Origin of the sequence: Lysinibacillus sp. FJAT-14222, from assembly GCF_001278875.1 — a bacterium.
GTDB lineage: Bacteria > Bacillota > Bacilli > Bacillales_A > Planococcaceae > Lysinibacillus > Lysinibacillus agricola.
Genome location: NZ_LIYL01000005.1, coordinates 57,672 through 111,652, shown reverse-complemented (window position 1 = coordinate 111,652; position 53,981 = coordinate 57,672). Strand labels below are relative to the sequence as shown.

At 35.2% G+C, this 53,981-nt stretch carries 60 protein-coding genes, 2 pseudogenes and 1 riboswitch (1 of these 63 only partly in view); of the genes and pseudogenes, 52 read left to right on the top strand and 10 right to left on the bottom strand.

What is annotated here, in order from left to right; translation table 11 throughout:
* Positions 1-350 precede the first annotated feature (350 nt).
* From AN161_RS02610 to AN161_RS29365, 12 genes are all read left to right on the top strand, one after another.
* Entirely contained in the window at positions 351-782 is a 432-nt protein-coding gene (locus tag AN161_RS02610) for a BrxA/BrxB family bacilliredoxin (protein ID WP_053592823.1), read from the top strand.
* Positions 770-1,561, top strand: a complete 792-nt coding sequence (locus tag AN161_RS02605; protein ID WP_053592822.1) for a class I SAM-dependent methyltransferase — start codon at positions 770-772, stop codon at positions 1,559-1,561. Before AN161_RS02610 ends, AN161_RS02605 begins: the two co-directional genes overlap by 13 nt.
* 170 nt (positions 1,562-1,731) lie before the next feature.
* Positions 1,732-2,556: a TIGR02452 family protein gene (locus AN161_RS02600; protein ID WP_053592821.1), complete on the top strand. Its 825-nt coding sequence runs from the start codon at positions 1,732-1,734 to the stop codon at positions 2,554-2,556.
* 31 nt (positions 2,557-2,587) lie between these two features.
* On the top strand, positions 2,588-3,154 hold the full coding sequence (locus AN161_RS02595) for a hypothetical protein (RefSeq protein ID WP_053592820.1): 567 nt from the start codon (positions 2,588-2,590) through the stop codon (positions 3,152-3,154).
* Between the two features lie 384 nt (positions 3,155-3,538).
* Entirely contained in the window at positions 3,539-3,784 is a 246-nt protein-coding gene (locus tag AN161_RS02590) for a hypothetical protein (protein WP_053592819.1), read from the top strand.
* Positions 3,785-4,042: 258 nt separating this feature from the next.
* Complete coding sequence (locus AN161_RS02585; RefSeq protein WP_053592818.1) at positions 4,043-4,318, top strand: hypothetical protein; 276 nt, start codon at positions 4,043-4,045, stop codon at positions 4,316-4,318.
* A 152-nt stretch (positions 4,319-4,470) separates the two neighbouring features.
* Positions 4,471-4,683, top strand: a complete 213-nt coding sequence (locus AN161_RS02580; RefSeq protein ID WP_053592817.1) for an antitoxin VbhA family protein — start codon at positions 4,471-4,473, stop codon at positions 4,681-4,683.
* Positions 4,684-4,751: 68 nt separating this feature from the next.
* The gene (locus AN161_RS02575) at positions 4,752-5,051 is read left to right on the top strand and encodes a kanamycin nucleotidyltransferase C-terminal domain-containing protein (protein ID WP_053592816.1); all 300 of its coding nucleotides are present in this window, start codon (positions 4,752-4,754) and stop codon (positions 5,049-5,051) included.
* Positions 5,052-5,855: 804 nt separating this feature from the next.
* Positions 5,856-7,493 carry a PucR family transcriptional regulator gene (locus tag AN161_RS02570; RefSeq protein ID WP_053592815.1) on the top strand — a complete coding sequence of 546 codons (1,638 nt, stop codon included), beginning with the start codon at positions 5,856-5,858 and terminating at the stop codon, positions 7,491-7,493.
* 153 nt (positions 7,494-7,646) lie between these two features.
* Positions 7,647-8,591, top strand: a complete 945-nt coding sequence (locus tag AN161_RS02565; RefSeq protein WP_053592814.1) for a DUF1177 domain-containing protein — start codon at positions 7,647-7,649, stop codon at positions 8,589-8,591.
* Positions 8,584-9,243, top strand: a complete 660-nt coding sequence (locus tag AN161_RS02560) for an AroM family protein (RefSeq protein ID WP_053592813.1) — start codon at positions 8,584-8,586, stop codon at positions 9,241-9,243. The genes AN161_RS02565 and AN161_RS02560 overlap by 8 nt, the downstream gene beginning before the upstream one ends.
* 545 nt (positions 9,244-9,788) lie before the next feature.
* Positions 9,789-9,956 carry a hypothetical protein gene (locus AN161_RS29365; RefSeq protein ID WP_158002955.1) on the top strand — a complete coding sequence of 56 codons (168 nt, stop codon included), beginning with the start codon at positions 9,789-9,791 and terminating at the stop codon, positions 9,954-9,956.
* A gap of 212 nt (positions 9,957-10,168) precedes the next feature.
* Here AN161_RS29365 and AN161_RS27275 read toward each other — a convergent pair.
* Positions 10,169-10,372, bottom strand: a pseudogene (locus AN161_RS27275) (transposase); the annotation flags it as partial.
* Here AN161_RS27275 and AN161_RS02555 point away from each other — a divergent pair.
* The 10 genes from AN161_RS02555 (at position 10,309) to AN161_RS02510 (ending at position 23,899) form a co-directional block, all read left to right on the top strand.
* Complete coding sequence (locus AN161_RS02555; RefSeq protein ID WP_143114576.1) at positions 10,309-10,620, top strand: glycosyltransferase family 4 protein; 312 nt, start codon at positions 10,309-10,311, stop codon at positions 10,618-10,620. The pseudogene AN161_RS27275 and the gene AN161_RS02555 overlap by 64 nt on opposite strands.
* A gap of 163 nt (positions 10,621-10,783) precedes the next feature.
* Positions 10,784-10,990, top strand: a complete 207-nt coding sequence (locus tag AN161_RS02550; protein ID WP_053592811.1) for a hypothetical protein — start codon at positions 10,784-10,786, stop codon at positions 10,988-10,990.
* 522 nt (positions 10,991-11,512) lie between these two features.
* Positions 11,513-12,430: a hypothetical protein gene (locus AN161_RS02545; protein ID WP_241774475.1), complete on the top strand. Its 918-nt coding sequence runs from the start codon at positions 11,513-11,515 to the stop codon at positions 12,428-12,430.
* Positions 12,405-13,268 (top strand): diguanylate cyclase, encoded by an 864-nt coding sequence (locus AN161_RS02540; RefSeq protein ID WP_053592809.1) that lies wholly within the window; start codon positions 12,405-12,407, stop codon positions 13,266-13,268. The genes AN161_RS02545 and AN161_RS02540 overlap by 26 nt, the downstream gene beginning before the upstream one ends.
* Complete coding sequence (locus AN161_RS02535) at positions 13,252-14,697, top strand: hypothetical protein (protein WP_053592808.1); 1,446 nt, start codon at positions 13,252-13,254, stop codon at positions 14,695-14,697. Before AN161_RS02540 ends, AN161_RS02535 begins: the two co-directional genes overlap by 17 nt.
* Positions 14,690-15,961 (top strand): glycosyltransferase, encoded by a 1,272-nt coding sequence (locus AN161_RS02530; RefSeq protein WP_053592807.1) that lies wholly within the window; start codon positions 14,690-14,692, stop codon positions 15,959-15,961. Before AN161_RS02535 ends, AN161_RS02530 begins: the two co-directional genes overlap by 8 nt.
* Positions 15,961-18,000, top strand: coding sequence for a cellulose biosynthesis cyclic di-GMP-binding regulatory protein BcsB (locus tag AN161_RS02525; protein ID WP_053592806.1), 2,040 nt, complete (start codon positions 15,961-15,963; stop codon positions 17,998-18,000). Before AN161_RS02530 ends, AN161_RS02525 begins: the two co-directional genes overlap by 1 nt.
* Before the next feature lie 237 nt (positions 18,001-18,237).
* Entirely contained in the window at positions 18,238-18,900 is a 663-nt protein-coding gene (locus tag AN161_RS02520) for a hypothetical protein (RefSeq protein ID WP_143114574.1), read from the top strand.
* 504 nt (positions 18,901-19,404) lie between these two features.
* A complete protein-coding gene (locus AN161_RS02515) occupies positions 19,405-22,446 on the top strand; it encodes an AAA domain-containing protein (protein ID WP_241774477.1) in 3,042 nt (1,013 codons plus the stop codon).
* 853 nt (positions 22,447-23,299) lie between these two features.
* Positions 23,300-23,899, top strand: a complete 600-nt coding sequence (locus AN161_RS02510; protein ID WP_053592803.1) for a YpjP family protein — start codon at positions 23,300-23,302, stop codon at positions 23,897-23,899.
* Between the two features lie 316 nt (positions 23,900-24,215).
* On the opposite strand, the gene AN161_RS02505 is transcribed toward AN161_RS02510, so the two are convergent.
* Entirely contained in the window at positions 24,216-24,866 is a 651-nt protein-coding gene (locus AN161_RS02505; protein ID WP_053592802.1) for an elongation factor G-binding protein, read from the bottom strand.
* Positions 24,867-25,324: 458 nt separating this feature from the next.
* On the opposite strand from AN161_RS02505, the gene AN161_RS02500 reads away from it, so the two are divergent.
* The 10 genes from AN161_RS02500 (at position 25,325) to AN161_RS02455 (ending at position 32,205) form a co-directional block, all read left to right on the top strand.
* Positions 25,325-25,960: a class I SAM-dependent methyltransferase gene (locus AN161_RS02500; protein WP_053592801.1), complete on the top strand. Its 636-nt coding sequence runs from the start codon at positions 25,325-25,327 to the stop codon at positions 25,958-25,960.
* A gap of 12 nt (positions 25,961-25,972) precedes the next feature.
* On the top strand, positions 25,973-26,944 hold the full coding sequence (locus AN161_RS02495) for an HD domain-containing protein (protein ID WP_053592800.1): 972 nt from the start codon (positions 25,973-25,975) through the stop codon (positions 26,942-26,944).
* Positions 26,945-27,190: 246 nt separating this feature from the next.
* Positions 27,191-27,589: a MarR family transcriptional regulator gene (locus AN161_RS02490; RefSeq protein WP_053592799.1), complete on the top strand. Its 399-nt coding sequence runs from the start codon at positions 27,191-27,193 to the stop codon at positions 27,587-27,589.
* The gene (locus AN161_RS02485) at positions 27,589-27,936 is read left to right on the top strand and encodes a DUF3147 family protein (RefSeq protein ID WP_053592798.1); all 348 of its coding nucleotides are present in this window, start codon (positions 27,589-27,591) and stop codon (positions 27,934-27,936) included. Before AN161_RS02490 ends, AN161_RS02485 begins: the two co-directional genes overlap by 1 nt.
* Positions 27,937-27,947: 11 nt before the next feature.
* Positions 27,948-28,430: a GNAT family N-acetyltransferase gene (locus tag AN161_RS02480; RefSeq protein ID WP_053592797.1), complete on the top strand. Its 483-nt coding sequence runs from the start codon at positions 27,948-27,950 to the stop codon at positions 28,428-28,430.
* 139 nt (positions 28,431-28,569) lie between these two features.
* On the top strand, positions 28,570-29,034 hold the full coding sequence (locus AN161_RS02475) for a hypothetical protein (protein ID WP_053592829.1): 465 nt from the start codon (positions 28,570-28,572) through the stop codon (positions 29,032-29,034).
* 198 nt (positions 29,035-29,232) lie between these two features.
* Positions 29,233-29,742, top strand: a complete 510-nt coding sequence (locus tag AN161_RS02470) for a hypothetical protein (RefSeq protein ID WP_053592796.1) — start codon at positions 29,233-29,235, stop codon at positions 29,740-29,742.
* Between the two features lie 541 nt (positions 29,743-30,283).
* The gene (locus AN161_RS02465) at positions 30,284-31,072 is read left to right on the top strand and encodes a lipid II flippase Amj family protein (protein ID WP_053592828.1); all 789 of its coding nucleotides are present in this window, start codon (positions 30,284-30,286) and stop codon (positions 31,070-31,072) included.
* 10 nt (positions 31,073-31,082) lie between these two features.
* Complete coding sequence (locus tag AN161_RS02460) at positions 31,083-31,679, top strand: hypothetical protein (RefSeq protein ID WP_053592795.1); 597 nt, start codon at positions 31,083-31,085, stop codon at positions 31,677-31,679.
* A gap of 166 nt (positions 31,680-31,845) precedes the next feature.
* Positions 31,846-32,205, top strand: coding sequence for a hypothetical protein (locus tag AN161_RS02455; protein WP_053592794.1), 360 nt, complete (start codon positions 31,846-31,848; stop codon positions 32,203-32,205).
* Between the two features lie 299 nt (positions 32,206-32,504).
* On the opposite strand, the gene AN161_RS02450 is transcribed toward AN161_RS02455, so the two are convergent.
* Both AN161_RS02450 and AN161_RS02445 read right to left on the bottom strand, forming a co-directional pair.
* Positions 32,505-32,972, bottom strand: a complete 468-nt coding sequence (locus tag AN161_RS02450; protein WP_053592793.1) for a hypothetical protein — start codon at positions 32,970-32,972, stop codon at positions 32,505-32,507.
* A gap of 192 nt (positions 32,973-33,164) precedes the next feature.
* Positions 33,165-33,326 carry an aspartyl-phosphate phosphatase Spo0E family protein gene (locus AN161_RS02445; RefSeq protein ID WP_053592792.1) on the bottom strand — a complete coding sequence of 54 codons (162 nt, stop codon included), beginning with the start codon at positions 33,324-33,326 and terminating at the stop codon, positions 33,165-33,167.
* A 614-nt stretch (positions 33,327-33,940) separates the two neighbouring features.
* Between AN161_RS02445 and AN161_RS02440 the strand changes: the two genes are divergently transcribed.
* Together AN161_RS02440 and AN161_RS02435 are read left to right on the top strand one after the other, a co-directional pair.
* Positions 33,941-34,492, top strand: coding sequence for a hypothetical protein (locus AN161_RS02440; RefSeq protein WP_143114572.1), 552 nt, complete (start codon positions 33,941-33,943; stop codon positions 34,490-34,492).
* A gap of 11 nt (positions 34,493-34,503) precedes the next feature.
* Positions 34,504-34,812, top strand: a complete 309-nt coding sequence (locus tag AN161_RS02435; RefSeq protein WP_053592790.1) for a histidine phosphatase family protein — start codon at positions 34,504-34,506, stop codon at positions 34,810-34,812.
* A 52-nt stretch (positions 34,813-34,864) separates the two neighbouring features.
* Here AN161_RS02435 and AN161_RS02430 read toward each other — a convergent pair whose 3' ends face one another.
* Both AN161_RS02430 and AN161_RS02425 read right to left on the bottom strand, forming a co-directional pair.
* Positions 34,865-35,389, bottom strand: a complete 525-nt coding sequence (locus tag AN161_RS02430; RefSeq protein ID WP_053592789.1) for a GNAT family protein — start codon at positions 35,387-35,389, stop codon at positions 34,865-34,867.
* Positions 35,390-35,555: 166 nt separating this feature from the next.
* Entirely contained in the window at positions 35,556-36,077 is a 522-nt protein-coding gene (locus AN161_RS02425) for a hypothetical protein (RefSeq protein WP_053592788.1), read from the bottom strand.
* Positions 36,078-36,249: 172 nt separating this feature from the next.
* On the opposite strand from AN161_RS02425, the gene AN161_RS02420 reads away from it, so the two are divergent.
* The 6 genes from AN161_RS02420 to AN161_RS02400 all read left to right on the top strand — a co-directional run bounded on the left by AN161_RS02420 (position 36,250) and on the right by AN161_RS02400 (position 39,897).
* Positions 36,250-36,846: an SMI1/KNR4 family protein gene (locus AN161_RS02420; RefSeq protein WP_053592787.1), complete on the top strand. Its 597-nt coding sequence runs from the start codon at positions 36,250-36,252 to the stop codon at positions 36,844-36,846.
* A 20-nt stretch (positions 36,847-36,866) separates the two neighbouring features.
* Complete coding sequence (locus AN161_RS02415) at positions 36,867-37,349, top strand: GNAT family protein (protein ID WP_053592827.1); 483 nt, start codon at positions 36,867-36,869, stop codon at positions 37,347-37,349.
* Positions 37,346-37,522, top strand: coding sequence for a hypothetical protein (locus AN161_RS29360; protein WP_158002953.1), 177 nt, complete (start codon positions 37,346-37,348; stop codon positions 37,520-37,522). Before AN161_RS02415 ends, AN161_RS29360 begins: the two co-directional genes overlap by 4 nt.
* Positions 37,523-37,535: 13 nt before the next feature.
* Positions 37,536-37,955, top strand: coding sequence for a GNAT family N-acetyltransferase (locus AN161_RS02410; RefSeq protein ID WP_053592786.1), 420 nt, complete (start codon positions 37,536-37,538; stop codon positions 37,953-37,955).
* 293 nt (positions 37,956-38,248) lie between these two features.
* Positions 38,249-39,454: a c-type cytochrome biogenesis protein CcsB gene (gene ccsB, locus AN161_RS02405; protein WP_053592826.1), complete on the top strand. Its 1,206-nt coding sequence runs from the start codon at positions 38,249-38,251 to the stop codon at positions 39,452-39,454.
* Positions 39,455-39,465: 11 nt separating this feature from the next.
* A complete protein-coding gene (locus tag AN161_RS02400; protein WP_075807155.1) occupies positions 39,466-39,897 on the top strand; it encodes a hypothetical protein in 432 nt (143 codons plus the stop codon).
* Positions 39,898-39,964: 67 nt separating this feature from the next.
* Here AN161_RS02400 and AN161_RS02395 read toward each other — a convergent pair whose 3' ends face one another.
* The 3 genes from AN161_RS02395 to AN161_RS02385 all read right to left on the bottom strand — a co-directional run bounded on the left by AN161_RS02395 (position 39,965) and on the right by AN161_RS02385 (position 43,230).
* The gene (locus AN161_RS02395) at positions 39,965-40,165 is read right to left on the bottom strand and encodes a cold-shock protein (protein ID WP_053592785.1); all 201 of its coding nucleotides are present in this window, start codon (positions 40,163-40,165) and stop codon (positions 39,965-39,967) included.
* Positions 40,166-40,418: 253 nt separating this feature from the next.
* Positions 40,419-41,045, bottom strand: coding sequence for a response regulator transcription factor (locus AN161_RS02390; protein WP_053592784.1), 627 nt, complete (start codon positions 41,043-41,045; stop codon positions 40,419-40,421).
* Entirely contained in the window at positions 41,038-43,230 is a 2,193-nt protein-coding gene (locus AN161_RS02385; RefSeq protein WP_053592783.1) for an ATP-binding protein, read from the bottom strand. Before AN161_RS02385 ends, AN161_RS02390 begins: the two co-directional genes overlap by 8 nt.
* A gap of 210 nt (positions 43,231-43,440) precedes the next feature.
* Here AN161_RS02385 and AN161_RS02380 point away from each other — a divergent pair, with 210 nt between their 5' ends.
* The 12 genes and pseudogenes from AN161_RS02380 (at position 43,441) to AN161_RS02325 (ending at position 53,466) form a co-directional block, all read left to right on the top strand.
* Complete coding sequence (locus AN161_RS02380) at positions 43,441-44,361, top strand: hypothetical protein (RefSeq protein ID WP_053592782.1); 921 nt, start codon at positions 43,441-43,443, stop codon at positions 44,359-44,361.
* Positions 44,362-44,454: 93 nt separating this feature from the next.
* Positions 44,455-45,432 carry a thymidylate synthase gene (locus AN161_RS02375; RefSeq protein ID WP_053592781.1) on the top strand — a complete coding sequence of 326 codons (978 nt, stop codon included), beginning with the start codon at positions 44,455-44,457 and terminating at the stop codon, positions 45,430-45,432.
* A 53-nt stretch (positions 45,433-45,485) separates the two neighbouring features.
* On the top strand, positions 45,486-45,779 hold the full coding sequence (locus AN161_RS28470; protein WP_143114570.1) for a hypothetical protein: 294 nt from the start codon (positions 45,486-45,488) through the stop codon (positions 45,777-45,779).
* 45 nt (positions 45,780-45,824) lie between these two features.
* Complete coding sequence (locus tag AN161_RS29355) at positions 45,825-46,157, top strand: hypothetical protein (protein WP_158002952.1); 333 nt, start codon at positions 45,825-45,827, stop codon at positions 46,155-46,157.
* 259 nt (positions 46,158-46,416) lie between these two features.
* The gene (locus AN161_RS02360; protein WP_143114568.1) at positions 46,417-46,614 is read left to right on the top strand and encodes a hypothetical protein; all 198 of its coding nucleotides are present in this window, start codon (positions 46,417-46,419) and stop codon (positions 46,612-46,614) included.
* A gap of 42 nt (positions 46,615-46,656) precedes the next feature.
* Positions 46,657-46,866 carry a thymidylate synthase gene (locus tag AN161_RS02355; protein WP_241774474.1) on the top strand — a complete coding sequence of 70 codons (210 nt, stop codon included), beginning with the start codon at positions 46,657-46,659 and terminating at the stop codon, positions 46,864-46,866.
* A 113-nt stretch (positions 46,867-46,979) separates the two neighbouring features.
* Positions 46,980-47,390 (top strand): Rrf2 family transcriptional regulator, encoded by a 411-nt coding sequence (locus AN161_RS02350; protein ID WP_053592777.1) that lies wholly within the window; start codon positions 46,980-46,982, stop codon positions 47,388-47,390.
* Positions 47,391-47,465: 75 nt separating this feature from the next.
* Positions 47,466-48,095 (top strand): NAD(P)-dependent oxidoreductase, encoded by a 630-nt coding sequence (locus AN161_RS02345; protein WP_053592776.1) that lies wholly within the window; start codon positions 47,466-47,468, stop codon positions 48,093-48,095.
* Between the two features lie 130 nt (positions 48,096-48,225).
* Complete coding sequence (gene aspA / locus AN161_RS02340) at positions 48,226-49,644, top strand: aspartate ammonia-lyase (RefSeq protein ID WP_053592775.1); 1,419 nt, start codon at positions 48,226-48,228, stop codon at positions 49,642-49,644.
* Positions 49,645-49,786: 142 nt separating this feature from the next.
* Positions 49,787-51,037, top strand: coding sequence for a HAMP domain-containing methyl-accepting chemotaxis protein (locus AN161_RS02335; protein WP_053592774.1), 1,251 nt, complete (start codon positions 49,787-49,789; stop codon positions 51,035-51,037).
* 652 nt (positions 51,038-51,689) lie between these two features.
* Positions 51,690-51,836 (top strand): annotated as a pseudogene (locus AN161_RS30440) (amidase); the annotation flags it as partial.
* Positions 51,837-52,257: 421 nt separating this feature from the next.
* A riboswitch (cobalamin riboswitch) is annotated at positions 52,258-52,442 on the top strand.
* 250 nt (positions 52,443-52,692) lie between these two features.
* Positions 52,693-53,466, top strand: a complete 774-nt coding sequence (locus tag AN161_RS02325) for a hypothetical protein (RefSeq protein WP_053592772.1) — start codon at positions 52,693-52,695, stop codon at positions 53,464-53,466.
* Positions 53,467-53,722: 256 nt separating this feature from the next.
* Here the strand turns inward: AN161_RS02325 and AN161_RS02320 are convergent, their stop codons facing one another.
* On the bottom strand, positions 53,723-53,981 hold the 3' end of the coding sequence (locus tag AN161_RS02320) for a TetM/TetW/TetO/TetS family tetracycline resistance ribosomal protection protein (protein ID WP_053592771.1). The gene runs 1,682 nt beyond the window's last position; the window shows 259 of its 1,941 coding nt (coding positions 1,683-1,941); the start codon falls outside the window, past its right edge; the stop codon is at positions 53,723-53,725.

Below are 53,981 nucleotides of genomic sequence, written 5' to 3'. Positions count from 1 at the left end.
CATATCGATCGACCTCCGTGTTATTTACTTAACTATAACACTAAAGCATCCTACGACATCTATCCTAACAGAGGGGGGGAATAAAAGTACATATAAAAAACAGACAACTGTAATTAATACCTATTAAATTAGTACCTGCTAAATTGTTAGTACAGATTAAAATCCATTTTTTAGGTGTGTAACGAGCATCGATGAAACGAACCTCGATACACAAAAAAGTCACCAAAATCACAAAAAAGTCACATTCCCCCCGAAAACGCATGAAATCGGGCAAAAGGCAAGTCTTTGTACATTCATGAAAAACCTTGCTATAATAAGCTTTGCGAATACATATGAAAGAGGGTAAAAGCATGAACGCTTACGATGAATATATGAAGCAGGTAGTGAAGCCGATGCGTGAGGAGTTAGTGGAGGCTGGATTTACGGAGCTTACGACGGCTGATGCGGTGAATGAATTTATGGCAGAGACGAAGGGGACTTCGTTGGTGGTGATTAACTCGGTTTGTGGTTGTGCGGCTGGGTTGGCGCGTCCGGCTGCTCGTGAGGCAGTGGAGGCGGTTAAGCCTGATCATCTTGTGACTGTTTTTGCGGGGCAGGATCCTGAAGCGACTGCTGCGATGCGTGGCTTTTTTGAGGATGTGCCACCAAGTTCACCGTCGATGGCGATTTTAAAGGATGGGGAATTGGCATACTTTATTCCACGTGAACAGATTGAAGGGTTCCCTGTGGAGCAAATTGTTACACATTTAACAGGTGTTTTAGAGCAAACATGCGAGAAATAAAAACTATTGTTACGACAGCGGGCAGACCAGACGATTTATCGTTGGCGCTCGCTGCTTTTGCGTGTGAACAATTAGGTGCTTCGTTTGAGCCAAGAAAAAAGCGTTCTGTTCGGAAGATTTCACAGGAATTGCATGCACATGTGATCGTTGCTGGGAAAAATCGCTTTGAGTATTATGCTTTTGGTGCAAATGAGCCGTTTTTCTTTCATCCGAATTCAGCGGCGTTTCGCTTAAAGCGTATAGCTCGTGGGGAAGCGGAGCCGTTTTTAGAAGCGGCACAGCTTGTAACAGGGGATTCGGTGCTTGATTGTACGTTGGGACTTGCTGCGGATGCTATGTTGGCGGCTTATACAGTTGGCGAAGCAGGCCGAGTTGTTGGGCTGGAAGCGAATCCGAATGTGGCATTTATTGTTGAGCAGGGTATGAAATCCTACGATACGACAGAGCTACCGTTAACTGCATGTATGCGCCATATTGAAGTGGTGCAGGCTGAAGCAATTAGCTATTTAAAGGCTTTACCGGACAATTCGTTTGATGTCGTGTATATGGATCCGATGTTTGAAGAGGTTATTGAAGAAGCCAATAATTTTGAGGCATTACGCTTAGCTGGGGAGCATGTGACATTAACAGATGAATGGGTAAGTGAGGCGAAACGAGTGGCGAGAAAGCGTGTCGTGTTAAAGGCTCATTTCCGCTCAGAATGGTTTGCCAAATATCAATTTCGGCAATATACAAGAACGACTGCGAAGTTTCATTATGGTGTTCTGAACGTTGACTGAAGTAAATATTGAAGAGGCTGGTTCATTGGACTGGTCTCTATTTTTTTATCTGAAATTCAAAATATGGTAATATGAAGCAGTATTAGATTGTTAATTAATTGGAATGTTTTCTAGGAAGAAAAGAATTGATTTAATACAAATAAAAAATTTCTATAAAAAGGAGAACTACAATGAATCGAAAAGAAATAGCTCAGGAGACGTTGCGAATTCAAGAGCAAGGTTATTATGAATATCGTGGCGAGCGAATTGATTTTGCGGATGCACAGAAATTTTCAGAGGAAAATAGTGAGTTGATTGACCCGAAGCAGGGGGAAAATATCGTTCAGGAATGTCTTAAGCTTCCAAAAATGCAACAACCGCCTTTATCTTCTATAGGTAATGAGGCAACGGTGAAAGCAATAATTGACTTTGCTGAAGCAGGAAAAGAGAAAATTGGAGTGTTAAACTTTGCGAGTGCAAAAAATCCTGGTGGTGGATTTTTAAAAGGTGCTATGGCTCAGGAGGAAAGTTTGGCAGCTTCCAGCGGGTTATATAAAACGCAGCTTTGTAATGAGGGCTATTATAAGGCAAATCGTGCGAATCGATCGATGATGTATACGAATTATGCAATTTATTCTCCAGATGTAGTCTTTTTCCGAGATGAGCGCTTTGCTCTGATGAAACAGCCAGTGACAGCCTCGGTGCTAACGTTACCTGCTGTGAACTACGGACAGGTTGTGGCGAAGGGAGAAAATAGTCAGGAAGCAGAACGTGTAATGAAGGATCGAATGCGATTAGCATTAGCGATCTTCGCACATAAAGGAGACAAGCATATAATTTTAGGAGCATATGGCTGTGGTGTCTTTCGAAATGAACCACAAAAAATTGCTACATGGTGGCGTGAGCTATTAGAGGATGAAGGCTATGGACAATTGTTTACAGAGGTTAGATTCGCCGTATTAGATACTTCTAAAAATCACAGTTGCATTAGTGCTTTTACTAATATAATAGATTAATTAAATTAGCAAAAGAAGGATGCGGCTAGATATGTCATTATCGAAAAAAGAAATTAGAACATCATTTGAACTTGATTTACTAAATAAGGCACAGTCAATGGAACTTACGAAACCTCCTGGTCCATGGGAACACGAAACAATTATCCCTGCATCCGGCGTATTTGCGTGTGGATGGGATCAAGATGAAAAAGTTGTTCTGATTAGCGGCTCAGGTTACAGCATTACAGAGCCAATTACAGGTACTCGAATACATAGAGATGATGATGTTAATACGACCTATGACAGTATAAGTGAAGATAATTTATTTTTCACTATACCTTTTACTAAGGAAAAAATAATGATATTTGGCTTTGAAGCTGGCGACGGTATTCATGGAACAAATGATGGATGGCATGTTGAAGTCATTTATCCTTGGTGGCCACGAGCAACTGTCGTAATCGATAATGTTTTTAAAGCAAATCACCAATATTTAAAAGATGCAACTGCAATTGACTTAGATCGTTTAGATGGCTCGATCAAATGTGGATTTTCTCCACCAGGTAATCATTTAATGATTATGGGTTCAGGAGGAGCTTTAATCTGTTCTAGAACTGTCTGATGGATCTCTAATAAACAGTATGACATAGTGAATTTTCGAACTACTACTAAGAAAATAGCGGATATATAATAATGAACGCTTGATAGTTATTTTGCAACGGTATATCAGCGTGAGGATGAGACCAATGAAGAATTCTCAAAAAAGCTAGAGCGGCTTTTCCTGTCTGAAAATCAAAACTGTGCGTGTGAAGTTGAATTTAAAGAGCTTTACAATCAATGTGTATATGATTTTGGGTTCACCTTGGATGAGGATTTTTATGAGTCAGTTTTTTTATGAGTCACCTTTAACTAAACTTAATTTATTACTACATGACGATTTCTCTGGGAATCACAATTCTAATCCACACTGCAAGATATATGTTTATAATTAAGGCGAGGTGAAATTATGGAATATAAATTTGCATCAACTGAAGAACTTCTTGGATTTTTGAATGAAGAATTATTGTCTGGAGCTGAAGCAGCATCGATATTAGAAATATCAACGGCCCGACTAGGACAATTAGTGAAAGATGGAAAATTAAAAGTTGCTAAAGAGCAACCTAAAATGTTCTTAAAAAGCATGTTACTTGAGAAAAAAGATGAACTCGAATTACTTCGGAAGAAATATAGACCATATGAGGATTTGAAGTAGGAAATTACGAACAAAATTCTTATAAATATAGAGGAAGTGGGTTGAAATAAGAAAAAAACTCATGAGGAAAACCTGGAGGAAGTAAAGGCTGTCCTGGCATTTGAAGGCTTAGCGCTGTTACCAGAATTGGAGGAGCTCATATTGAAAGAAGCCAAAGAGGAGATTACAGCTTTCCAAAGTGAAGAAATGGCAATGGAAATATTGGGTTATAGGAATAGTTGAGTACTTGGTGGTTTCATTTAAAAAGGGGTGTTGAATATGGAAAAACCTTTAAATTATGAACAAGCTTTCAAAATTGAAATATTAAATGAATTCGCTAATGGTGTCTATAATCGTTTGTTAAACTTTGTTTTGAATAATGGTATGGATCGACAAGATAAAAATAAGTTTTATAATGTTTTATTAGACCAGTTTGTTGAAATGCTCGATCTCGATCTTTTTGAAATGTCGTTTGAAGAATTAGAAGTATTAGATGGCTATTGGACCAATATGAATAGCTATATTAAAGAAATAACAAAGAAAAAATTAGCTTGAAAAAATTAGACTTAGCTTATTTTTCTGAAGATCCGTTTCAAGTGCGTTTACAACAACATATACAACGATTAAGCAGAAATAAAACGGTACAAAAAAATCCCGTTGTTTATAGATGAATTTCAAAAAACATAATAAAAGTGAAGTGGATGAATATGAGTAAATACAGCATTGCTAATACAACCAGAGAAGAAAGAGCAGAAAGATTAGCGCAAGCGGAAGCAATTAACAGCTTAGGAGCTAAACCAGTAGCGCCTGAAGATCAGGAATTATTTCAGAGACATATTGACGGTGAATTGGAAATTGAGGAAGTAATACAGATGTTGATTGATAAATACAAAAAATCTCCTAAAGCTCTGAATGATTAATTTCGGAGCTTTTTTGAAATTAATTTGCAACAGCAAACTACGATAAGAAAAGAGATTAATCTCGTTAAATGCAAGGCCCTCAAACATTTTTACCGATTTTGGCGATGGAAATTGCTACAGCGGGTGCGATGATTTTAGGATTACACAATAAACAATTTTTCACAACCTCTGCACAAGTATTACCAGAAGCGTTGTCGTTTACAGATAAGCCTGAGGGGTTTGACGTTCTATGTGAGTTGGTGATGTCTGGTAATCTCTCTGACCCACAACGAATTATTGCGATCTGCGAGAACTATTGGCATTCTTTACTAAAATGGTCTGCTCAACATGGATACCATATTGAATGTTCAACTGATATACCTTGGTAAATTAAAATGAAATCTTTACTTTTTTAATATACCATGCTATAATATGTATCGTGCTATTTTAGGTGGCATATTTCTGTAATCTGGCATTCTGCTTTATGTTTTTTAGGATACTTATTCACACTGGCGCATGCTTTGGGGCTGCAAGGACGCAAAAGAAGGTTGGGTTTGCGTTGCTTAAGTTAGAAGGCACACAGTGGAATTTTACCGCGGTGATGAAACATATATTGTTTTGAGATAATATTCCCCAGATGATTGGGTTGAGACTTTACAATTTACGAAACATGTTACCTATTAAATACTAAAGGGGTAGCTTCGCAAAAGCGAGGCTGCCCCTTGTCTAATTTTCCGGGAAATGAAGATGAAAGGACAGTCACTGAAATGTTTCAGGAAGCATTACATTGTGCTCGTAGGAGGATCAGTGACGGATAGAACCTTCGAACTGACATATAGCTGAGCCGGAAAATTTGGCGAGGCTTCAGGTTGAGCTTCATCTATTTGATGTAGAATCTATATAAGAGCCTTCAGACAGTAGACAGACTTTGGCTACTGTTTTTTCTTGTTTAAAGAAACTATAGAATTTCAAGTTGTGTATAACCAAGGGCATAATTTTCGTCTAGGCTAAAGCGCTACATCCTCAAGGCTGCTTCGTTCTCTCGGGCCGGATGCGTATTTGTTCTGAAATGAATCTCCAGCTGTTTGTATCCGTGATAGTTCTTTTGGATTATTTTTTCAGATAAATGTTCCAATATAATTGAACCTGTGTAACAATTATTAATATTTTTAGTTAAGGAGTCCTCAATTTACTTGTGGTATAATGCAATGCAATGTCTCAACGAAATTGCTTTTGTTATTATTGTGAAATTCGTTGGCAACACGTTAAGTTACATTACAAAAATTCATAAAGGCGGAGATTGTATGCTAATACGTGATGTTATGGATATTATGGAACCACTGCAAGGCTATTTTTTATGTGGTCATGAAGGAAATGAACGTGAAGTGACATGTGTTGAAGTAATGGAAGTTCCAAATTTAGAAGATTGGGTAGAAAAAGGTACGTTAGTTTTGACTACTTTTTATTCAGTTAAAGCTAGTCCGATCTCTCAATTACAACTGATTAAAATTCTAATTGAAAAAAACGCTGCGGGTTTAATTGTTAAACTAGGTCGATTCATTTCTGAACTGCCGAAAGAAGCGATTGAATTAGCTCAAAAATTTCAATTCCCTATTATTATATTACCATCAAACATACCATATATTCAGGTTCTATCTCCGATTTATAAAAAGCTGAATGTGACGAATGGTAAACTAATGGAACCTTTTTCAACGAACTTACCTGAAACTGTAGAGCAGTTATTAAATGAGCTTTATGAGAACTATGGTATTGTTTCCTATGTAGAAAATCCAGAAGGAAAGTTACTAGCAATCGGTCATTACGCCATCAATGATACGTGGCGCAACAACAATTTACTGTTTTCTCGTCATTTACAACAAGATACATTTTATGATGAGTTTCTTTATCAAGAAGAGGTGTTTATTGCTGATAAAGAAAATTTAAATCGGTTTGTTGCACCGTTATTTTATAAAGGTCATTTATACGGGGTGTTTCATTTTACGTATCGCTCAAAAAAACAACGGGATATCTTAACGTTTGATTTGATGAGTGAATATATTAAGAAGTTTCAATTGACATTGTTAAATGAACTGTTAGCTTTGCAAAATGATCTTCTTTACAATAGGGTGGAACTAAAAGAATTGTATGAACATCAGTATGAGCTAAACCATATTATTTTACTACATATTGAAGGACCAGAAGAAATTTATACGATGAAGCATAATTTTTTTATTGATTATTCATTATTCGTCTTCAAACATTTAAGATTAGTTCTGCAAAGCTTACCTGCTAGTAAGAATATTTATTTTTTACAACACCCTGAACAAACGTGTATATTGTTATCATTCCAAAATGCAACGACAGATTCAGTTATTCAAAAGCAATTAGAAGCTGCTTTAATGGATTCCTATATTCGCCATTACGTCATGGCAATTGGCACACCTTTTAAAACTATGACAGAGCTAGAAAGTCAGTTAGATCATGTGATAAAAATTATGCCAATCGGTCGTAAGCTTTATCCGAATGAAAGGGTATTCTCTTACAATAGACTAGGCATTTATAAATTTTTAATTTCCTTAAGTAATCATGAACAAGTATTGCAATATGTCGATAAGATTTTAGGACCATTAGATAAGGTATTGCTTCATACGCTAGAGGTATATCTTTCTCAAAATGGTAATGCATCAAAAACGGCTAAACTTTTATATGTGAATCGGCGCACAGTCACACTTCGATTGAAAAAAATACAAGAATTATGTCAGGTGGATTTACAGGATTCGGAATCCATTTTTATTTTAAATTTTTGTCTGAAAATTAAGGACATACATTAAGTGATCAAAGTGGGTAAAAAAATAGTGAAAGATGATCAAAAAACGCCCTACCTTGCTTATATAATTCAGAATATTGTTGCTTTATAGTGGTGGAAAGAGATGAGTATTCTCTTTCTTTTTTTAATGAAAAGAAAAGATTGTGGAGGGGTAGATATGGCGCTAAAGCAGACATTAACGATTTTAGATGTATTAGATCATCCAAAAGTGAATGGTGAAAAAGTGATACAACTATTTGAAAGATATGACGGTGTAGAAGCCTTCTATCAAACTGTACAAGGTGAACAAGGTGCAACAGACTTTGTGAAAATTGTCATTCCAGGCACGGAAGGAAAATTGAATCATGGGCATGCACCTTCTTTGGGAATTATTGGACAGCTTGGCGGTATAGGGGCAAGACCTGAACGTAGCGGCTTTGTGTCAGATGGTGATGGAGCAGTTGCGCCTATTGCGGTTGCTTTAAAGCTTGCAGAAATGAAGGACCGTGGTGATGTATTAGCAGGAGATGTATATATTACTACTCATATTTGTCCGAGTGCACCAACTGAGCCGTATGAGTCGGTAGAATTTATGAGTTCCCCAGTAGATGTTTTTACGATGAATCAATATGAAGTTTTAGAAGAAATGGATGCCATTATTTCAATTGACACAACAAAGGGTAATAAAGTAATGAATCACCGAGGAATTGCTATTTCTCCAACAGTAAAAGAGGGGTATGTGTTAAAATTTGCAGATGATTTAATTCGCATTAAAGAAATGACAACAGGTGAGTTGCCGGTTACTATTGCAGTAACAACACTAGATATGACGCCGTATGGAAATCATGTCTATCATATTAATAGTATTTTACAGTCAGCGGTAGCTACATCTGCACCAGTAGTGGGCTTAGCAATAACGACAAAAAGTGTTGTGCCGAGTAGTGGAACAGGTGCCAATCATGAAATAGATATTGCTCAGGCTGCACGTTTTAGTATTGAAGTAGCGAAGGAATTCGGAAGGGGTACAGCTAAGTTTTATAATGAAAATGAATTTAAGCGTTTGAATAAATTATACGGTTCAATGACACATCTTCAAACTTTAGGGGTGACTACGAATGAATAAAGTCGGTATTTTAACAATTGGACAATCGCCTCGTTCAGACATTACACCTACTTTTAAAGAAATATTTAATAAAGATATTAAAATTGTGGAAAGAGGAGCATTAGATTCCTTAAACGAAGCGGAATTACTAAAAGTTATTCCGAAAAAAGAAAAGAACATATATGTTTCGCGATTGCGTGATGGCAGATCAATCTTAATTGGCAGAAGAAAACTACTACCATTATTACAATATGAATTATCAAAGTTAGAACAAGAGGTTGATATGGTCGTCATACTATGTACAGCTGATTTTCCGACTTTAACATGTGAAAAGCCCATTTTTTATCCAAACCGAATAGTAACACAAGTTATTGGTACAATGGCCAATCAACCGAAGATAGGTTTAATTGTCCCGCTAGAAGAACAGAGGAGAGCCATGCTAGAAAAGTGGAGAGGTGTTACAAATGATATCACTTTTGCTGTTGCCTCCCCATACGACTATGGCAACTTTAAAGAAGCAGCTCACTACCTTAAAGATTACCAGGTCGATGTAATTATTTTGGATTGTATGGGATACAATGAAGGACATAAGCAGTTAGTTAAGAAAGAGAGTGGTATTTTAACAATTTTACCGCGTACTTTAGTAGCAAGAGTTGTACTTGAATACTTATAACAAATCGTCCAGCCTGTAATAATGTAGATAAATTTGGTCTACAGTATTTTTCATTTTTAGGAAAAGATTATTCGCTTTTCTATAAGGAAGAGAATTCCTTAAAGATAGGGACTACGGGCTTCGGGATTGGCAATAACAACATTGAAAAGTCCGCGTATTTGCGGACTTTTTTTGTAACAGAAATTGTATTAGTTCGTGAAGCATTAAGTAAATGATAAATGTATTTGATTTATCAATGTTTACACAGCTTTTCTAATTATTTAGCCTCAATTTTAGCCCCAGTTCCGATTTCTAAGCTTCTACTGAAAACTTCCATGGAAGTGAAACTATTATGGTAAATTTCTACCATAGTATTTTTGCAACCGAAATGCACTGAGGGATTCATCAAAAATGGCGAATCCCTTTAAACGTTTTTAAGTGCCCATGATTCTTTTCTCTTTGGTGAAGCTGATAATATTTCTGCTTTTTTCTTGCCTAGTAAATATCGTGTAAAAAAATAGTTACTAGATAAAGAACATGGGAGCATTTATAATAGCTGGTTAAGTATGGATCTGTCTATTCCTTTAGACGAGGAGGATATAGATGATTATCTTGAACATGCGAGCAATCCGTCGGTAAAGCTATATGAAGAGAAAAGCGATGGAAGTGTAACGTTTCATGAAGAGCTATCAATGAACGCAACTGCACTATACATATTTAAACGATATGATTAATAAATAACCGTTAATTTATAACCTAATTTACTGGATTAGTGGGGACTGTCAATATTTTTGTGTAAATGACAATCCAACCTTTTCTTATAGATCATCACTTTTTGATTTTAAATAGATTTGTTCGAAGGAATGATTTTGGTTTTTTGGAAGGGTTCCTCCTGCTTATTCTTGTCACTCAAACATCGCTTCAAGTTCTGCTCGTGCCTGATCCNTGCCTGATTGAAACCAATATGACAACGTGTCGCAAAGTTTTGGTTGTAATCTTCGAACTGTGAAACAAGGAAGCGTTCAAGTGATTCTTCATTTGGAAATTGCTCTTTGTGTTTTGTATATTTCTTGATTTTTTTATTAAATGACTCAATCAGATTGGTGCTATAAATACTACGCCAAATCGCTTTTGGAAAGCCATAAAAAGAACGGCTGTTATATCGTTTCGACTGATGTTGATGGGGCTTCGGATATTACCCAAAATCAACGCTACGGGTCAATTCATCCGACACATGATTGGCAAAGTGTTGGACGGACATTGCAGCATATTACTAATCAAGAGGTTTTATTGGCTGATACATGCGAACATCTCCAAGCATTCGCAAGAGAGGAATTAAATTGGAAGCATATTGTGCGAAAAGTATCTGAATATTTAGAGGAAAAGCCGATCGAATAAGAGGAGTATTCTTTGATGGACAATAAATTCAAAATTTTGACCATTTGTCATTATATAACGTAATTGGAGTGTTGACAGGGCAACTTCTTGGAAATCAGCGTCAACAGTAGGTGTTTTTCATAGGGAAGCCGAGAAAATATCATGCTGAAGCAAAGGGGGAGGATTGCAACTGGATGTAATTGTTCCTTTAAACGAAGAACAATTAGAAGAGATAAAGAATATCAAAAAATATAAAAATTCGAAATATATAATTATATCGTTAGATAATAAAGAACTTTTCACCATCTTTTCGGAATTGAGGGCAAAGCAATTACTGGAGTACCTAGAAAATATTAGAGAAGGACAGGTATTAGAACTATGGAGAGTATGAATTGTTCATGACGATAATGAAATAAATATACCGTATATTAGATGTCACTATGAAGAATTATCTCTAAATCATCTCATTTTAAAACGGTGTTACAACTCGTTAAATAGATTTGTAAATGAGGAGATTGGTATATACCTTTTGATTTAGTTTGTAATAATTTCACAAAATTAACATGAAATATTGAAATTTATAATTTATATATTAAAATAGGAAGATGTTTGGATGGGTCGAAAGAACTGATTCTAACATCTTTTTTTGTCTTGTATAGATAATTTGCGACTATTGACATGGAAATGTTTAGTTTTTGTTTAGGACAATATGCTATTATAAAAAGCAAGAAGGCATAAGTTTTAAACTAATTGTTAGGAGGAGGATTTTATAATAAAAAAATTTATTTTTATATTTTGTTTTGTGCTCATTTTAATTAGTTGCGAAAAAAAAGAGGTAGATTTACAAAAAAACGAGCCTCCTTTACCAACAGAAAAATTTGTTATTAAAGAATTTATGAATGATGGAGGTCTGTTGAGAACAGATTTAACAGAACAAAAGAATATATTTTTATCAGAATCAATGGGTTTATGGTTAACATACTTACTAGAAAAGGGTGACCAGGCACGCTTTAAGAATCAAGTGGATGTAATGAAATCCGATTTTCTAAAAAATAACTTTATTGTATGGCGGTTAGAGAAGAAAAAACAAGCTTCTGTTAATGCACTTATTGATGACTTACGAATTATTCGGGTACTTTTTGAAGCAGGTGAAAAATGGAAAATACCTCATTATATACAGTTGGGCAATGAACTAGGGAAGAACCTTGTAAGGTATGGAATGAATGATGGATTATTTGTAGACTTTGTGGATGTTCAAACAAATGAAAAAGCAAAGACATTAACAATAAGTTATATTATGCCTTCGGCTTTTAATCAAATGCAGAAACATGGGCTTTTATCACAAAAACAGGTAAATCAGCAGCTTGCGATTCTTAAGAATGCTCCTCTTGCTGAAGCAGGATTTTACCCAAAAAACTATGATATTCCGTCCGGAAGTTATGTGTTTGATAAGGAGCTACACATGATTGATCAATTGTATATTGCCTATCATATGGCCTCTGTGAAAGAGGACACGACACTTTTTAAACTATGGTTACTAGATCTTTTTAATAGAGATGGCAAACTATATGGACGTTATAATGCACAAACGAATCAGCCATCTGTTAATTATGAATCACCTGCAGTTTATGCAATGGCTGTACGGTATTTACTGGTGTTAGACGAAAAAACTTTGGCGAATCAATTTCTTGAGAGAATGACATCTCTAAAAAATGTCTCAACGGCAGGTTATATAGATACACATACACAGGCAACACATATTTTTGATAATTTACTACCGCTATTGGCAGAAAGAGAGGTAGAAAATGCGAACAACTATGAATTGGAATAGTGCAATATTTTTTTATGGAACAGTATTGCTTTTGCTTTTACAAATTCCTTCTTATTATTTATTACACAGAGATGTTGAAAGTTTATTATTATATATTTTTTTAATAATACTAGTAATACTAACTCTATGGCGCGGAACAGTGTTAGGGCTTATTAGTAGTTTGTTATTTATTTTCATTAGCGGATCAACATTACTTTATATTGGCATGTCAAAAAATACTGTTTTTTTTAGTGCATCGTTTTCTATGCAGTTGTTTTTCGTTTATGGTGTTGTTCAATTGTTGCTTATTTTAAGTGCAGGGAAAGTGCATGATTTATTGTTCGAACAGGCAAACTATTTGAAACAATTACAACAGGATATTAAGAGTTATGTAGCAATTGATGTCGAAACAGGCTTTGATAATGAAACTCGTATGCGCATTAGTGTCAATGAAGAAATGCGAAGATCCGACCGACATAAACATACTTTTGTTTTTATTGTATTGAGGCTTGAGAATTATGAACAATTTAAAAAACTTTATGGAACAAAAGAAGCTCAGCATTTATGGCAGCAACTTGCTCAAAAAATACAACAAACAGTAAGACAAACAGATAAAAAATTTCGATTTCGTGAAAATCAAATTGGGTTGCTATTAATAGATACAACGGATGAGCATATAGAGGTCATTTTTGACAAATTGGACCAAGCATTAAAAAATCATCAGCTTTTAAATGAAAAGTGGATAACCCTTAGTTATAAAACTAGTTATTTTACGTATAGTCCGCTTTTAGAGCAATCTTTCGATGAATTATTAACAGAGCTAGAAAGGGAGATGAAAACAAGTGCACTCCAAATATAGTTTTCTGTTAGTGGTCAGTTTGTTTTGTTTATATAATTTAACGAATAATGTAACAGTGTCAGCAGCAGAAAAAGATGTTGCATTAATTTACGCTACAAGTAATCAACAGCTTAATCAAGATGTGCAGACGTTGTACGAGATGCTTAAGGGGTATACAAAAGTAGATGTTATGCCTATAGAAGCAGTGCATGAAAAAACATTACATTCGTATAACCGAATTGTCGTAATTAGCTCTCATTCAGTACCAATTTCAAAAGAAGCACTTTTAGAATTAAATCAATTCCAAGGGCCAGCTGTGGTAATTGGTGAAAATGTACTTCAACTGGAACGCTTTGCTCAGTGGCAAGAGGGTGACATTATTAAGCTTCGAGCTATAGGTGAACATGTTTTGGAAAATCCTATTGAATGGAAAAGTATACAACCATCTTCTAATTCGGAAACGGTAGAAGTGGCATCAACTTTAAACAATGAATATCCATTTATAGTTAAGGCACAAAGGCAAAATTGGTCATATATTGGAAAATTTATCTATACAAATTCGATGCAATATGAATGGCCTTCTATCATCAATAGGCTTTTACAATTGCCTGAACCTATAAAACATCAGACGTTTATTGTATTGACTGATATCAATATGGAGACCGATGTGGCAAAACTACAGTCAGTAGTGACACAATTTACTGAAAAAGGAATACCAATTAGTCTTGAAGTGACACCGATAGATATAGCTGAAGATGGGGAGACGATTTATTATCTACACAACAATAAAAAATTATTTAACTATTTGCAAAAATTACAGAAAGAAGGATTCCCTTTCATACTATCCACGACTTCTATACAAGCTGAGAAAAGTTTAGATTATTTAGCGTTTCGGGGAATCTATCCTATTTTGATTAATGGAAATAGTACCATATTTACAGGTATTGTACAGCAAGGTAATAATCAAATCTATCAATCACAAAATGAAAATCAAACAATCTATCCATTGACAGTAGAGAATATTGCTGATACAAAAATTAATCCACTTTTCCCAGTAGAACAAAAGATAAAACTTTTATTAAAAGCTCCAGGTTCAATTATTGGCATTCCGTATCCTGTTTATCTTGACGCGTCATATGTGCAGGAACTTGTTGGTTTTTTAAAAGGTCAGCCACAATTAGATTTTCTGGATTTTAGAAAAACTAAACAAGAAGTAAAAACAAATCACATTTCAATTACTCAAACTGAAAATGGTGAACAAAATATTAAATTATCGTTCTCTAACACCGACCGTTTAAAAATATTATTCGAAGAACGGCCTTTTGAATTGGTACTGTGGATGATTGTTTTGACTGTTTCAATGTTTGTTATGTTATTTTTTATTAATACTTTTCGTTTACGTATAACATTACGTAAGCGGTTATTTGAGGAGAGGAAAACCAATGGCTGATATCTTATTTTATATTGCGTTATTCCTCATTTGGATTATGCTGCTATATCATATGTTTTTAATGCAAGGCGGCTATAGACATTTTCGATCGTTTGAAAAACCAATTGATGAGTGGTCTAAAAAAATGGCGAATGTGCCCACGGTCAGTGTTTTTATTCCTGCACATAACGAAGCAGTTGTCATTGAACAAACGTTACGAGCTATGTCTCGATTGTATTATCCAAAAGATAAATTAGAGATAATCGTTATCAATGATAATTCGTCTGATGAGACAGGTGAAATCGCTTCTAGATTTGCTGAAAAGTATCCATTTATTCGTGTCATAGAAACGGTTGAGCCGAATAAAGGAAAAGGGAAATCCTCTGCATTAAACTCTGCATTAGCAGATTCTACAAGTGAAATTGTCGTTGTTTACGATGCTGATAATACACCAGAGAGGATGGCAGTTTGGTATTTAGTAATGGGGTTAGTCAATGACCCTAAGGCTGCTGCAACAGTGGGGAAATTTCGAGTAATTAATGCAGCTGAAACATGGCTGACACGTTTTATTAATATTGAAACAATTTGTTTCCAATGGATGGCTCAAGGTGGTCGTTGGAAATGGTTTAAAGTTACTACGATACCAGGTACGAATTTTGCTATTCGTCGTAGTATATTAGAACAATTAGGTGGATGGGATGTAAAGGCGTTAGCTGAAGATACTGAGTTAACCATCCGAGTTTATAATTTAGGCTACCATATTCGTTTTTTTCCAAAGGCAATTACTTGGGAGCAAGAGCCGGAAACTTTAAGAGTATGGTGGAAACAACGAACAAGATGGGCTAGAGGTAATCAATATGTAGTGTTAAAGTTTTTAAGCCAATTTTTCACATTGAAAAGAAAGAGTATTATTTTTGATTTATTTTATTTCTTTTTTACGTACTTCTTGTTTTTCTTTGGAGTGATTTTATCCAATGTTTTATTTATTATCAATTTATTTTATGACATTGGTTTAACTGTTGGTGATATTGCGATTGTGCTATGGATTCTAGCCTTCTTACTCTTTTTAGGAGAAGTCATGATTACATTAAGTATTGAGAAAACTGAAATGAATCGAAAAAATTTCTTTTATGTCATCCTAATGTATTTTAGTTATTCACAAATGTGGATTGTATTGGTCGTATGGTCATTAATGCTAGAAATAAAGCGTATGTTTACTGGTCAAGAAATTCAATGGTATAAAACAGAACGATTTGCGAAGAAATCAGAACAAGGAGCAGAATAATGAGACCTATACTGTTTATATTCATGATCTTAATGAGTCTTCCCCTTTTTTCAAGTTATGCGTCAGCCGATACCATTATCGCTGATGATAAGTCGCTTGTCATAGAAGGGAATGAATCGCAGCAAAGGCCACTTTTATCAGAGGCTATCGAATTACAGGGACCATCTTCATCAAGGGATTTCTATTACAATTTAACAAAAGATATAGAGTCAGATAAGCACTCGGTTACATTTCAAATCCAACATTCAGAATTATTAATTGAACCGTCCTCTTTTACTGTGAAAATTGATGATACAGCAATCAAAACTGTAACATTAACACCAGATTTATTAAAACAATCAGTGACAGTTACGCTTCCTAAAGAAGCATTGCTTAAGGGAACTCATAAAATTACAGCCAGTTTTTATGGTATTTTAAAAGAAGGGATATGTGTTCCCCCTGGAAATTCAGGAAACTGGCTTCGGATTGATATATTATCATCTATTTCTACCTTTGATGGGAATGTACAAGATTGGACATTAACTAGTTATCCTTCTGCATTCTTAAGTTATGATAATAAAGTAACTACACTTATTTTACCGGAAAAAGCATCAGAAGCAACATTGAATAGCAGCTATAAACTAGCAGCTTATTTATCAGAGCAAGGGGAAAATGATGTACAAATAAAGAGAGAAAATACTATTGATAAAGTAACAGGACCGGTAATAGTGGTTGGCGCAAAGGAAGAATTTGGTAGTGTTTTGATGAGAGATATACTTAAAAATGTTAAAGAAAACGAAGAAGATACATTGACAGTTGGAGTTCATAAGCTGCTTAATACAGATAGAAGTGTACCAGTTTTAATTGTTACAGCGAAAACACCAATTGCTATACAAGAACGGATATCACTTTTAACAGATGAGAGATTATTCGAGCAATTAGCTGGAAATACAATAACTGTGGATGAGCTACCAAAAGTTGAGAAACTTTCGACTACAACTATTCCTTTAACACAACTTGGCTTTGAAAATAAGATACTATCCAGTCAGGTTACAATGACTCCACATTACTATGTTTCACTGCCACAATTAGAGGCAAATAAAGAAGCGGTGATGCGTTTAGTCTTAAAAAAATCAGCAACATTACCTAAAGATGTTGATAAAAATGATCGGAAGTTAGAATTAATTATATATGTAAATAAAGTGCCACATTCAATAGATTTGCGCAAATTAGACAAAACTTCTTCAGATATGTATGAGGCTATAATACCAATTGAAACGAATATTTTAAATAAGCAATCTATTACAGATATTCAATTTGAAGTGACAGGTTTTCAATTAGAAGATCCATGTGAAACGACAAATGAGCGTTATTGGTTATATATTGATGGGGATAGTTCCCTTACAATTGCAAAAGATACAACCGAACCATCATTTACATTAAGAGATTTTCCAAATGCTTTTCACGACAATTCCTTAATTATAATACCTGATGGGGATGTTTTAAGCGATACTAGGATGCTAATGCTTTACAAAGCATTAATGGCGAATGGGCAATTGGCAAATACTACTCTAAAGAAAAATAAAGACGTTACAAAGAGTGATTTACAGAAGCATGCAGTTATTTTTATGGGGCAAATTGATGAATTTACGATGCTTTCAAAAAATGCTGATAAAATCCCACATACATCTGATGAGTTGATTCAACAAGGATTTTTACCTGAAGTAATCTCTCAATATACATTTATCACCAAAAACTTTTGGCAAGCTAATGAGCCACTATTGTTTATTCAATCCATAGAAAATAATGTGCTTAAAAATAATTTCTTTACGCATTTAAAAGAGGCGAATGAGGGAACTTCTTCTGCTATTGAAACAAAGGAAGGGCAATTTTTGACGGCTGTTAATAATACATTGAATAATGATGAAGGAAAGGCTGAGAAAAAGGAAAGTGTTTCTTTTGTCCTGATTATTGAATTTATAGTGCTTATCGCTGTAATTGCAGTCATTTTATATTTTATCCTTCGTAAAAAGAAGAAAGATCAATTAAAAGAAGATTAAAAAAAGCAAAGTCGCATGTTGCGACTTTGCTTTTTAAGCAGGCATGATTTCGGGGGCTACCGCGATCGCTTTAAGAATTTCTTATTCGAGAAATATCAAATCCCTCTGAATTCAGTACCAAAGGAATTGAATGTTGACCACGTATTTAATAAGGGACGAGCGATTAACTATTATATCCGCATGATACTTCTTGATGAAACTGCTAATCAAGCATGGGGACGTGCTTATGAGAAGAGTATGACACAAAGAAGAAAAAATTCCCGCAATAATCGCCTACTCTTTTTAGACTATTCGATATTTCTAAAAATACTGGAATTACCTAGTTTCAAAAAGGGAAGAAAAAAAGTTGGAAAATACAATGAGGAGGAAATGAAACAACTGATACAAGAAAAGGCTCAGGCTGCTAGAATTGGATTAGAAAAGATTTTTGGTACAACCTCTATGAACATGGAAATTATTGAACAATTCTATAGAGCTGAATTTAATCAAATAATTAATGGATTTTGGTCTGATCCTTTATATGTGAATCCGAATCTATATGACATTACCACATCTGTTTATGAAGATGAACATTTTTCTTATGTAGTAGAAGACTTGCAAAATACAATTGGAAACCTTGTACAAGGCTCTTTAACTTTTTCTGCAAATGCTGAAATGAATGTGGAACAGCGTACATATGAATGCACACGGGCTCAATTACTTAATGCTGGAAGGATAATAGACAATTCTATTCAATCCGTCTGCAATGACTTATTAAGCCGCATCAATGAGGCCATTGAAATTGAATGGAGAATTAATGCTCGAAACAATGCAATTGAAAACATGATTATTCGTTTGTATTTTTATGGATACGATGATAAAGATACAGTGAGATACGAAATTAATTTAGGCACAATTTAATAACTCTAAATGTACTAGCCAACTATCCAGATATTTTTTCGGATAGTTGGTTATTTTGCACATGTGGCTTGGATTGTATCTGACCAAAGCATGTAAATATATAAAAGATTTGGTCGCTGATGAAGTGGCAACTTTCTGATAGAATTTGGATATAACAAAATTTAGAAATTGGATCGGATGGTAGTCAGCTCCAATCTCCCCATCTACTTCATTAACTGAGTAAACTATCTTTTCATCCAAAGTGGTGGTTGTTTTGTCTATTTAAGGGAACAGATTTCTTTTTCATTTAGTTTCCAAGTGCTTTTGTATGTTTATTGTCCATAAAAAAGCCCTTTTTCCACATTATCTATGGTAACCCAATAAGGTAACCATAAGAAAGTTCTTCGATTACAAAACGAGTTAGACTAGGGATGGAAAGGTTTTAATATGATTACCATACTTGTTTAAATATATAATCTACTTTAATGTATAAATTAGAAAGGATGGTTTAATATGGTGAATAAAATGAATACAGTTTTGGAATCGTGGTATTTACTGGAATCTGTTCAGCCGAAGGAATTACCAAAATTAGAGGGAGCGTTAGAAGGAAAACTATTTATGCATCAGGAAAAAGTTCCTAAAATAGCTCCTATTAAACTGACAGAAAGACCTTGGGAAAAACATGCATTGAATGATGATAAGAAAAATAGTATACGATTTCAATATTACATGAATAGCTATGAACAGTGGCAACTAACAGAGGAGTTAAGAGCCCATTTTAATAGTGATGAGGAAATACATGTTAAGGACACTTCCAGAAAATACAGTTATACCTTCTCTGTAAATGAAGAAGGGAAATACATAGAAGATTCCTTATTTATTCCATTTGTTCAATATCTGCTTAAAGTACTTGAGAATGATTCGAATTATGGAAATTTTTTGGAACAATATAAGGTCATTTGTCGACAAATGGAGAAAGAAGCTATTGCGATATTTACGGATGGTGTAAGTGAAGAAAAGATTCATGAATTACAACATCAATATAATCGATATTTTAGAAAACCTTTTGAATACACGTATCATTATTTACAGATCACAGTGTTAAATAAAAACAATCAGAATGAAAATGAACAAATGAATCGTAATAGTTTCTTTATAGAGGATATCGAACGAGTTCTACAGAATGGAGTCAATGCGACACTTAAAGACTTTATCTTGGGCAGTGAAAAACAGATTGATATTGATAATAATAGAGTGTTAATAGAACAAATTTTGCAACCTAAAAATTTACCTTTAGGAAGATGGCCTTCTCCTGTTGCGCACAGACTTTCACTGATGCAACAAGTAGCGGTAAACCGAATTATTAATGGTGATGAAAGGCTTCATTCTGTAAATGGTCCCCCTGGTACTGGAAAAACAACGTTATTGAAAGATGTATTTGCAAATATAGTTGTCCAACGTGCGATTGAGATGACAACTTTTGAAGACCCTACGACTGCTTTTAGTAAGATAGGGAGTTTGAAATTAAATAATTTTCCTTATCAGGTGTATGAACTGAATAAAAAATTAAAAAATTACTCTATCGTAGTTGCATCAAGTAATAATGGAGCTGTTGAAAATATTTCTAAAGATTTACCTAAAAGAAAGGAAATTGCTAAACCTGAAAAAAATGATGCGGGAATTATTAAACCAGAAGTAAAAAATGAGTATGATCAGAAAATAGCTGAGTATCTTGAAGAGCTAGACTATTATCCTTCGACGGCTAAAAAACTAATCAATCATGCAGATGAAACTTGGGGGCTATTCTCGGGTATATTTGGTAAATCAAAAAATATTGATAATTTTATTTGGGGTTTGCTAAAAGATGATGGAGATTTGTCATTTGTTAAACAATTACAGAGAGATAATGAAATGCTTTCTTCAGAAGACTGGCTAAAAGCTGTGAAAGAATTTAACTCTCTACTGCATTCAATTGAACAGAAAAAAGATGATTTACAAAAATATATTGAATTAGATAAAGAACTGCAAAAATTAGAAGTAGAATTTCAATCAATGGAGCGAAACCAATCAAGAATAACAATCAATTTATCACGACTTCTAGCACAGCAAGAAGAAATAAAGGGAGAATTAAATTCTCTGAAAAAGCCGCATTTTTTATTACGTATTTTAGGTGTGAAAAATCAAAATGAAAAAAATTTAAGGCAGCAACAAACACAAATTGAACAAAATTTAATTGAATCAGAACAAGAGGCTTTAAAAATAAGTAGAGATCGAGATAGTTTGAAAGTCCGAAAAGAAAATATACTCCAAGAAAGTTTGAAATTGAAAACAGAATATGCTCAAGAAAATTTGGAATTATCAACAGACAAATATTGGGAAGATAATAATAATGATTACAGGCAACAAAAGGTGATTTGGCAAACGGATATACTAAACTATGAGCGTGGCTTACTATTTCTGATGGCTATGAAAATTCATAAATTATTTTTAATAAAAAATCATAAGATTGTTAGTAGTTCATTAAGGCTTTTTGCTAATCGAAAGGCACTAAACTTGAATAGTAATGAACATAGAAAATATCTGAAAAATCTTTGGCATGTGATTCATCTAGTAACACCATTAATTAGCACGACTTTTGCTAGCTTTGCAAATATGTATAAAGGAATCGAGCAAGATTTTATTTCTCATCTATTTATAGATGAAGCTGGACAAGCTAGCCCTCAACTAGCAGTAGGGGCACTGTGGAGATCCCAAAAAGCTGTTATCGTAGGTGACCCAATACAAATTGAACCTGTAGTGACAGTGGATGAAACATTATTAATGGATATTCGGAAGTGTTTTGATCTCGAAGAGCACTATATAGGTTACACAGCATCTGTTCAAAATATTGCAGATATAGCGAATCCGTATGGCACTTATAAAGACGAAGATAGAAGTCAATGGATTGGTATTCCTCTATGGGTGCACCGCCGTTGTTTAAATCCAATGTTTTCGATAGCTAACGATATTGCTTATGATAACAAAATGGTATTAGTCGATACAGATAAAGTCGGTATTGGTGAGTGGATTGACTGTGTAGGAAAAGTAAGCACTGATCAATATGTAAAAGAGCAAGGGGAGTATGTGGCACAAGTTATTTTGGATAAATACAAAGAAAAAAACGGATTGCCCAACTTGTTTGTCATTACACCTTTTACAGCCGTGAAGGATGGATTAAAAAAGGCTATTCTTCAAAAACTAAAGCCTCTACAAGTTCCAAAATTGAATGAATGGTTAAATGAAGCTGTTGGAACAGTTCACACCTTCCAAGGAAAAGAGGCAGATATTGTTTATTTTGTAACAGGAACTGATGAGCAGACTGAAGGAGCTGCTAATTGGACGTGTTCAAAACCGAATTTATTGAATGTAGCTGCAACAAGGGCGAAAAAAGAATTTTATGTTGTAGGAGATTTAAAAAGGTTTAGCAAGAAAAATTACTATGATAAAATTGTTCAATATATGGATATGTACAAAAAGAATGACTCTTTTGAAAGTGAAAATAAGATGCTAGAAAAATCTCTGAATTAGAGAGATGTAAGTAAGATGGAACTTTCAACCAAAGCAAGATTTATACTTTTCGTTGTCATTGGTTTTGTGATGCTGCAAACAGGCAGGCAAGAAAGTAAAGGGACAGTCGAATGCCTTCAGCTTCAATACTATCTCCAAAGCTTTTTTAGTAACAAGTTTGCATAGTAACGCCATTTTAATGAATTTGTGATAGGTTTCTTTTTTGCTTAAGGAATGGAACTTAATTTATCATATGAAATTACTATAGCTTAACAAAAAGTAGCACTTGCATATTGTTAAATAGATGATAAAAGAGCATCCACAATACAAGTGGGTGCTTTTACTGTACTGCCAAATAAAAAAGATTGAAGCGAATTAGCCTCAATCTTTCTTACCCACGCAACCGTATTTTATTAGCCCTACTTTAGCCTCGTTGCAGTCCATAACAGAGCCCAACAAGCCCAAATTGTAAGCATATTGCATAAATGAAATTCAGAAATAATAGCAAAACCTTGATAACACGGCATTGTCATACGAATTGTTTTCAGTTTGCATTTTGACTAAATTAGTTCGTGAAGCATAAAGATGATAAGTAACCTAACATTAATAAAAGACCAATACACATTGCGATTTCCATGCTTTGTACCTCCTTTTAAAAAAACGACACATTTATCCTACATACTGCCAGTAAATGCCCGATTGATTCGGGGCAACAGCATGTTGGTCATACAAGCGTTTTCACAGGATGTGAAGTTTTTACTTTATACATAAATATTGTACAATGAATTATAGAAATATGAAACCTTTTATAGGCTTATGCGTATATATAAGTAGTAGAATTACCAATTTGTACATAAAGAGAAGGTGTTAATTAATGAAGAAATGGGTTCAAAAAAGTATCGTCATTATGGTTGCGTTTTTAACATTTGGATTAATTACGCCAACACATGAAATATGGGAAGCATTTGATCATAATCCATCAAATCGTGCTTCTATCGGACCATCATCAGGGACAAGCACTGCAGAAGCGGCTACTCTTCCGATAGAACAAACAGAGATACAAGAAGACCCGGTTGACTATAGTACATTGCTCGTTGACGCTGCGAAAGAGCAATCCTATATAAAATTCGGCACAAAAATCGGTCCAAAAATTAGCAATGAATTTGACTCTATTATCTTCCCTAAAATGGAGGAAGCAATCGCGATGACAGTTGCTGGCGTAGACGATACATCATTAGCATCCTTAACAATTTCAGAAAAGCCAAGTGGTAACTATGGCGAAAAAATTTTTAATATTAGTAGCAATGAAACAGGCATGGATTTAATTCGCTTCCATGTCCGCACAGAAAAAAGACCACAGGATGGCTATTATTACAACTTCCACTACCACAGTGCCGAGGACGACTTTATGGCCCATAACAATTTAGGAGATATTTATTGGGAGAAAAACACACCGCCAAAATGGTTATCCTAAAAATCACGAAACACTCGTTTAAAATACGAGTGTTTTTTTTATTGAAAAACATTGATATATCAACGTCCGTAGCAGATTGTTAATATGTTGTATTTGAGTACTATTCTAATGGGAGAGAGCAGAGAAAATCATGTACCCCAAATTCATCATTTTTCGATTTCATTAAATCCTTCAAATGAACTCAAATTAATGATTTTTTCCATTACCTCGTTTTGCCGAAGAGCCATACTTTGTTTAATAGGACGCCATAATTTCATTGACACAATAGTTTTTCAACAACATGTAAAGCCTTCTCCGTATTGGAGAAGGCTTATTTTTATTGAGTGATGCGTTCGAAAAACGCTTTTGTTTTTTCTATATCCGTTACATGTTGATTGCATGTTTGGCTATCAGCGCAAATGTAGTTACTATAACTTGTGAACGTTCCAACGACTTGCCCTTTTACAGACGTAGTATATAGGCCAACATCTGAATGGCGGTTACATAGTGCACATATTCCGCGAACTGTATTGTTGGAGAATGTCCCTTTAATTGCTTTTAGCTGTTCATCTTGTTCTATCACGACATATTTTCGATGTGTACCAGGATCATCCCAAGCTAAATAACAAATCTCCTGAAAATCCATTTTTTCAAGCTTAGGTAGTTTTAGTTTTTTTTCCTTTTTAAATAGGCTCTTCAGTGTGCTTGCAGTGACTGCTTTGAATGGGATGACGTATGGTTTTAATTGCTCTAAATACGCATCACCCTGTGCACGATTTGTTACTTCAAAAAGCTGTTCAATTAGCTCAGCTTCCTCTTTGGACAGCGCCAATTTTGCTGTAATTTCGCTTTCAACAATACCGTGTATGGCTAGGATAACGTTTTTATCCTTCGTTGTTGCAAGTGTTTGTATGATTTTATTCATTTGCTGCTCAAGTAAATGATAGTTTGCGACCGTTAAAAACGGCTGAATTGTTTGTTTTTCCATTTGAATTCACTCCTGTGTAGTAGGCTTTTAATAAAGGTTATGGCCTAAAGAGATCATTCAATTATGTTATTTGCGTTAACTTTTATAGACCTCTTTGACCTGTAAAGTGTTTGGTTTAGAGCAAGCATTACAAAAGAATGCGTCCATTTCGATTCCTCCTTGAAAAGAAAACTATTCTTATCATAGCATTTTTCAGGAAATGGATAAAGTTTGAAAATTCACTCACTACCATATGTAATATTTGGTATAATAGTTTAATATTTATTCATCGCGATACGTATGTCATATGCATAGGTTGATGATGAACTTGAATTTTTGAAAGGGGGAATTTTTATGAAACAGGTTATCGGTCATGGGAATTTATATGTTTGGAGAGGGATTGTTAGTACTAACAAGGGATGTTTAGTACTAATAGACCTTCCAAACTCGTAATCGATTAAAAATATAGGAGGACTTTTATGCTACTAAATCAACAAGGATTTAATTTATGGGCTGATGGTTACGATAAAACGGTTCAGCTAAGTGAAGAAAGTAATCAATATCCATTTGCAGGATATAAAGCAGTATTAAATACGATTTTTAACGAGGTTATGTCCATTCCAAAATCAACTGTATTAGACATTGGATTTGGCACAGGGGTGTTAACGGCGAAGCTTTATGACAATGGCCATTTGATCAATGGATTCGATTTTTCCTCGAAAATGATCGAAATCGCCAAAGTAAAAATGCCTGATGCAAACTTAATGGAGTGGGATTTATCAAAAGGGATGCCAACAGAGATCCTTCATCAAAAATACGACGCCATTATTAGCACCTATGCATTGCATCATTTTACCGATGAAATGAAAGTGCAATACATTACAGCATTATTGCAGCAACTAACACCAGCAGGCAAAATTTTTATCGGTGATATCGCGTTTGAAACAAGAGCGCAACTTGAAAAATGTCGTCAAGACAGTATTGATTATTGGGATGATGATGAACTTTACTTTGTCCATGAGGAAATTAGCTCCTTATTAAAAGGAGTATGCCAATTAGAATTTTACCCAATCTCGCATTGTGGTGGGGTTTTTGTACTTTCGAATATTTCATAGAAAGGTGCTCACATGATTATTTCTGATTATCTATATGGTGAATTCGAGATAGATGATGTGTTAGAAGAACTTATTTTGAGTAAACCGGTACAAAGATTGAAGGGGATTCATCAAGGTGGGGCAAGTTATCTTGTAAATAGCCAATGGAATGTAACACGTTATGAGCATTCGGTAGGTGTCATGCTGTTGATTAAACAGCTCGGTGGTTCTTTAGAGGAGCAGATTGCAGGATTATTGCACGATGTTTCGCATACAGCATTTTCGCATGTCATTGATTTCGTCCTTGAAAATAAAGCTGAAGATTATCATGAAGAAATATTTGTGAATGTGATTATGAATTCTGAAATTTCTCTTATTCTTAAAAAGTATAACCTTGATTATGAACATCTACTTTTTAATACTGCGACATGGAAACTACTCGAACAACCAGCTCCTGATTTATGTGCAGATCGAGTAGATTATACTTTAAGGGATATGTACACATATGGGCAAGCCTCGCTAGAAGAAATACACAAATTTTTAAATGATATTATTGTTCATCAAGGGAAGATGTGTCTTCAAAGTATTGAACGTGCAGAATGGTTTGTGAAAACATATTATCAAGAAGTGCTTGATTTCTTTTTGGATCCGTTAAATATTTATGCCTATCATAAACTTTCACAAACGTTAAAGTTAGCACTAGATAATAAGATTATTACGCTCGCTGATTTTCTTAAGGAAGATCATGAACTAATTGAACTGATGAAATCTTCAAATGATAGGCAAGTGCAGAGCCTTTTAAAACAGCTTCATCCTTACGTAAAAGTGAGGGTAAATCAGTCAGAATTTGATATTCATCAAAAGAATAAAACTCGACTTATCGATCCTTTGCTGTACTTTGAGAATCAATTAATAAGGGCAAGCGAATTATCAGAAGATGTTAGAGAAATGAATGTAGCTGCTAAGGAAAAATTTCAGAAGGGTGTGTTTGTGAAAATACTTTGAATGTCTCGTTATTGCTAAAAAGTTTCGGTAAATCATGTAAAAATCTTGATGAATTCACAATATTCGTCGGAAATTAGGATTCTTCTAGATAAAAAGGCTGAAGGGGCTGACTACTGTCGGCCCCTTCTGCTTTCTGATGAACTATCTGAATATATAAACTTTAAAGTAAATGAAAAGAATTATCTTTAATTATATCGTTCATTACGATATAATCGTCTAAAACGATATATTAAAGGAGTAAATTTAATGATTAAAGATATAAATAACTATTTTACATCGATTTTTTACCATCTACATACAACACATGAAGAGTCAATTTCGCATCAAAGCGTGCGTATTTTACAGATGATTCAAAAGGAAGATGAAGTAACTGTTCGTGATATCGCGGGGTTACTGAATATTTCTCAAAATACAGCCTCTGAGCATATCAAAAAGCTGGAGCGTAATGGCTGGGTGAAAAAGGAGCGGGCCATCGATGATCAACGCAAAGTACATCTTCATTTAACGGCTGAAGGGCTTCATGTTTTAAAGAAAAACACAGAGTTAGATGATGAAAAACTGCAACATGCGCTAAACCAGCTTTCAGAAGAAGATCAACAAATGATTTTACAGGCATTTCGACTATTAAGCGAGGTGTCTAACTAATGTATACATTTGTAAAAATTCTTTGCTCGGCAGCCGTTATTGGTATTGTTACTGAGATTGCTAGAAGATTTCCTTCATATGGAGGCATTATTGCAGCACTACCACTTGTCAGTATTTTAAGTATCATTTGGCTTACTGTGCAAAGTGAGTCGAGTGAGCATATTCAACGATTTACAGTTGGTGTAATTGTTGGGTTACCAGCCACAATGTTTATGCTGTTTGTTATTTATATGGCGATGAAATCATCAATCCATATCGTTTTTGCCATTGGACTAGGTGTCGTTTCGTGGGCAATATTTCTAGGTGTTCAAAAAGCCATTGCAAGTGTGTTTAATATTTCAATTTAGGAGAATAATAGATGACAATAATTCCTATTCAACAATTACCGCAAAATGTTGTGTTGCAGTTTTTTACGGAGCATTGGGGAAGTACAGAAATGGTCATTTCCAGTGGGGTTTATGATTGTAGTAAATTAGAGGGCTTTGTCTATGTAGATGAACAAAACACGATTTTAGGCCTTGTGACATATAGTATTCGTGAAGAAGAATTTGAAATTATTTCCCTTGATAGTATTGTAGAAAGAAAGGGAATAGGTTCTTTGCTAGTACAAGCAGTTGAAGAAAATGCTTTCGAACAAGGCTGTACGATAATTACCGTTATAACGACAAATGATAATTTACACGCATTGAAATTTTATCAAAAAAGGGGTTATCACTTAGTCGAAATCATACAAAATGCGGTCGAGAAAGCAAGAGCGTATAAACCTGAAATTCCTTTAATCGGTTATGATGGGATTCCAATACGTGATGAAACACAATTAGCAAAGCAATCTGGCTCATAATGAGTCAGATTGTTTTGCTGTGAAAAGGGTAGCGTAAAGAAGCTGATTGGCAAGAAAAATCCTCACTCATTATTTTCAAGGTTTCATCACCTCCAATTTCTCGCTATACTTGATAGGTGGTTAGAAAGTGAGGAATGATATGAAAAAAATACTATTTGCTATATTATTTAGCGTTCTAGTGGTGGGAGCGGCCTTCATTATTTATTTAAAAAGTAATCCTCCTCTTGTCGTGAACAGCTTTACGAATCCTGAAGATGATTCAACTATAAGAATTATTGAAATAGAGAATAAAGGACTACGTGAGATAGAGCTTCAGCAAATACTCGTTAATGATAAAGTGCCTGAAAATGTTGAACTCGTTGTGAGTAAATCTGAACCGTTTGAAGTAGAAACGAAGCTGGAGGGTAATCCGAATATTACGTATCATAAGTTAAGGCAAGTAAATATTTTTCCTAGTCAATACATAGATCGTCAAGCCATTGGAAAGCAGCCTCAGCATTATGCAGTAAAGGTTGAAGCACCTAATATTAAAAAAATAACGATTAAGTATGATTATTTAAAAATGCCATTTACTTTAACAGCTGAGTTACAAGCTACAAAATAAAGTGAAACTTTAATCAGTGGGGGAAGTTCAGCCTCCACTGATTATTCGTTTCATTGTGGCTAATGCACTATATACTCGTTTTTTGTCTTATCATTTATGCCCGTGTCATTTCATAAGATTGTTTGGTGAAAAAATACTATCTCTCCTAAAACATGGTAATCTAATAGTAACAGTAATTGCGATGTTAGGAGGGACCAAATGGAATTTTTCGTCATTGGTATAGTACTTGTTATCTGTATTTTCACTGTGACTTTAGTGGTTATTCAGAAGCTTTCGAAGGATGATATTAAGCTGGAAGTAACAGCTGTATGTGAAGGGGAAAATGAATTAAATCAAGCAATTATGAAGATATACTTTACGTTTTCAATTGGCAAACTGGCACATCGTAAAAAAGAAATAATAGGCAGTATTGATTGGTCAGAAGGATGGATGCCTGTTTGCTATAATTTGAAAGAAATGGGAGCCTATCAAACGGAACGATTACTTCCTGCTACAAATGAGAAAACCTATACAACCTTCGAAATAAACGCTACAAATGCAATAGATCATCTGGGACGGGGTGAAGGGTATGTTGTATTAGTACTTGAGGACCCTATTTCTACAGATAAATCTAGAGCAGGTGTGATTCTTGCAGTAACCGCCAATATGGTGACCTATCAGCTTTCTGACTCAACTAGCTGGAATAATGACTTTGCTGTTAATCATTAAATACTGACAAAAGCTATTCATTAGGGAAAAAGTGCCTAATGAATAGCTTTTCTATTTGGTAGGAAAATAACGGAACCTATTAGAGTATATTTCGTAGAATATATTAAAAGAGAGGAGTGTCTCAGTTGTATTCATTATTATAAGGAAAAAACAAAATGAAGAGGAACTTCATCAATATGCCCAAAAGCTTCAGAAGCACATCGCCATATAACAAGCCTTTGAAGAAATTATTGCAACCTATTTAAGAGTGGAGAGCTGTGAGGGTACAAATAAATTCAATATAAGATATGATACATATGATGACGATGTGAAAAGTCCCCATAGGAATCATTAGATTTCTAGTATTCAGATGGAAGTAAGAGGCATACACTGCGAGAAAAAATGCAATCGCTTTCTCTATCAGTACAATTCCTCATAAAGAATGGGGAGTATATGTACGGGATTGGATCAAACAATTACTCAAATTCATGCAAGAGTGTCGACCAATCAACAAACGAAAAGAAGGTAACAGACTTTGGATATTTTGACAGGAAAATTAATAATGATTGCTTTGTTTATTCTCATCATTCATTCGATAGAGACACTTGCGTATGCAGTTCGATTATCGGGTGCACGTGTAAAATTATTAGCCTCTGCACTATCCTTGTTTAATGTGATGGTCATGTTTTCGAGGCTGGCGAATATGATGCAGCAGCCTTTTACTGGCAGTCTGACTGATACAGCACCAAAGGAAAACACGCTGGCATTTGTGGAGCAGCAATTCCGAGTACTTATTGGCGCCGCTTCACTAGGTACATTAGTAGGCATTCTACTATTGCCGACATTTGTAGCGATATTTTCAAGGGCTATTATACATTTGTCTGAGGAAAGAGGCTCCATTCCGGCATTATTCAAAAAAGGCTTTAGTATCGAGTATTTCAAACGGGGGATAAAACATATTCGCCTGCCGAGTTTTTCGTATTTAAAGGGGATTAGTTGGCGCGATATTCCCCTTAAATTATTTATCGTTAATGTCGTTATTACGGCCATCTATACAATTGGAGTACTGTCTGCACTTTACGCCGCATTATTAGTTCCTGAAAGATCGAATACTGCTGTGATGTCGTCGGGGCTTATTAATGGTATAGCAACGATGTTATTGATTATTTTTATTGACCCTAAAATTTCTATTCTAGCAGATGATGTTATTAATCAAAGAGGAAGCTATTTAAGTCTTAAACGAGCTTCTATGATGATGATGGGTTCAAGGCTGCTAGGAACATGTTTGGCACAGCTATTATTTATTCCTGGGGCAAAATATATTGCCTGGTTTACACAATATATGACTTAGGAGGATTTTCATGAATCAAGAATCGTATGACCGACCAACAGATTATTATGATAACCAGCTTGTTACTATTGATGAACAAATTTGTGCGCTCATAAAGCAGCGTAACCATCTATCAAATAACAATCCCGGTTTTCCACCAGAGGAAGCGCTTGCTCGTTGGGCTAAAAAATATGGTTTTTATGAGGCTTATCTTGCATCATTATTCGGGATGATGAGGACGGAAGAGTATTATAAACCTCGCGTGGAGCCGACCGGTTTTAGAAAGCATATCCCAGTTTTAAAGTCCGTAGAAGTTAATGAACGATTCTATACAGTAACTTATATTCGGCAGTATGAAAATGCAAGTGTTGTACAGCTATTAACGGATTGGGATCCACGACAAGAACCAAATGTTTATATTAATGAAACACACAACATTTTTGAGTTGTTTGTAGGAGAAGAATATGACTGTTGGATAGATAGTGGAGGGGGAACAAATGGCCATGAAAGTAGCACTTTTATCATTTCACCTTCGTTACCTGACAATATAAAAGGTCTAGATTTTGTCTTTAAAGAATCTAGCGACGCCTTTGGAGAAAAACCGACTGGATTGGTGATTACTATTTAACTTATTTCAGCAAATGTCACGGAATTGGAAAGGAGTTCTTTGTGCAGGGACAAAGCCGATTCCGGTCGCAATTATGCTGAATAACACCTTACTCTAGGAATTAAGAAGGATAGATTGAAGTTGATATTATCATGATAACTTTCAAAGAAAGGGAAATCGAGCTCCAATGAAAAAATTATGCTTCCTAATTTTAATGATGTTTGTGTTAGTTGCTTGTAGTACGAATCAACAAGAGGAGGTGCATTACATAGCGAAAAGTGAGCACTGGAAGGCCGTATATCATAGTAATACGGAGGAGGGCTTACGGCTTTTCTATCTTGGGGAATGTAAAGACTTGGGTGATTTACAAATAACGATTGAAGGATCTAAAGAATCACTAACTATTGATGACGCCCGAGTGAATATAGATAAACAATTTGCCTTAAAGAAAAAAGAAAGTGCGAAAATTTTTAAAAAGGATGCTGCCCCAATCATTCACATTCAATGGCAGTCAGACAATGAAACTTTAGAAGTGCGAAATAGCTGAAATAGATGAAAGCATGAGCATAGGGGAACACGATGAGATAGGCTGAGACGACGCCTTTGATACATATCTTTACTCACATATTTGTCCTATATAAAAATTTAAATGGTCTTGTTAGCTCGTCTACTAGGGGTTTTAAAAGTCACTACCCCTAGAGTTGAGCTAAGATTAGCCATGAAATTAACGTTGTGATAAACTGATTTTTTCTAAATTTGCTTGAAAATGTTAGTTTTTTCATCGATTTCGCTACTATAAATCAATTTTCAAGCATACAATAAATTAAATAAACAAACGAACTAGATTTAAGGGGCGCTATTGCTTTGATAATTACTATCTCCTAAAATGATGGTTTGTGTCTCAGCGTCAATGACAAGGTATTTATGATAGGTTTCCTGATTTGTTTGCTGAAAGGATGCTAAAAAATATACTTGTCGATTGGGATGAATAAAAGTATGTTGAGAGAGGTCTATTTTTTCACGTATAAAATTTGTTTTTAGATGAAATGTTTCCTCAGCCTTCGGTATGTCCTTAAAGGCTATTTTTTGACGAATGTTCAAGGTAGCATCGTTATATTCCTCATAGATTGTCCGGTCCAATTGATGATAAAAGTCGTCCTCAGTACGAAATGTCTGATATTGATTATTAGGATATTTATAAGATGTAGTTTCAAATGGTATGCAAAGTGTAGGTGCTGTGTTTTCTTCTGATTCTTGAGGCTGCTGTAGTAAAAAGCTTGAAATTACGACCAATGTTAAAATCAATACCTGCATAATTAGGCCTCCTTTTTATGTTATAAAGATTTCCTAATTTTTTGTTATATATACGTATCATTACAATAACATCAGGATATGGTTTCCTTTATAACTGAAACCTAATTCAGGATAAAACCAGTCAAGTCATCGAAATAATTTGAGCTGGCTTTAACGGATCGTTAGTATCTTCTATAAAAATGCCTCCATATATTAGGAAGCTTTTGAATATTTATTTAGTAGGACATCTAATTCTTGACTACAATCTACCACACTAGGATGAGTGAACCCTAAATCCTTAGCCTTTCTATACATAATTCTTCTTTTAACTTCAATTTCCATCTTCAAGAACTGTTTAAGCGATATATTTACCAAGATCTTTTCCTCCTAATTTTTTCTCCATATTCTATTCTTGAAATACATTGACCTCGATTCAACTTTTTCATTGTATCTCACCTAAAATGAAAAATATGTCATATTGTGTATAGGTTGAGAAATTCGTAATTTAGTCACAGAACATATCTTAATTCTTATAAGGAGGGTAAAATAAGAAATGTTAACATTAGATAGTTTAGACTATTAAATTTTACTTTTATTGTATTAATTATATATTTAATCACCCTATAGACTACAATGTTAGGGTTTTTTTATTGCTAGATTTTAGAAAAAGTTAAGTGCGATATTTAATAGTTTAGCATCTTTTTTACTATGAAAATCTATATCGACATCGATTGAAATTTTAGTGAACTTCGTACTTTGTCACAATTTATCAAATAAACTTCTATGTTGTTTGTTATTGAGGGGTTTTCATTTTGTTTAATAATGTTGAGAATTTTCGAAATAAACGGAATAGTAGATAAATAAAATTGTGAAGTTCAAATCCGTTGCTTCTATTAAATAATAGAGGGGGGCTTATGATGATAAAGTTAAGATTGTCAATATTCAGCGCTATTATCGTTTCTAGTTTTACGTTAATAGGATGTTCAGAAGTGAAAACAGGAAAATCTTCAGGATCAACAGCGATTACTAATCATTCCGTTCAACATGTGGAAGAATCTAAGCCAACAACTCTAGCTATTGATAGAGAGTATGATTTTACATATATAGAGGATTTCTCAGAGGAAAAAAGAGCTTTATACGAGGATTACTTAAGTAATGGGAATAATAATAGTTTAAAGGCTTTTACACCAGAAGAAATGGTGTTAATTATGATGAATTTAATTTTTGAGCATAATTTCGATAAACTATATGAAATTACCTACAATAACAATCAGCTTCCCGACAAAGGGATCTTTATTGAAGAGTACATAAATTATTTGTTGGATGAACAAATACAGGATTATTTAATGTACAGATACTACGATAGTATTTCTCTGAATAAAGATACCAGCACTGAAAGTATCGCAGTTGTTCAATTGGAGATAATTTTTGGAAGCTCCCACTACGGCAAAACATTTGCCTTACTAAAAGAAAATAGTATTTGGAAGGTTGATTTATACAATTACTTGAAAGAAAAAAAGGCAAAATCTGAAGAAAAATAGAGGAGAATGTGATGACCGTAATTTATTTTGTAAGACATGCGCATTCTCATTATACAGCTGATGAGTACAATCGTCCGCTTTCTGACAAAGGGTTTGAGGATAGGGATCGTGTAACTACATTATTCGAAAATAAAGTGATTCACGCAATTTTTTCAAGTCCGTATAAAAGAACCATTCAGACGGTGGAAGACATAGCACAAGAACATAATTTACAGATAAATACGATAGATTCTTTAAAAGAAAGAATACTTTCTAATAGAAATATAATTGGCAGCCCCTTGATTCATTTTATCGAGAAGAATCTTAAATTTATCGACTGAAATTGTGGATTTATCGAGAATTATAAATGATTTATCGAAACTTTTTTACGATTTATCGAGAAATTCGATATTCCTCTCGCAAAAAACCAAATAAAATCTCATTCCGTAAAATACCTTCTTTCGTAAAGCCACATTTTTCATAGGAACGAATAGCTGCTTTATTAAAGCTAAAAACATCAAGCTTAATTTTATTAACGGAAATATAATTAAAAATAAAATGAATAAGAGTTTTCATTGCATCCGTTCCAAGCCCTTTAGCTTGCCATTGTTCGCCAATTGAAATGCCTACTAAGCAAGTGCTATTTTGCCTGTTAATTGAAAAGACACCACAGGAGCCGATAAGCTCATTTGACGACTTTTCAAATATACCGAAGATAAACTCCTCTTTTTCGCCACTAATACTTTGAAAGAATGAAGCATGATCCTCAAAGGTATTTGGAAAGGGGATTTCGTCACTGGTAAGTAGCAATGCCTTTTTTTCACTTTCGATTTTTGCAAATGCTTCTAAGTCAGAGGAAGTCATTTGCTGTAAAGTAATAGATTGACCTGTAAGAAATTCTTTAAAATAATTTTCCATTTATTTTCTCCCTTTTTGAAGGGCTGCAGTTAGAGTTACATCCCTTGGATTACTAGTTGTATAAACAAAACATCTACTGCATTTTTCGCACTCATATTCACAACTCCTTATGTGTTGATATCTTTATAGTAGCATTTTTAGTAATTAATAGAAAAAATATTTTATATCATAATTTTTTTGAAGGGCGCCAATTTGTCTGGTTATCTACGTCTTGTTGTTCTATCCAATTAAGAAAAGCCTCTGTGGAGCGAATATCATTGTCTAACACAGCTTGATATACATAAATCGAAGGAAGTATTATAGATTTCTTTAGAAGCTCTTCTTTTATTTTCAACATATACTTTCGATTATCAATTGTTAGAGAATTATTCATGAACGATACTAAATCTCTTGATAAAGGACCATTTCGTGTTTCGGAAAACAGCCACATATCAATATTCCAAATTTCTGATGGAGCAGCATGCTGATATTGTATTTTAAAATAGTAGCCGTTAAAGGGAGTTTCTAAATAATTCCGGTACTTTAACTCTAAAACCTTTGGATTGCTAGTTAAATCTGATAATATCAACATGGCTTCGGCAGCACTAAAAGTTTCAATATCGATATCGTGATCAACTAGTAAATCATAGGCTGTAGCTCCAACAACATGAGCTTGTCCAATTTTATTACATTTTCCTATGATTTCCAATTAGTCCAGAATGTTCACGGCAGTTTTTTTCGCTCTTGCGCTCGCTTTAATAGTCCCAAAATTTACACCCCTACTCTTAAATAAATGACTAAATCATGTTAGAATACATTATATTTGGCATTTGTTCAATATATTATTTAACACCAATTTAAAGCAGAAAGAGGGAAGAATAATGCGTACGTTCAATCCATATTTTACTGGTCTTATGAAATATTTACCTGAAGAGGAGCAGCTTCAATTACAACATGCAATAGGAGCAACGGAGTCTCAAATTCAAACGTTATTTGATGCGTTTCCTAAGTGTCCTGAGTTACTTATTAATCTATTAAAGGATGTGAATGGAACGTATTATTGTAAGCATGGTGAAGAAACGATTTGTGTACTTGTGCTCGGCTCTGATCTTGATGAATATCCATATTATTTAAAGTCCGTAGAGCAAATCATTGCAGATGCCCAGGTTACGGATAGTGAAAGTATTCATGAGCGTTATGAGGATTTTTTAGATTGTGTGGAAGTGGATGCTCGAATTAACATGCATGTACCGCTAAAAGAACGATTATGTTTTTCGGATTGTATGAACAATGGTGGTACATCTAGTTTGTATATTGATTTTAATCCGAATGAAGGTGGACAAGTAGGACAAGTGATTCGCTACGTTCATGACCCAGATAGCTATGAAGTGATTGCACCGTCCTTTGAAGCATATTTACAGCAGCTTATTGATGGAGAGTATGAATTTACAGCGTTTTATGAGGAAGAGTACGACTAAAGATGGAAGGATGGGCTTTGATGAGATTAAAATTTTATGAAGAAAAAGATGATCATTTAATTGAACGATATACCATCACAGAGGCCCAGCTTCGCTATACGATGTCTCCGAAAGAGAGCATTGAATTAGTGAAGCAGGATAAAAACCGTCATGCCATTCTTGTATTAGATAAAGACAAGTTCGTGATCTTCTTTGTTTTACATGAAAAAGAGGGCGTCAAGCCATATTCCTCCAATGAACAGGCGATTTTAATCCGTGCTTTTTCGACAGACTTTTATGAGCAAGGTAAAGGCTATGCGAAAGCGGCATTACAGCTTTTGCCGGATTTTGTTGTGGAGCATTTTCCTCATATCAATGAGCTTGTGTTAGGCGTTAATTTACCGAATACCGCCGCACAGTCACTTTATAAAAAATGCGGGTTTGTCGATGAAGGAAGGCGGGCCAAGGGGATTAATGATGAGCTTAAAGTGATAAGTTATTACATAAGGAGCGAGCCTAATTGACAAAGAAAAAATTAATTAGGAATGCTCTACTTGTACTATTGCTGATGGTAGTTATGATAACAAATAGCCAATCGCTTAATTTTGCAAAAAAATCCTGTGAAAAACAGCAACGAACAGCCATTATTGAACAAAGCTTTGCCGGCCTAAATTGGACAGTAACATGTCAAGAGTAATGGGGTGAATAGAATGACACATTTGCTGGAAGCATGTATGGATCATTTAGATGAAATATGTGCAATTGATCAAGAAGTAATTGGCGATTTTTCGAGAAGCGAATATATACGTACAGCAATTAACGAAAAACGTTGTATCATTCAAAAAACTGAAAAAGGGATTGCTGGTTTTCTCATTTTTACGAATGATTTTTTTGAAAATAGCTTTATCTCATTAGTTATTGTCAAGCGATCTGAGAGAAGAAAGGGTGTTGCCACAGCATTATTAGTCTTCTATGTTGAAATGGTAGACACACCAAAAATCTTTTCATCTACTAACCAATCAAATACTAGTATGCAAAAGGTATTTGAAACGACGGGATTTATAAAAAGTGGGTATATAGAAAACTTAGACGAAGGTGACCCAGAAATTATTTATGTGAAATTGAAGTAGTAAGAGAAATTAGCAAGACAAAACTTTTTGAGTTACTACTGTTATTTGCTGGTTCCTCTTTTTTATGACATAATTTTGTAACAATTCAAAAAAATAAAGGGGAATGATGGCACTTATTTTTATGAGTGACGTTATGTTTATTGGAAGCAATTAGACTCATCACCAAAAATTGTAGATGATATTTGTTAAAACGTATGCTGTGTATATAAGTTGAGAGGCCGGCGACTCCTTGCGGTTCATCGGACGCCCTCGAGAAAGCACTCAGTCGAAACGGAAATCAACCTCACGTTATGATGATGAGCAAAAAAATACTTTGGAGGATTATTACATTGAGTAAAGAAACATTATTAAGTATAAGTAGTAATTCATTGTTCTTGGCATTTATTTTACTACTAATCGCCATTATACCGATTGGGCTTGCCGTGAAATCAAAAGGAAAAATGTTTGGAAAAGTGGGACTTTTACTTACATATATTGCCTTTGTTTCGCAGCTAGTTTATTTCATTTTAAGGTGGATTGCTGTTGATCACGCACCTGTAAGTAATATGTATGAGTTTATGACGTTTTTTGGCATCATGCTTACTGGCAGCTATTTGATTATTCATTATTTATATAAGCAAATCGTTGTAGGCTTGTTCACCATTCCTGTGTCATTAATTATTCTCGGCTATGGAAGCGTTTTTACGAAAGAGGTTTCACCACTTGTTCCATCGCTGCAAAGCCATTGGTTAACGATTCATGTTATGACAGTTGCATTTTCAAGTGCAATACTATCAATTTCGTTCGCAACAGGTATTATTTATTTATTAAGAACATTAGACGTTTCTAAATTATCGATTAGTACATTTGCCTTGGAATTTGTTATGTATTGTCTAATTGTCGTGATAGGCTTTATCGGTGTGTCCACGTATTTTAACTTATCAGCAGATGAAATCGAGGTTCAATTTGAAAATAAGCAAGGGAAGGAAGAAACAGCCGTTTATACGATGAAGCCGCTGATTGTCACTAAAGATGCAGTAACTTCTAGCGGGGAACAATTGGGTGTTTTGAAGATTACAAATGCGATTGATGCGAAGAAATTGAATTCTATTGTATGGGCATTTATAGTTGGAACGGTTTTATATGCTGTGATTCTACTCATTGTGAGAAGACCGTTAATTGTTTTATTAAAGCCATTAACAAATCGTGTACAACCAGCATTAATGGATGAAATTACATATCGAGCTGTTGTCATAGGCTTTCCGTTGTTTGCCTTAGGAGGACTGTTGTTTGCCATGATTTGGGCGCAGATTGCCTGGGGTAGGTATTGGGGCTGGGACCCTAAGGAAGTATGGGCACTTATAACGTTTTTATTTTATGCTGCTTTCCTTCATTTCCGACTTTCTAAAGGCTGGGAAGGCGAGAAGACAGCTTGGTTAGCGATTATTGGATTTGGAATTATCGTGTTTAATCAAGTATTTGTGAATTTAGTGATTGCAGGTTTACATTCTTACGCATAAGGATGTTCTGAATGAATTATTTTCTGAAACTGAATGTAGTGAGTATGTTATATGGGTTAATGTTCTTTATTTCTCTTGAAATGCAATTAAATTATTATCGCATCGTGAGACTCACTGGGTGGGAAGGGCAACATTTCGATATCTTAATCTTACTTGTGCATTCAGTTGGTTTTGTTGTAGCAACTATTGTGCTATATAAGCTTACATATAAATGGATAGCTCATCGTCGTTTCATCTACTGGACAACAATTTTTTTGCTGCCCTATACAGCGTTATTTATTTTTATATTTGCATGTATGTTTCCAATCACTAATCAGGGAGATATGCCAGCGCCTGTACAAGGGTTAATGCTTTTTGCGATGCTATTGTTTTATCTATTTTATATTGGAACTTTGAATATGGTATGCTACTGCTCGAAATTTGATAAAGTTCAAATCAAATAACCATAAAAAGAGACATCCACAATTTGGATGTCTCTTGAATTTTGCACTGTTTATTCTAAAGCTAAAATTAAAGCTTTACAACATTAGTTGCTTGTGGTCCGCGGTTACCTTCTTCAACGCCGAATTCCACTTTTTGGCCTTCTTCTAAAGTTTTAAAGCCATCTGATTGAATAGCAGAAAAGTGTACAAATACATCATTTCCACCTTCTACTTCGATAAAGCCAAAACCTTTTTCTGCGTTAAACCATTTTACTGTACCTTGTGTCATGTGAACAACCTCCCAAAAAAATTCAACAATCATATTCCTTCGATCGCTAGCAAAAGATCACGTATTCAAAAGCTCGTATTACTTTTGAATATGTGATTTTAACGGTTAAGATGAAGTAATGTAATTATTTTTTTTATTATATAACAGTTCTAGACATTTATCCAGTATATTCCGTTTTTAGTAAGAAAAAATTTATATTGTCATGTTTTTAAATATAGTAATCAAAAGTAATGCATTATAAAGCACTCAATAATTAGTCGATCCATGCCTTCTCTTTAGCGACAATTACTGCCTCTGCACGTGATTCTACGTTTAATTTAACAAAAAGTTTGGATAAATAGTTTTCAACGGTGCGTTGTGTTACCCCAATGGCTGAAGCAATTGCTTTATTTGTACATCCTTGTGCGACAAGCTGTAAAATTTCTTGTTCCTTATCGCTTAGTAAAACGTCTTGCTGTACATTTGAGAGATTGGTGCGCTGATGTACAAAATCTAAAAAATCCGCTGCTAGTAAGATTTCACCTCTTAGTGCGGCCTGAATAGTTTGAATCACTTGCTCTTTCGTAGCAAGCTTTGATAATAGTCCATCGACTTTTTTCTCGATAAGGAGTTCGTAATAATCGGAAAGCTCATAGCCTGTATAGAGTAAAATAAGTGCTTCTGGTTGCTTCTTCTTAATCATTTCTGAAAGCTGGATGCCGTTGATTGGTTTCATATTTATATCAATCAAAAATAATTGAAAAGCTTGAGTATCCATTCTCGACAGTACAGCGGCACTATCCTGCTCTGTGTCTATTCGGACATTTGTTAAATCCTGTAATAATGTTTTTGTACCATCTAAAACGACAGGATGGTCATCTATAATAAGAATATTAATCATATGATTCCACGTCCTCTTGTATTTGAATAAATATATGCATTCCTTCATTATGACTGGAGGTTATCGTGATGTCTCCATTAAAAGCACGGACACGCTCTCGAATACCGTTAATGCCCATAGAAGCTGAAGATTGCATTAAATCCTCAATATTACAGCCAACACCATTATCATCATATTGGAGAATAAAGCCACGATTAGTCGCTTGTAGTCTTAGTGAAACTTCGGTTGCCTCAGCATGTTTGATCGCATTATTTAAGAGCTCTTGTACAAGGCGATAGACGACTAAATGTAAGGTTACATCGTGGAATTGGACACGTTCTATTTGAGTGTTTAGCAAAAAGTCTGCCCGTATTTTCACCTTCTGTAGCAATTTTTTTAAGGCCATTTGTAACCCAAATGTGTCGAGTAATGGAGGGCTGAGATTTTCACAATACTCACGTAAATCCTTCGATGCATTCAGCAATTGTTCTCGAATATCTAATACCTTTTCTTTATTTATAATAGGCGAGCTTGCGAGTACATCTAACTCTCTCGCTAAATGTAGCTGCTCCTGCAAAATGGTGTCATGTAATTCCTGTGCTAAAATACTTTTTTCCTTTTCAATGATATTCCATAATAGTTTATCGAGCCAAGGAAGCTGTGTATCATTGTTATCCTTCATACGCTGTATTTCACATACTAAATCTTCAATAAGCTTTAAATTATCGATAAACATCGAAACATAGAGGGCCAGTAATTCTAACCAAAGAAGCTCTTCTTTTTGTAATGTAAGCCTAATTTTTAAAACAATTTTTTCTTCACCTGTATCATGTAATAGCAGGTGAGTCGTGTCATTCCCTGTGTTGACTTCACCTTGAGTGAATGGCACATCTTCCGTTATTGTTGTAATCGTAAAGGCTGTAGTACCAAGTTTTTCGGTTATTTCATACTTAAATCGATCCAGTAATTCTTGCTGATTTTTCGCTTTACCCATACGATTAACAGCAGCATATAAATTATGTACATAATTACCAGTAGATGAAAAAATGATCTTTCGATACTTAAAATCAAGTTGCTCCTTTATATAAAAGCTTGCAACAATGATGAAGAATGCAAGGATAAAGACACTCGTAATTTTAACAATTGATAATTGATCTAAAAATAGTATGGTAATACCCGTGGTTAATAGCAATGTACTAATAAAGGCAAGTGTTGAATAGTAACGCAAACGAGATAATTGATATTCAATATCGAATAGTCGTTCATTTAATTGAATGAAGATAAAAGAAAAAGGAATAAACAATAAAAATATTGCAGCTAACTCAGGATTTAAAATAGGGTCGTGACCTAAAATTTCAGGTACGACAAAAAAAAGTAAAAACGGCAAGAAAGGCGTTATAAACGCAATGGCGATTAAACGAATTTTCGCCAATTTTGTGCGTAAATAACTCGTTAGCAAAATATAGATGGCGTAAAGTACAAGTACAGCAAAAAGGCCTAAGTTAATTAAAGCTGTTATCGTTTTTAAGTCAGGAACAACTATTACAACGCAATAACAGCAGAAAATAAATAAAGGTATTAAATAAAGCCATTTGGTATTGATGTAAGGCCAATTTAAATGAAGGTAGTGGAAATATAATTGTAAAAAGTGAATAAAAAGCACTAAGCATAAAACAATACCAATGACTATTACGAACATTCCAATTAGATCCCCTCTACCTGAGGCTCCTGTACTTATATAGGCCAATGAACAGGTTAATAAAAATAATGTTAGTAGACTAGTAAGTTGATTTTCTTTACTTCTTCGCCGTAAATAGATGGCGACGCTAAAAGATAAGACAAAATAAAACAGTGGAAAAATAATTTGCAAATATAATTCTTCCGGTATATCTTTGTGCTTAACTGAAACAGAATGAACATCACCATTCGGCTTGATAAACGTTAGTTCTTTCGCACAACTAACGATAGAGTAGCGTTGGATAGAACGAACATCTTCTGCAAGCTTACCATCGATTGTCAGTAAAATATCACCTTTTTCAATGTTTTTTTGCTGTGCCCAATCAGGATAATAAAAATCAGCAATGACAGGTTGTCCGCTAGTTGTATCCACTCCAATACCAATTAAAGGTACTCGCATTGTCACTACAAGTACATAAATACCGAGAAGTAGATATGTTATGAAAATACTATATGTCCATTTATTCATAGCTTTCTCTCATTTTTTTGCATAATCATAATGCCCCATTTCAATTATCAAGTATGTTATATATTATCCATAATTTTTGGTAATTTTGGAATACCGAAATAAGGTGTTTCGGAAAACCACTATTGTTTTTTCGGAATAACGAAGTAGTCTTTTCGGTGTAGCCTATGATAGTGTAAATCTAGCATATGTGACGAAAAGGGGGAGCGTTGCATGAAAAAAAGTGGATTGTCACTAATCCTTTTTTTTCTAGTCGCCATGATGTCGTATCCGATGACAACAATCGCTAAAAACTTAGAAAATGATTCGTTGAAAGTAGATATTTGCATTATTGGAGGTGACAATTATTTTGTCTATAAGATTCCAAAGCATTTACATAATAATACGCCGTATTATGAAATGAAGAATAACATTGAATCTTCATTAGCAAGTCATTGGAAGGTCGGGGATGCCCATTACGAAGCCCAACAGTCGGATGTTGCGTATACTTTTTTCATTAAAGATTTAATTCATGATAAACAAAATGGACAGATGAAGATTGCTATACCCTATAATATTTTAGTAGGAATGTTTGCTGAAAATGAAGCCATTCAATTACGTATTTTGACTAGCAAATTAACCGACTGGAAAGTCAACGCAAAGGATTGGGCAACTCTCGGCTTTGTAGAACCGCTTACTTATTTTAGTGACCAGGAATATGTTTATGAGGGTGCGGTTAATGAGCTATTACAGCAACGGGTAGGGCATTTTAATGGCACAGTTATTAAAGGTCAAATAGTACTACATAGTGTTATTTATTTTAACTTTATTATCGTACAGCTTATTGCCTGTATATTTTTATCAAAGCGCTTAAAAAACAGAATTATTGAAGATCCAGAAAATATGCATCAATTCCGAAAGCTTAACTATATGTATCAAATCATTCCGATAATGATTATTGTTATGCAAATTGTTTTTCTAGTAATGTCAGGGTTATTGACTGCGTTCAGTATCTATTTTAACCCAGGCGTTGATCTATTGGTTATTGTTGGACCAATTTTATTTAATATTGTTTTGTTGCCCATGTTTTTCGCCACGATTGAGAGTGAAATTTCAAAGGAATTAGAAAACAATTCCTTTGACTCAGACATGTAAATATTGAAAGATTGTTTTTATTTTTTGACGACCAAATGTAGTTATTAGATGTTATAATGGTCAACAGCATACTTGAAGGAGCTGTTGATTGGCATGACGCATCCAGAAATCGCGTACTTAAATTTATTACAACATATATTAGATAATGGAGTTAAAAAGGAAGATCGTACAGGAACAGGTACATATAGTGTATTTGGCTATCAAATGCGGTTTGATTTAAGCAAAGGTTTTCCTCTTTTAACGACTAAACGTGTACCATTTAAGCTTGTAGCAAGTGAGCTACTTTGGTTTATTAAAGGGGACACAAATATTCGTTATCTACTACAAAACAACAATCATATTTGGGATGAATGGGCTTTTAAAAAATGGGTGGAGTCTGATGAATATTCAGGTCCTGATATGACAGACTTTGGTCGTCGCTGCTTAGCAGACGAGTCTTTTAATGCTGTTTATCAAAAAGAGTTAGCTTCATTTTGTGAACGAATTTTAACAGATGATGAATTTGCACGTAAATACGGGGAGCTTGGAAATGTTTACGGCAAGCAGTGGCGTAATTGGACAACATCAACAGGAGAAAGCCTTGATCAATTGCAAGATGTAATCCATCAAATCAAGCACAATCCAGATTCACGACGCATTATTGTCAATGCATGGAATCCAGAGGACGTGATCAATGCTGGAGCAAAGGGCAGTAAAGCTGCATTACCTCCGTGTCACGTAATGTTCCAATTTTATGTAGCAAATGGTAAGCTGAGCTGTCAGTTAATGCAAAGGAGCCTTGATACATTATTAGGCTGTCCATTTAATATTGCATCATATGCCTTACTGACACATTTAATTGCACATGAATGTGGTTTAGAAGTCGGCGAATTTATTCATAGCATTGGGGATGCTCATATATATTCAAATCACGTGGAGCAAGTAAAAGAACAGCTTTCACGCGAACCTAAGGACCTACCAACCTTAAAAATTAATCCGAATAAAACGTCAATTTTCGACATAGAACTTGAAGATCTTTCTATTGAGGGCTATGATCCTCATCCAGTCATTAAAGCACCAATTGCCGTTTAAACCGAAGCAGCAGCCGTCCTGGTTGCTGTTTTTTTAAACAAACATACGGAGGAGTGACGGATAGAAAAGCTAGATCGACGGAAAGAATGGCTAAAGTGGCGGATAGAACTGGCAGATCGACGGATAGAAGAGCTAGAGCGACGGATGGAACTGGCAGAGTGACGGAAAGAAATCAGAGCGATGGAAAGAATCGGCAGAGTGACGGAAAGAAACATCAAAGCGACGGATGGAACTGGCAGAGCGACGGAAAGAAATCAGAGCGATGGAAAGAATCGGCAGAGCGACGGAAAGAAACTTCAAAGCGACGGATGGAACTGGCAGAGCGACGGAAAGAAACATCAAAGTGACGGATGGAACTGGCATAGCGACGGAAAGAAACACCAAAGCGACGGATGGAACTGGCAGAGCGACGGAAAGAAATCGGAGTGACGGAAAGAAACATCAAAGTGACGGAAAGAAATCAGAGCGATGGAAAGAATCGGCAGAGTGACGGAAAGAAACATCAAAGCGACGGATGGAACCGGCAGAGCGACGGAAAGAAACATCAAAGCGACGGATGGAACTGGCAGAGCGACGGAAAGAACCGGCAGAGTGACGGAAAGAAATCAGAGCGACGGAAAGAAACATCAAAGCGACGGATGGAACTGGCAGAGCGACGGATAGAAATCAGAGCGATGGAAAGAATCGGCAGAGCGACGGAAAGAAACATCAAAGCGACGGATTGAACTGGCAGAGCGACGGAAAGAAATCAGAGCGACGGAAAGAACCATCAAAGCGACGGATGGAACTGGCAGATCGACGGAAAGAAACACCAAAGCGACGGATTAAACACCAAAAAACCGATCCGAATTATTTAATAGAGAGCCAAATTCTCTAGCACTTTATATGAAGAAAGTTAAAATTTATGAAAATTTTTCCGATATAAGTTTTAATATGGGAGTTTTCAATAAAAATGTAGAGGTGAATGGTGTGGGGAGATCATTGGTGTTTCAACTAGATGGAAGAGGACGTGAGCAGCATTTAAGGACGAAGTTGCTTATGAATACTTCTCAACAAAACGGGGACTCTATTCAACAACATGAGCTGCCACACATCTCTACAAAATTAACACAGGAGCAAATAGATAATATGATGCAGGTTATTGAGGAGATTCGCCTTAAACGGTATAAAGAAAGACTATAAATGTAAGCGTCTTCTAAGCTATAATAGCTTGGGAGGTGTTTTATGATGAACGTGATATTTATAGAAGCGTTTTCAGGTACAGAGCTTTTACAAATGATGTCACATGATGTGGCAGGCATATTAGCAGCGGCACAGGGCGAAAGTGTGACGTTTCCAGTTGGCCATTTTAAGTATGAATTTCATAATTTAGATTTTTATGAGGAAAATGGAGAAATACGACAAGAATTAGTCATTTACGTAAAGAAAATATAATCATCGTATAATACTCCTTCAAACGGAAAAAATAAATACAGGAGCAAATAAAGCAATTCATTTGCATTTATTTAAACCTGTAACTATAATAGTTACAACAGGTGGTGATACATATGGTGAACAGTCGATTTTCGGTAACGATCCATATACTTTCGCTCATTGCAACAACCTCTGATAAAAGTCAGCTAACATCTGATATTATCGCAGGGAGTGTAAATACAAATCCAGTTGTCGTGCGACGAATGATCGGGGTGCTAAAAAAAGCGGGCTTGCTTACGTCACAAACAGGAATAGCAGGCTATGACCTATTAGTGGAGCCAAAAGATTTAACGCTCTTAGCCATTTACCATGCGATTGATGGGCCCGAGCAGCTATTTGCGATTCACGATGAGCCAAATCCAGCATGTACGGTAGGTCGAAAAATCCAACGTACATTGGAGGGTGTTTATACAACTGTTTGGCATGCAATGGAAGAACAGCTACAAGCGCAAACTTTACAGGATGTGCTAGATCAACTTCGTTAAATTAACGAAGTGGGTCTTTTGTATCTAACCTGTAACTTAAATAGTTACAATTAAAAAATGGGAGGAATTATAAGTATGAAAATTGCAGTAATTGGTGCAACAGGGAAAGCAGGACAAACAATTGTGGAGGAGGCACTACAGCGTGGTCATGATGTAACTGCGATTGTACGTTCGGCTTCTAAAGTAACAGCAAATATTCATGTTTTTGAAAAGGATGTTTTTGAATTATCTCAAGAAGAGGTGAAAGGCTTTGACGTAGTCGTAAATGCGTTTGGCGCTCCTGCTGGTCAGGAGGAATTACATGTGAAAGCTGGCCGTCATTTAATTGATATCTTTACTGGCATTGATACAAAATTATTTGTTGTTGGTGGGGCGGGTAGTTTGTTTGTAGACCCAGAGAAAATAGTACGCGTAATGGATACTCCGGATTTCCCAGAAATGTTTTACGCGACAGCAAAAAACCAAGGTGAAAATCTACGTGACTTACAACAATCAACTATTGCTTGGACATTTTTAAGCCCATCTGCTTTTTTTGATCCAGAGGGTCCACGTACAGGCAGCTATACTGCTGGAGAAGATCATTTATTAGTAAACGCTGCTGGTGAAAGTTATGTCAGCTATGCAGATTATGCCATTGCTGTGTTAGATGAAATTGAAAATCCAAAGCATGTAAACACACGTTTTACAGTGACTTCTAATAAATAATGATGAAACCGAGCGTAAAAACTGCGCTCGGTTTTTGTTATTTTTCATTTTACAGATAAATGACTGTTTACAATACGGCATTAATTAGCTACTATCAAGTGTGAGTATTACATAAAAGGAGACGACAATTATGTCCACACAACGTATAGAAAAAGACTTTTTAGGTGAACGTGCATTACCAAGCAATGCTTATTACGGAATTCAAACGCTTCGTGCAACTGAAAATTTCCCAATTACAGGTTACACGATTCACTCAGCCCTTATTAAGGCAATGGGGATTGTTAAAAAAGCAGCTGCATTAGGTAATATGGAAGTACACCTACTTTCAAAAGAAATCGGAGATGCAATTGTCGAAGCTTCACAAGAAGTTATTGATGGTGAATGGGATGCTGAATTTATCGTAGATCCAATCCAAGGCGGTGCTGGCACATCTATTAATATGAATGCCAACGAAGTCATTGCTAACCGTGCCTTAGAAATTTTGGGCAAAGAAAAAGGGGACTACCAAACAATTAGCCCAAACAGCCATGTTAATATGTCTCAATCAACAAATGATGCTTTCCCAACAGCTATTCATATTGCTGTGTTGAATTTGATAGATGAATTACTTCTTACAATGGAAAACATGCAAGCGGTGTTCCACCAAAAAGCGGAGCAATTTGCGCATGTTATTAAAATGGGTCGTACGCATTTACAAGACGCTGTACCGATTCGATTAGGACAAGAATTTGAAGCATATTGTCGTGTTATTAACCGTGATATTGCCCGCATTCGTCAAACTCGTCCAAATTTATATGATGTAAATATGGGGGCAACAGCTGTTGGTACAGGATTAAATGCATTCCCAGATTATATTAAATCAGTAGATGTTCATCTTGCAGAAATTTCAGGTTTGCCGCTTAAAGGCGCTACACATCTAGTGGATGCAACACAAAATACAGATGCTTATACAGAAGTATCAGGCGCATTGAAAATCTGTATGATTAATATGTCGAAAATTGCTAATGACCTTCGTTTAATGGCATCTGGTCCACGTGCTGGGTTAGGGGAAATCATCTTACCAGCTCGTCAGCCTGGTTCGTCTATTATGCCAGGGAAAGTGAATCCTGTTATGCCAGAGGTTCTTAACCAAGTTGCCTTCCAAGTAATTGGTAATGACCAAACAATTTCTTTAGCATCTGAAGCAGGACAATTAGAATTAAACGTAATGGAGCCTGTGCTTGTCTTCAACTTAATTCAATCTATTAGTATTATGAATAACGTGTTCCGAGCATTTACACAAAATTGCTTGAAGGATATTGAAGCAAATGAAGACCGCATGAAAGAATATGTGGAAAAAAGCGTTGGTATTCTAACAGCAGTAAACCCACATATTGGCTATGAGGTAGCTGCCCGACTTGCACGTGAAGCAATCTTATCTGGTCGTTCAATTCGTGAGCTTTGCCTTGAAGAGGGTGTACTAACGAAAGAACAATTAGATTTAATTCTAGATCCATATGAGATGACACATCCAGGTATTGCAGGATCAAGTATAATGAAATTTAAATAATGATTATGAAAGCACTTTGTGAGAGCAAAGTGCTTTTTATATGTCTTTAATCTTATAAAAGTTGGGCTTTTTTCTATGAAATTTAGGATATTTCAACTATAATGACTACGTTGGAATAATATTATAGTTGGAGGAATTTAGTATGAGTTTACGAAAAAAAAGTATAATTGGCTTTTCTACTTTAAATGTTCTCATGGGTGTTATTTTAATTATAGACCTAGCAAATGTGACTTCATTAGAATGGCTATCTACTTTATTAACAGTAATAGGAATTACTATGACAATATCGTGTATTTTCTATGTAAAATTTAAAATTATTAAGCCCATTAATCAATTAGCAGAATCCGCTCAAGCAATAGCTGAAGGAAATTTGCATACTGCTCCGATTGAGATGAATTCCAATGATGAAATTTCAGAGTTAGCTAAAGCGTTTATAGAGATGAAAGAACAATTACATACGATGACACAAAAAATTGCAAGTAGTTCTACAGACTTATCAGCGAGCATAGAGGAACTATCAGCAAGTACAAATGAAATTACGATTGCAGTTGAGGAAGTTGACTCACAAATGGAGAAAACGACTGAGGGTCTTAAGCAAGCTGCACAGTCTGCTAATGAAAGTGCTATTTCTATGCAGGAGACTGCTGACGGCATTGAACGTATTACCGTGGCCACGCAAGGTGTTTTTGATCATGCCAAAGAAGCAAATGAAATTGCAGGCAACGGTGCGGAAATTTTACATGTGGCTAAAAATCAAATGCAATTTATTTCAACTTCTACTGAAAAAACGAGCGAATTAATGCAACAATTATCAAGCAAAATGACGGATATCAAATCTATGACAGACATGATTACAGCAATTACAGATCAAACGAATTTGCTTGCACTAAATGCAGCGATTGAAGCGGCACGTGCTGGAGAGCATGGCAAAGGCTTTGCAGTAGTAGCGGAGGAAGTTCGAAAATTGGCAGAGCAATCTAAGCATTCAGCCACTCAAATTGTCGAGCTAGTAGTTGGCATTGAAAGCGATACAAAACAAGTAGCAACTTCTGTTGAAGAGGATTTGAAAAACGTTCAACAGGGCGTCTATGTCATCGATGAAGCCACAAAGTCATTTGGCACAATCTCTCAGAATGTTAGCAAAATGGCGAACCAGCTAGAGGATATTTCCGCAACGTCTGAGGAGCTTTCAGGTAGCGCTAATGAGGTAACAAAATTAGTATCGACGATCGCCAATGGAATGGAAAGTTTATCTAATTATACAGAGGTCATTCTACAATCAGTCGATGAGCAAAATGCCTCCATGCAAGCAGTCAATATGGTAGTGTCACAAGACCTATGTGTACAAGCTGAAAATTTACAAAAACTTACACAGCGATTTAATGGACAATAATGTGTAACTAATTGAAAGAAACATAAATAAAAAAGGCTATTTTGCAGGGGAAACTTTCTGCGAAATAGCCCTTTTTTATTCTATTTCAGGAGCATTGATGACCGTTGTTATCAACTTTTCCACTATATTGAGCCGCTAGCTCCGCTTAAAAACTTTAGAATTAAATATTAAATAAGCCGAAAAAACCAGTTTTTATCGTAATTAATACTATGCTAATCATAAACATCATTTCTGCGATAGTAGCAATAGAATCTTTTTTATTTTCTGCGTATTTCCATTCCATAATTGCACGTAATGTTTCAGATGCTATTAAAAAGACAATTATGATAAACTATGTTTCAAAATACCAAGCAATTCCAACATTATCATTGTAAATCATATAATAAGTACTAATTAAAAATAGAGTTGTAAAAAGTATTCGTACAAACCAATCTAGTTTTTTATGTCTTTCGTTAAGGTAATTAACAGAAAACCATATCTTTCTTTCGACACCTAGCAACTTTCTAATTATAAATCCAAAAATACTAATTATTAAAAGTAGTACAATAAGAAAAAGTATTAATGTTCCTAGTTCGATATTAATATTATTCAATTTCATTCACCTCTCAACCTGATCTTTTCTAATGAGACGAGGGCGTTACACAAGGACTTTATTGCCGTCCCAGCGGGGTATATGAAAAATGGGAGACCGTTTGGCGTAACTTTCGCTGGAACTGCATTTAGTGAGGATGTACTAATAAAACTCGCATTTTCATACGAACAAGCAAGTAAATTACGAAAAGCTCCGGAGTTGTATTAAGATCCTACAAGACTCAATTCACTTTAAAAATGACTGTTTTTCCAAAGATTGTCGCTGATAAAAGAAAAAGGCAGATTTAATCTACAACACGTAGAATAAATTCTGTCTTTTTATATTTTGTGAATCAATAGGTTGCGTTAGTTGTATAATTCGTTTGTTGCTGCATTTGAACAACCATATTCATACGGGACTATACCTATGAGTATAATTTTGCTTTTGGGAGTTATCCGATATTATAAAACAAATGGAAACAGAGAACGAGATAATTGAAGACGAACGCACAATTCAAGCATTATAACTAGAAGAAAAAGAATAAGGAACTGGAATATTTTATGTTATTTGACTTTGGAAAAATACTCCTTTACAATTGATTTTAATAATCTATAAGGAATCTATAGTACATTAGATTCCTCTAACAACTGAATAGCGTGGAGTAATAGGTGTAAATTGCGTGCAATTTACTTAAAAGGGAAGTCGGTGCAATTCCGACACTGTCCCGCAACTGTAAATGTGAGCGACTTTTCATAGACCACTGTTTAACGACGGGAAGGGGAAAAGTAGCGGTGATCATGAGTCAGGATACCTGCCTATTATGAGTACACACCAGAACCCTACGAGGAATAGGAGGTGGCATGTTGACAAAACAGAATGCTCTGTTCGTCACTGTACGTCAAACGCCCAAAATAAGAGAAGGTAGTCGCTTTCGAGGCAATTCTTTTATGCTTGGGTATAATTTGACATTATGTGATGAGTGAAAAAGATAGAATGAAGGATTTCCTCTTGTTGTAGGAAATCCTTTTTTTATGCGAAAGAATACTTCCGTTTTGAAAAATATGTACGAAAAGAGGATGCACGTATGACGAATATTCATGTATGTACAGCACAAGAATCGCAATATGTAGATATGGAAATTTGTAAGCAACCACGCACTGAAGTTGCCAAGAAAGCTACAACAAGAATGGTCGTAGAATCACTTGTCGATCAATTATTAGCTAGTAATCTTATTAGTAATGAACGATTGTTTGATCAAATTTTTTATAACAAAGATATTATTTGGATTCAAAATGAAAGTTTTAATGGGCACCTTTTTGCAAAGGCAAACATTACAGATCAGCTTAAAACAAAAACAAATGATTTTATGATGTATATGCCGACAAATCCAATTGTGTACGAGGTGAATGGTGAGCATTATCATTTAATTACTCGCATCGATTCGACTCGTGCAAAACCAAATTTAGAGCGACTTTCCCAAGTCCCTAAGGCAATACTAAGTGCTGCTCGTGTCAATGATTTATTGTGTTCGATAGTGATGCGCTTTTATGAAACATATTTGGAGGATTTATCAACAAGTGATGAAGCGAAACAAGAAAATGCTAAACTGATAAACTTTGTAGAGCGTGAATTTAAGCAATTTTTACAGGCTGTGAGTGAATTGAATGATTATCATTTAAACTGGCACCCACGCGGTAACGGGCATGAGCTATTGCTTGAATTAATTGATAATTTACAACTTTTAAAAAGTCGACCTGGCAAGGTAATAATTGATTTTTCAAATGCTCATGGTTATATAGTCGTGGAGCCTTCCTATCGCTTTATTAAACAGGATGGGGAAACGGTACAAGCTTTGTAAAGTTTAGAAATATCCGCGGCAAGGATTTAAAGATGCTCGGGGCGACCCGCACGAAGTAGGAGAATACCCGCGGAAGGAGAGCGAATACCCGCGCGAAGCAAGGAAATACCCGCGGAAGCAGGTCGAATACCCGCGGAAGCAAAGCAAATACCCGCGCGAAGCAAGAATCCCCACGAAATCACCCAGCAAATCCCACGAAACACAAAAAAACAGGACATTGATATAACTAAAATCAAGTCCTGTTTTTTTTATAAATCTATTTAGTACAATGCATAGCTGCCTCCGCTTCCTGCCATGGAACGGAGTAACCCTTGCCTTTTGCACAAAAAATACTAGAGGATGTATATTCAGGATCGGCGTTCTTATCGTAGCCAATTTGCGCGATAATGTCTTCAGTATTGTGACACAAATCATAGCCATCAAATTGTAGGGAGAGTACGCCCTTACCATTGGTGTAGGCGGCAAAGGTTGTACTGTAGCTCATAAATGTTGCGACAGGGGCACGTCCGGTTAAA

What these genes read in the sequence shown, in the direction of transcription:
- AN161_RS02610 (WP_053592823.1), top strand. Translation starts at nt 351, where the DNA reads ATGAACGCTTACGATGAATATATGAAGCAGGTAGTGAAGCCGATGCGT.
- AN161_RS02605 (WP_053592822.1), top strand. Translation starts at nt 770, where the DNA reads ATGCGAGAAATAAAAACTATTGTTACGACAGCGGGCAGACCAGACGAT.
- AN161_RS02600 (WP_053592821.1), top strand. Translation starts at nt 1,732, where the DNA reads ATGAATCGAAAAGAAATAGCTCAGGAGACGTTGCGAATTCAAGAGCAA.
- AN161_RS02595 (WP_053592820.1), top strand. Translation starts at nt 2,588, where the DNA reads ATGTCATTATCGAAAAAAGAAATTAGAACATCATTTGAACTTGATTTA.
- AN161_RS02590 (WP_053592819.1), top strand. Translation starts at nt 3,539, where the DNA reads ATGGAATATAAATTTGCATCAACTGAAGAACTTCTTGGATTTTTGAAT.
- AN161_RS02585 (WP_053592818.1), top strand. Translation starts at nt 4,043, where the DNA reads ATGGAAAAACCTTTAAATTATGAACAAGCTTTCAAAATTGAAATATTA.
- AN161_RS02580 (WP_053592817.1), top strand. Translation starts at nt 4,471, where the DNA reads ATGAGTAAATACAGCATTGCTAATACAACCAGAGAAGAAAGAGCAGAA.
- AN161_RS02575 (WP_053592816.1), top strand. Translation starts at nt 4,752, where the DNA reads ATGCAAGGCCCTCAAACATTTTTACCGATTTTGGCGATGGAAATTGCT.
- AN161_RS02565 (WP_053592814.1), top strand. Translation starts at nt 7,647, where the DNA reads ATGGCGCTAAAGCAGACATTAACGATTTTAGATGTATTAGATCATCCA.
- AN161_RS02560 (WP_053592813.1), top strand. Translation starts at nt 8,584, where the DNA reads ATGAATAAAGTCGGTATTTTAACAATTGGACAATCGCCTCGTTCAGAC.
- AN161_RS29365 (WP_158002955.1), top strand. Translation starts at nt 9,789, where the DNA reads ATGGATCTGTCTATTCCTTTAGACGAGGAGGATATAGATGATTATCTT.
- AN161_RS02555 (WP_143114576.1), top strand. Translation starts at nt 10,309, where the DNA reads ATGACTCAATCAGATTGGTGCTATAAATACTACGCCAAATCGCTTTTG.
- AN161_RS02540 (WP_053592809.1), top strand. Translation starts at nt 12,405, where the DNA reads ATGCGAACAACTATGAATTGGAATAGTGCAATATTTTTTTATGGAACA.
- AN161_RS02530 (WP_053592807.1), top strand. Translation starts at nt 14,690, where the DNA reads ATGGCTGATATCTTATTTTATATTGCGTTATTCCTCATTTGGATTATG.
- AN161_RS02525 (WP_053592806.1), top strand. Translation starts at nt 15,961, where the DNA reads ATGAGACCTATACTGTTTATATTCATGATCTTAATGAGTCTTCCCCTT.
- AN161_RS02520 (WP_143114574.1), top strand. Translation starts at nt 18,238, where the DNA reads ATGACACAAAGAAGAAAAAATTCCCGCAATAATCGCCTACTCTTTTTA.
- AN161_RS02515 (WP_241774477.1), top strand. Translation starts at nt 19,405, where the DNA reads ATGAATACAGTTTTGGAATCGTGGTATTTACTGGAATCTGTTCAGCCG.
- AN161_RS02510 (WP_053592803.1), top strand. Translation starts at nt 23,300, where the DNA reads ATGAAGAAATGGGTTCAAAAAAGTATCGTCATTATGGTTGCGTTTTTA.
- AN161_RS02505 (WP_053592802.1), bottom strand. Translation starts at nt 24,866, where the DNA reads ATGGAAAAACAAACAATTCAGCCGTTTTTAACGGTCGCAAACTATCAT.
- AN161_RS02500 (WP_053592801.1), top strand. Translation starts at nt 25,325, where the DNA reads ATGCTACTAAATCAACAAGGATTTAATTTATGGGCTGATGGTTACGAT.
- AN161_RS02495 (WP_053592800.1), top strand. Translation starts at nt 25,973, where the DNA reads ATGATTATTTCTGATTATCTATATGGTGAATTCGAGATAGATGATGTG.
- AN161_RS02490 (WP_053592799.1), top strand. Translation starts at nt 27,191, where the DNA reads ATGATTAAAGATATAAATAACTATTTTACATCGATTTTTTACCATCTA.
- AN161_RS02485 (WP_053592798.1), top strand. Translation starts at nt 27,589, where the DNA reads ATGTATACATTTGTAAAAATTCTTTGCTCGGCAGCCGTTATTGGTATT.
- AN161_RS02480 (WP_053592797.1), top strand. Translation starts at nt 27,948, where the DNA reads ATGACAATAATTCCTATTCAACAATTACCGCAAAATGTTGTGTTGCAG.
- AN161_RS02475 (WP_053592829.1), top strand. Translation starts at nt 28,570, where the DNA reads ATGAAAAAAATACTATTTGCTATATTATTTAGCGTTCTAGTGGTGGGA.
- AN161_RS02470 (WP_053592796.1), top strand. Translation starts at nt 29,233, where the DNA reads ATGGAATTTTTCGTCATTGGTATAGTACTTGTTATCTGTATTTTCACT.
- AN161_RS02465 (WP_053592828.1), top strand. Translation starts at nt 30,284, where the DNA reads ATGATTGCTTTGTTTATTCTCATCATTCATTCGATAGAGACACTTGCG.
- AN161_RS02460 (WP_053592795.1), top strand. Translation starts at nt 31,083, where the DNA reads ATGAATCAAGAATCGTATGACCGACCAACAGATTATTATGATAACCAG.
- AN161_RS02455 (WP_053592794.1), top strand. Translation starts at nt 31,846, where the DNA reads ATGAAAAAATTATGCTTCCTAATTTTAATGATGTTTGTGTTAGTTGCT.
- AN161_RS02450 (WP_053592793.1), bottom strand. Translation starts at nt 32,972, where the DNA reads ATGCAGGTATTGATTTTAACATTGGTCGTAATTTCAAGCTTTTTACTA.
- AN161_RS02435 (WP_053592790.1), top strand. Translation starts at nt 34,504, where the DNA reads ATGACCGTAATTTATTTTGTAAGACATGCGCATTCTCATTATACAGCT.
- AN161_RS02430 (WP_053592789.1), bottom strand. Translation starts at nt 35,389, where the DNA reads ATGGAAAATTATTTTAAAGAATTTCTTACAGGTCAATCTATTACTTTA.
- AN161_RS02420 (WP_053592787.1), top strand. Translation starts at nt 36,250, where the DNA reads ATGCGTACGTTCAATCCATATTTTACTGGTCTTATGAAATATTTACCT.
- AN161_RS02415 (WP_053592827.1), top strand. Translation starts at nt 36,867, where the DNA reads ATGAGATTAAAATTTTATGAAGAAAAAGATGATCATTTAATTGAACGA.
- AN161_RS02410 (WP_053592786.1), top strand. Translation starts at nt 37,536, where the DNA reads ATGACACATTTGCTGGAAGCATGTATGGATCATTTAGATGAAATATGT.
- ccsB (WP_053592826.1), top strand. Translation starts at nt 38,249, where the DNA reads ATGATGAGCAAAAAAATACTTTGGAGGATTATTACATTGAGTAAAGAA.
- AN161_RS02400 (WP_075807155.1), top strand. Translation starts at nt 39,466, where the DNA reads ATGAATTATTTTCTGAAACTGAATGTAGTGAGTATGTTATATGGGTTA.
- AN161_RS02395 (WP_053592785.1), bottom strand. Translation starts at nt 40,165, where the DNA reads ATGACACAAGGTACAGTAAAATGGTTTAACGCAGAAAAAGGTTTTGGC.
- AN161_RS02390 (WP_053592784.1), bottom strand. Translation starts at nt 41,045, where the DNA reads ATGATTAATATTCTTATTATAGATGACCATCCTGTCGTTTTAGATGGT.
- AN161_RS02385 (WP_053592783.1), bottom strand. Translation starts at nt 43,230, where the DNA reads ATGAATAAATGGACATATAGTATTTTCATAACATATCTACTTCTCGGT.
- AN161_RS02380 (WP_053592782.1), top strand. Translation starts at nt 43,441, where the DNA reads ATGAAAAAAAGTGGATTGTCACTAATCCTTTTTTTTCTAGTCGCCATG.
- AN161_RS02375 (WP_053592781.1), top strand. Translation starts at nt 44,455, where the DNA reads ATGACGCATCCAGAAATCGCGTACTTAAATTTATTACAACATATATTA.
- AN161_RS29355 (WP_158002952.1), top strand. Translation starts at nt 45,825, where the DNA reads ATGGAACTGGCAGAGCGACGGAAAGAAATCGGAGTGACGGAAAGAAAC.
- AN161_RS02355 (WP_241774474.1), top strand. Translation starts at nt 46,657, where the DNA reads ATGATGAACGTGATATTTATAGAAGCGTTTTCAGGTACAGAGCTTTTA.
- AN161_RS02350 (WP_053592777.1), top strand. Translation starts at nt 46,980, where the DNA reads ATGGTGAACAGTCGATTTTCGGTAACGATCCATATACTTTCGCTCATT.
- AN161_RS02345 (WP_053592776.1), top strand. Translation starts at nt 47,466, where the DNA reads ATGAAAATTGCAGTAATTGGTGCAACAGGGAAAGCAGGACAAACAATT.
- aspA (WP_053592775.1), top strand. Translation starts at nt 48,226, where the DNA reads ATGTCCACACAACGTATAGAAAAAGACTTTTTAGGTGAACGTGCATTA.
- AN161_RS02335 (WP_053592774.1), top strand. Translation starts at nt 49,787, where the DNA reads ATGAGTTTACGAAAAAAAAGTATAATTGGCTTTTCTACTTTAAATGTT.
- AN161_RS02325 (WP_053592772.1), top strand. Translation starts at nt 52,693, where the DNA reads ATGACGAATATTCATGTATGTACAGCACAAGAATCGCAATATGTAGAT.